The sequence below is a fragment of the Ruegeria sp. SAZD011 genome, assembly GCF_059612545.1.
On record NZ_JBXWQU010000002.1, the window covers coordinates 1 to 57,298 of the forward strand.

General features: G+C 66.2%; 47 protein-coding genes (1 of these 47 cut by a window edge). 21 read left to right on the forward strand and 26 right to left on the reverse strand.

Features of this window, described 5'->3' with window-relative positions; genetic code table 11:
- Positions 1–73: 73 nt before the first annotated feature.
- From fcl to galU, 7 genes are all read right to left on the reverse strand, one after another.
- Positions 74–1,024, reverse strand: a complete 951-nt coding sequence (gene fcl / locus AC2FLM_RS00780) for a GDP-L-fucose synthase (RefSeq protein WP_496854799.1) — start codon at positions 1,022–1,024, stop codon at positions 74–76.
- 5 nt (positions 1,025–1,029) lie between these two features.
- Complete coding sequence (gene gmd, locus AC2FLM_RS00785) at positions 1,030–2,151, reverse strand: GDP-mannose 4,6-dehydratase (RefSeq protein ID WP_234145683.1); 1,122 nt, start codon at positions 2,149–2,151, stop codon at positions 1,030–1,032.
- Between the two features lie 196 nt (positions 2,152–2,347).
- Complete coding sequence (locus AC2FLM_RS00790) at positions 2,348–2,683, reverse strand: hypothetical protein (protein ID WP_234222026.1); 336 nt, start codon at positions 2,681–2,683, stop codon at positions 2,348–2,350.
- A gap of 121 nt (positions 2,684–2,804) precedes the next feature.
- Positions 2,805–3,488, reverse strand: a complete 684-nt coding sequence (locus tag AC2FLM_RS00795) for a YjbF family lipoprotein (protein ID WP_234222025.1) — start codon at positions 3,486–3,488, stop codon at positions 2,805–2,807.
- Positions 3,485–5,662: a YjbH domain-containing protein gene (locus tag AC2FLM_RS00800; RefSeq protein WP_496854802.1), complete on the reverse strand. Its 2,178-nt coding sequence runs from the start codon at positions 5,660–5,662 to the stop codon at positions 3,485–3,487. The genes AC2FLM_RS00795 and AC2FLM_RS00800 overlap by 4 nt, the downstream gene beginning before the upstream one ends.
- Positions 5,663–5,788: 126 nt before the next feature.
- Complete coding sequence (locus AC2FLM_RS00805; protein ID WP_234222023.1) at positions 5,789–7,666, reverse strand: polysaccharide biosynthesis protein; 1,878 nt, start codon at positions 7,664–7,666, stop codon at positions 5,789–5,791.
- A gap of 195 nt (positions 7,667–7,861) precedes the next feature.
- Positions 7,862–8,755, reverse strand: a complete 894-nt coding sequence (gene galU, locus AC2FLM_RS00810; protein WP_234222022.1) for a UTP--glucose-1-phosphate uridylyltransferase GalU — start codon at positions 8,753–8,755, stop codon at positions 7,862–7,864.
- A 437-nt stretch (positions 8,756–9,192) separates the two neighbouring features.
- Between galU and galE the strand changes: the two genes are divergently transcribed.
- Entirely contained in the window at positions 9,193–10,176 is a 984-nt protein-coding gene (gene galE / locus AC2FLM_RS00815) for a UDP-glucose 4-epimerase GalE (protein ID WP_496854805.1), read from the forward strand.
- 36 nt (positions 10,177–10,212) lie between these two features.
- Here galE and AC2FLM_RS00820 read toward each other — a convergent pair whose 3' ends face one another.
- The 6 genes from AC2FLM_RS00820 to AC2FLM_RS00845 all read right to left on the reverse strand — a co-directional run bounded on the left by AC2FLM_RS00820 (position 10,213) and on the right by AC2FLM_RS00845 (position 15,935).
- Positions 10,213–11,463 carry a glycosyltransferase family 4 protein gene (locus AC2FLM_RS00820; protein WP_496854807.1) on the reverse strand — a complete coding sequence of 417 codons (1,251 nt, stop codon included), beginning with the start codon at positions 11,461–11,463 and terminating at the stop codon, positions 10,213–10,215.
- Positions 11,460–12,329: a glucose-1-phosphate thymidylyltransferase RfbA gene (rfbA, locus tag AC2FLM_RS00825; protein WP_234222019.1), complete on the reverse strand. Its 870-nt coding sequence runs from the start codon at positions 12,327–12,329 to the stop codon at positions 11,460–11,462. The genes AC2FLM_RS00820 and rfbA overlap by 4 nt, the downstream gene beginning before the upstream one ends.
- The gene (gene rfbD / locus AC2FLM_RS00830; RefSeq protein ID WP_496854809.1) at positions 12,326–13,177 is read right to left on the reverse strand and encodes a dTDP-4-dehydrorhamnose reductase; all 852 of its coding nucleotides are present in this window, start codon (positions 13,175–13,177) and stop codon (positions 12,326–12,328) included. Before rfbD ends, rfbA begins: the two co-directional genes overlap by 4 nt.
- Positions 13,178–13,247: 70 nt before the next feature.
- On the reverse strand, positions 13,248–14,300 hold the full coding sequence (rfbB, locus tag AC2FLM_RS00835; RefSeq protein ID WP_496854811.1) for a dTDP-glucose 4,6-dehydratase: 1,053 nt from the start codon (positions 14,298–14,300) through the stop codon (positions 13,248–13,250).
- Positions 14,297–14,857, reverse strand: coding sequence for a dTDP-4-dehydrorhamnose 3,5-epimerase (gene rfbC, locus AC2FLM_RS00840; protein WP_496854813.1), 561 nt, complete (start codon positions 14,855–14,857; stop codon positions 14,297–14,299). The genes rfbB and rfbC overlap by 4 nt, the downstream gene beginning before the upstream one ends.
- Positions 14,858–14,915: 58 nt before the next feature.
- The gene (locus tag AC2FLM_RS00845; protein ID WP_496854815.1) at positions 14,916–15,935 is read right to left on the reverse strand and encodes a replication initiator protein A; all 1,020 of its coding nucleotides are present in this window, start codon (positions 15,933–15,935) and stop codon (positions 14,916–14,918) included.
- Positions 15,936–16,342: 407 nt separating this feature from the next.
- On the opposite strand from AC2FLM_RS00845, the gene AC2FLM_RS00850 reads away from it, so the two are divergent.
- Complete coding sequence (locus tag AC2FLM_RS00850) at positions 16,343–17,731, forward strand: AAA family ATPase (RefSeq protein ID WP_496854817.1); 1,389 nt, start codon at positions 16,343–16,345, stop codon at positions 17,729–17,731.
- Positions 17,732–17,764: 33 nt separating this feature from the next.
- On the forward strand, positions 17,765–18,841 hold the full coding sequence (locus AC2FLM_RS00855; protein WP_496854819.1) for a ParB/RepB/Spo0J family partition protein: 1,077 nt from the start codon (positions 17,765–17,767) through the stop codon (positions 18,839–18,841).
- 95 nt (positions 18,842–18,936) lie between these two features.
- On the opposite strand, the gene AC2FLM_RS00860 is transcribed toward AC2FLM_RS00855, so the two are convergent.
- Positions 18,937–20,241, reverse strand: a complete 1,305-nt coding sequence (locus AC2FLM_RS00860; RefSeq protein WP_234145698.1) for a UDP-glucose dehydrogenase family protein — start codon at positions 20,239–20,241, stop codon at positions 18,937–18,939.
- A gap of 95 nt (positions 20,242–20,336) precedes the next feature.
- Positions 20,337–21,338, reverse strand: a complete 1,002-nt coding sequence (locus AC2FLM_RS00865) for an NAD-dependent epimerase/dehydratase family protein (protein ID WP_496854821.1) — start codon at positions 21,336–21,338, stop codon at positions 20,337–20,339.
- 191 nt (positions 21,339–21,529) lie between these two features.
- On the opposite strand from AC2FLM_RS00865, the gene AC2FLM_RS00870 reads away from it, so the two are divergent.
- Positions 21,530–22,978, forward strand: coding sequence for a mannose-1-phosphate guanylyltransferase/mannose-6-phosphate isomerase (locus tag AC2FLM_RS00870; RefSeq protein WP_496854823.1), 1,449 nt, complete (start codon positions 21,530–21,532; stop codon positions 22,976–22,978).
- A gap of 44 nt (positions 22,979–23,022) precedes the next feature.
- Here the strand turns inward: AC2FLM_RS00870 and AC2FLM_RS00875 are convergent, their stop codons facing one another.
- On the reverse strand, positions 23,023–23,634 hold the full coding sequence (locus AC2FLM_RS00875) for a sugar transferase (protein WP_496854825.1): 612 nt from the start codon (positions 23,632–23,634) through the stop codon (positions 23,023–23,025).
- Positions 23,631–24,509, reverse strand: coding sequence for an NAD-dependent epimerase/dehydratase family protein (locus AC2FLM_RS00880; RefSeq protein WP_496854827.1), 879 nt, complete (start codon positions 24,507–24,509; stop codon positions 23,631–23,633). Before AC2FLM_RS00880 ends, AC2FLM_RS00875 begins: the two co-directional genes overlap by 4 nt.
- A gap of 99 nt (positions 24,510–24,608) precedes the next feature.
- On the opposite strand from AC2FLM_RS00880, the gene AC2FLM_RS00885 reads away from it, so the two are divergent.
- Together AC2FLM_RS00885 and glmS are read left to right on the forward strand one after the other, a co-directional pair.
- Complete coding sequence (locus tag AC2FLM_RS00885; protein ID WP_496854829.1) at positions 24,609–25,724, forward strand: polysaccharide biosynthesis/export family protein; 1,116 nt, start codon at positions 24,609–24,611, stop codon at positions 25,722–25,724.
- Positions 25,725–26,133: 409 nt separating this feature from the next.
- On the forward strand, positions 26,134–27,954 hold the full coding sequence (gene glmS, locus AC2FLM_RS00890; RefSeq protein ID WP_496854831.1) for a glutamine--fructose-6-phosphate transaminase (isomerizing): 1,821 nt from the start codon (positions 26,134–26,136) through the stop codon (positions 27,952–27,954).
- A gap of 48 nt (positions 27,955–28,002) precedes the next feature.
- Here glmS and AC2FLM_RS00895 read toward each other — a convergent pair whose 3' ends face one another.
- A complete protein-coding gene (locus tag AC2FLM_RS00895; protein WP_496854833.1) occupies positions 28,003–28,797 on the reverse strand; it encodes a hypothetical protein in 795 nt (264 codons plus the stop codon).
- Positions 28,794–30,011 (reverse strand): cytidylyltransferase domain-containing protein, encoded by a 1,218-nt coding sequence (locus tag AC2FLM_RS00900; protein ID WP_496854835.1) that lies wholly within the window; start codon positions 30,009–30,011, stop codon positions 28,794–28,796. The genes AC2FLM_RS00895 and AC2FLM_RS00900 overlap by 4 nt, the downstream gene beginning before the upstream one ends.
- A 165-nt stretch (positions 30,012–30,176) precedes the next feature.
- Here AC2FLM_RS00900 and AC2FLM_RS00905 point away from each other — a divergent pair, with 165 nt between their 5' ends.
- From AC2FLM_RS00905 to AC2FLM_RS00955, 11 genes are all read left to right on the forward strand, one after another.
- The gene (locus AC2FLM_RS00905; protein WP_496854837.1) at positions 30,177–30,371 is read left to right on the forward strand and encodes a hypothetical protein; all 195 of its coding nucleotides are present in this window, start codon (positions 30,177–30,179) and stop codon (positions 30,369–30,371) included.
- A gap of 4 nt (positions 30,372–30,375) precedes the next feature.
- Positions 30,376–31,482 carry a DUF6716 putative glycosyltransferase gene (locus AC2FLM_RS00910; protein ID WP_496854839.1) on the forward strand — a complete coding sequence of 369 codons (1,107 nt, stop codon included), beginning with the start codon at positions 30,376–30,378 and terminating at the stop codon, positions 31,480–31,482.
- A gap of 80 nt (positions 31,483–31,562) precedes the next feature.
- The gene (locus tag AC2FLM_RS00915) at positions 31,563–32,471 is read left to right on the forward strand and encodes an N-acetylneuraminate synthase family protein (RefSeq protein ID WP_234222003.1); all 909 of its coding nucleotides are present in this window, start codon (positions 31,563–31,565) and stop codon (positions 32,469–32,471) included.
- Between the two features lie 170 nt (positions 32,472–32,641).
- A complete protein-coding gene (locus AC2FLM_RS00920) occupies positions 32,642–33,697 on the forward strand; it encodes a PseG/SpsG family protein (RefSeq protein WP_496854842.1) in 1,056 nt (351 codons plus the stop codon).
- Positions 33,694–34,830: an ATP-grasp domain-containing protein gene (locus AC2FLM_RS00925; RefSeq protein ID WP_496854844.1), complete on the forward strand. Its 1,137-nt coding sequence runs from the start codon at positions 33,694–33,696 to the stop codon at positions 34,828–34,830. The genes AC2FLM_RS00920 and AC2FLM_RS00925 overlap by 4 nt, the downstream gene beginning before the upstream one ends.
- Positions 34,827–35,744: an NAD-dependent epimerase/dehydratase family protein gene (locus AC2FLM_RS00930; protein ID WP_496854846.1), complete on the forward strand. Its 918-nt coding sequence runs from the start codon at positions 34,827–34,829 to the stop codon at positions 35,742–35,744. The genes AC2FLM_RS00925 and AC2FLM_RS00930 overlap by 4 nt, the downstream gene beginning before the upstream one ends.
- Before the next feature lie 106 nt (positions 35,745–35,850).
- A complete protein-coding gene (locus AC2FLM_RS00935; RefSeq protein ID WP_496854848.1) occupies positions 35,851–37,767 on the forward strand; it encodes a hypothetical protein in 1,917 nt (638 codons plus the stop codon).
- Between the two features lie 28 nt (positions 37,768–37,795).
- On the forward strand, positions 37,796–38,866 hold the full coding sequence (gene pseI / locus AC2FLM_RS00940) for a pseudaminic acid synthase (RefSeq protein WP_234145713.1): 1,071 nt from the start codon (positions 37,796–37,798) through the stop codon (positions 38,864–38,866).
- Positions 38,867–38,881: 15 nt separating this feature from the next.
- The gene (locus AC2FLM_RS00945; RefSeq protein WP_496854850.1) at positions 38,882–41,953 is read left to right on the forward strand and encodes a hypothetical protein; all 3,072 of its coding nucleotides are present in this window, start codon (positions 38,882–38,884) and stop codon (positions 41,951–41,953) included.
- A gap of 243 nt (positions 41,954–42,196) precedes the next feature.
- Positions 42,197–43,342: a tetratricopeptide repeat protein gene (locus AC2FLM_RS00950; RefSeq protein ID WP_496854852.1), complete on the forward strand. Its 1,146-nt coding sequence runs from the start codon at positions 42,197–42,199 to the stop codon at positions 43,340–43,342.
- Between the two features lie 142 nt (positions 43,343–43,484).
- Complete coding sequence (locus tag AC2FLM_RS00955; RefSeq protein ID WP_496854854.1) at positions 43,485–44,666, forward strand: hypothetical protein; 1,182 nt, start codon at positions 43,485–43,487, stop codon at positions 44,664–44,666.
- Between the two features lie 21 nt (positions 44,667–44,687).
- On the opposite strand, the gene AC2FLM_RS00960 is transcribed toward AC2FLM_RS00955, so the two are convergent.
- From AC2FLM_RS00960 to pseB, 4 genes are all read right to left on the reverse strand, one after another.
- Positions 44,688–45,446 (reverse strand): class I SAM-dependent methyltransferase, encoded by a 759-nt coding sequence (locus AC2FLM_RS00960; RefSeq protein ID WP_496854856.1) that lies wholly within the window; start codon positions 45,444–45,446, stop codon positions 44,688–44,690.
- A 44-nt stretch (positions 45,447–45,490) separates the two neighbouring features.
- Positions 45,491–46,177, reverse strand: a complete 687-nt coding sequence (pseF, locus tag AC2FLM_RS00965) for a pseudaminic acid cytidylyltransferase (RefSeq protein ID WP_496854858.1) — start codon at positions 46,175–46,177, stop codon at positions 45,491–45,493.
- Between the two features lie 90 nt (positions 46,178–46,267).
- Positions 46,268–47,446, reverse strand: coding sequence for a UDP-4-amino-4,6-dideoxy-N-acetyl-beta-L-altrosamine transaminase (gene pseC / locus AC2FLM_RS00970; RefSeq protein WP_234145719.1), 1,179 nt, complete (start codon positions 47,444–47,446; stop codon positions 46,268–46,270).
- Positions 47,443–48,453, reverse strand: a complete 1,011-nt coding sequence (pseB, locus tag AC2FLM_RS00975) for a UDP-N-acetylglucosamine 4,6-dehydratase (inverting) (protein WP_496854860.1) — start codon at positions 48,451–48,453, stop codon at positions 47,443–47,445. Before pseB ends, pseC begins: the two co-directional genes overlap by 4 nt.
- 310 nt (positions 48,454–48,763) lie before the next feature.
- Between pseB and AC2FLM_RS00980 the strand changes: the two genes are divergently transcribed.
- Together AC2FLM_RS00980 and AC2FLM_RS00985 are read left to right on the forward strand one after the other, a co-directional pair.
- Positions 48,764–49,507, forward strand: a complete 744-nt coding sequence (locus tag AC2FLM_RS00980; RefSeq protein ID WP_235790429.1) for a glycosyltransferase family 2 protein — start codon at positions 48,764–48,766, stop codon at positions 49,505–49,507.
- Positions 49,508–49,557: 50 nt separating this feature from the next.
- Complete coding sequence (locus tag AC2FLM_RS00985; RefSeq protein ID WP_496854862.1) at positions 49,558–50,301, forward strand: glycosyltransferase family 2 protein; 744 nt, start codon at positions 49,558–49,560, stop codon at positions 50,299–50,301.
- A 33-nt stretch (positions 50,302–50,334) separates the two neighbouring features.
- Here AC2FLM_RS00985 and wecC read toward each other — a convergent pair whose 3' ends face one another.
- The 3 genes from wecC to AC2FLM_RS01000 form a co-directional block, all read right to left on the reverse strand.
- On the reverse strand, positions 50,335–51,612 hold the full coding sequence (gene wecC / locus AC2FLM_RS00990; protein WP_234145722.1) for a UDP-N-acetyl-D-mannosamine dehydrogenase: 1,278 nt from the start codon (positions 51,610–51,612) through the stop codon (positions 50,335–50,337).
- A 40-nt stretch (positions 51,613–51,652) separates the two neighbouring features.
- Positions 51,653–52,765: a non-hydrolyzing UDP-N-acetylglucosamine 2-epimerase gene (gene wecB, locus AC2FLM_RS00995; protein ID WP_234145723.1), complete on the reverse strand. Its 1,113-nt coding sequence runs from the start codon at positions 52,763–52,765 to the stop codon at positions 51,653–51,655.
- Positions 52,766–52,865: 100 nt separating this feature from the next.
- Positions 52,866–55,646 carry a glycosyltransferase gene (locus AC2FLM_RS01000; protein ID WP_496854865.1) on the reverse strand — a complete coding sequence of 927 codons (2,781 nt, stop codon included), beginning with the start codon at positions 55,644–55,646 and terminating at the stop codon, positions 52,866–52,868.
- A 134-nt stretch (positions 55,647–55,780) separates the two neighbouring features.
- Here AC2FLM_RS01000 and AC2FLM_RS01005 point away from each other — a divergent pair, with 134 nt between their 5' ends.
- Together AC2FLM_RS01005 and AC2FLM_RS01010 are read left to right on the forward strand one after the other, a co-directional pair.
- Positions 55,781–56,278: a hypothetical protein gene (locus tag AC2FLM_RS01005; RefSeq protein ID WP_496854867.1), complete on the forward strand. Its 498-nt coding sequence runs from the start codon at positions 55,781–55,783 to the stop codon at positions 56,276–56,278.
- Between the two features lie 2 nt (positions 56,279–56,280).
- On the forward strand, positions 56,281–57,298 hold the 5' portion of the coding sequence (locus AC2FLM_RS01010; protein WP_496854869.1) for a glycosyltransferase. 713 nt of this gene lie beyond the right edge of the window; only the first 1,018 of its 1,731 coding nucleotides appear in the window; the start codon lies at positions 56,281–56,283; its stop codon lies beyond the right edge, outside the window.

The window sequence follows — 57,298 nt, forward strand, 5'->3', positions numbered from 1 at the left end:
CCCCAACCGAGGCCTTCAGAGAAGAAATGATGAAACTGAGATAGCGGAAACCGTCGCAACGACCCTTGAGCCATCAATGCCCGAGGAACCAGGCATAGGTGCTCTCGACCCCCTGCTCCAGCGGGATCGAGGCCTGCCAGCCCAGCCGGGCCAGCCGGCTGACATCCATCAGCTTGCGCGGGGTTCCGTCCGGTTTGCTGGCGTCAAAGACCAGCCGCCCCGCAAAGCCGGTCACCCGGGCAACAAGCTCGGCCAGCGCGCGAATGCTCAGATCGACGCCCGACCCCACATTGATATGGCTCAGCATCGGCTCGGTTTCGCGGTCATAGACCGCCCGCTCCAGATCCATGACGAAAAGCGACGCCGCCGCCATGTCATCCACATGCAGGAATTCGCGCATGGGCGTGCCGCTGCCCCAGATCACCACCTCGTCGGCGCCGTCCCGCACCGCCTGGTGGAACCGCCGGATCAGGGCGGGCAGCACATGGGAATTCTCGGGGTGGAAATTGTCGCCCGGCCCATAGAGGTTGGTCGGCATCACCGAGCGGTAATCGACCCCGTATTGCCGGTTGTAGCTTTCGCACAGCTTGATGCCGGCGATCTTGGCGATGGCATAGGGTTCGTTGGTGGGTTCCAGCGGACCGGTCAAGAGCGCGGCCTCGGCCATCGGCTGGGCCGCCGCGCGCGGATAGATGCAGCTTGACCCCAGTTGCAACAGCCGCGTGACCCCGGCGGCAAAGGCCTGGTGGATCACGTTGCATTCGATCATCAGGTTTTCATAGATGAACTGCGCCGGATAGGTGTTGTTGGCGTGGATGCCCCCCACCCTGGCCGCCGCCAGGATCACCTGGTCGGGGCGTTCGGTGGTCATGAAATCGCGCACCGCCGCCTGGTCGGTCAGGTCCAGTTCCGCATGGCTGCGGGTGATCAGCTCCAGCGCGTCGCCCGCCGCCTGCCGCGCCTGCAACCGGCGCAGGATGGCGCTGCCGACCATGCCGCGATGGCCCGCCACATAGATCTTCATCGCGCTCACCCCTCGACCGAGACCGGCACATCCATGCCATGCGCCTTGAGCAGGGCATGACGGCGCGCGGTCTTCAGATCCTCGGCCACCATCTCGGCGCACATCTGCTGCACCGTGATCTCCGGCTCCCAGCCCAGTTCGCGCTTGGCCTTGGACGGGTCGCCCAGCAGCGTGTCGACCTCGGCGGGGCGGAAATAGCGCGGGTCGATGCGCATGACCACATCGCCCACCTTCAGCGCCGGCGCCTTGTCGCCCGCGATGGCGGTCACGGTGGCGATCTCGTCCACGCCGCTGCCCGAGAAGGCCAGCGTCACGCCCAGTTCCGCCGCCGACCAGGCGATGAATTCGCGCACCGAATATTGCACGCCGGTGGCGATCACGAAATCCTGCGGAACCTCCTGTTGCAGCATCATCCACTGCATGCGCACGTAATCCTTCGCATGGCCCCAGTCGCGCAGGCTGTCGATATTGCCCATGTAAAGGCAGTCTTCCAGCCCCTGGGCGATATTGGCCAGGCCACGGGTGATCTTGCGGGTGACAAATGTCTCGCCGCGGCGCGGGCTCTCGTGGTTGAACAGGATGCCGTTGCAGGCATACATGCCGTAAGCCTCGCGATAGTTCACCGTGATCCAATAGGCATACATCTTGGCCACCGCGTAAGGAGAGCGCGGATGGAACGGGGTGGTCTCGCGCTGGGGCGTCTCCGCCACCTGCCCGTAAAGCTCCGAGGTCGAGGCCTGGTAGAACCGGGTCTGCTTCTCCAGCCCCAGAAAGCGGATCGCCTCGAGCAGGCGCAGCGTGCCCATGGCATCGACATCGGCGGTATATTCGGGAGCCTCGAAACTGACCGCCACATGGGATTGCGCGCCCAGGTTATAGACCTCGTCGGGCTGCACCTCGGACAGGATCCGGGTCAGGTTGGAACTGTCGGTCAGATCGCCGTAATGCAGCCGGAACCGGGCATGGTCGGTATGCGGATCCTCGTAGATATGGTCGATCCGCTGGGTGTTGAACAGCGACGAGCGGCGCTTGATCCCGTGCACCTCATAGCCCTTTTCCAGCAGGAATTCGGCCAGATAGGATCCATCCTGTCCGGTGACCCCGGTGATCAGCGCGGTTTTCGACATGCGTTCGGGTTCTCCTGCTGTGCCCGCGGGCATTTGTCTGTCGGTGATACCGGTCCAGGCAGGGGATTTGCAAGCGACCCTCTGCCCGGCACGGCGTCCCCCGGAGCGCAGGGGCCGGGGCGCAGACACGAAAACAGGCCCGCAAAGGGGCCTGCCTCAGATTACATGGACCATGTCGGCCGAAAGGCCGTCCGGATCAGCTGCCGCTGCCGGTGGTGGTCGTGGTGGTCGAGCTGTCGTCGCCGGCAACTGCCGCGATGATCACGACACCTGCCAGGATACCGGCTGCTGCCCCTGCGCTGATGGTGCCGCCAACCAGGCCGCCAGCTGCGGTACCGCCGCTGACCGCGCCGGCATAGGCGGGGTTCACGGTGCCGGGCACGCACCAGACCTTCAGACGGCCGTCTTCCAGGTACTCGGCGCGGGTCACGTCGCAGATGTTGGCGTCACGTGCATCGTCGATGGCTGCAGCCGACACAACCGCGGGCGTCATAACTGCGAGAGCGGCAAGCGCGGTAATCGTTTTCTTCATAATCAAACCCCTTTTGGCTGAACTTGACTGCGTTGTAGACCGAATCATATCTCTTTTCAACGTGCCATGCACCTAGAGACCCCTGAGATGGGACACTTTTTTCCCTCCAGGCGCGGCAGGGTCATTTTCGCAGCAGGCGAAACCGCATATATCCGATCTCGGGACCCGCCCATTGCCGCGACTGCCAGACCACGCCCGCGCCGGTGTCGATCCAGTAGGAATTGGTGATTTCTCCTGTATCTCCAACGCAATGCTGCTCGACCAGCCGGGTGGCATGGCGCCGGCCGACGATCTCGATCTGGGCCGGACCGCGCTCGGCCAGCTCGCAGGCCAGCACCATCCGGCGCTCCTCGATATCGCCGGTCCGGATCAGGTGCACCTGCGGCCCGCCCTCGGACGGGCCCGGCAAGGATCCGCTTACCTGCACCGAACTCGACAGGATATCGCCGCCGATCCCGCGGGTCGCCACCAGCACGCCGTTGCGCATCGTCAGCGAGACATTGTCGCCGGTGCGCCAGACCTGGACATGGCCGGCCGCCCCCTCGTCACGCTCGGCCGAGACATAGAGATAGGCCGCCATGTCGAGCCGCTCGACCCGCGCCTCGAGCGCCGGGGCGGTCAGCGCGTCCAGCTCGGCCCGGGTCACCGGCGGCAGTTCGGCCGGGCCGGCGCGGCGGGCCTTGATGATATCGCGGGTGTTCTTGGCGATCTCGACCTGCAGCGGCACCTCTTCGGTGCCCGAGGCACAGCCCGTCAGCACCGCCAGCAGCCCCAGGATCAGCCCCTTGCGTCTCATATCCGTCATTCCCAGAACCCCGCCCATTCATCGGTCAGCGCCTTGCGATGGGCCTCGCGGACCTGACCGTAGAGCCGGCCCGGCACATGCACCCGGGCGCCGCCATCGCGCTGGATCGGCCGGATCGTGGTGCCCAGCGACTTGCGGCTGGGCTTGCCCAGGAACCATTCCAGCGGGATGCTGAAGCGGATGCCCTTGTCGAACGAGCCTTCGCCGAAATCGGCCGAGGAGACATTGGTGAGCGTGAAGAAGCCCCCCACCGACCAGCCATTGGCGAACACCCGGTCCAGCGACACGGTGGCGCCGATATCGCCGGCCAGATAGCGGCCCACGTCGATCTGGCCGTGAAACCCGTTGTTGAAATCCATGTAGGCCGAGGCATGGCCGGTGAAGACCCGGTAATCCTGGAAGCCGAGCCGCTGGTTGAAATCCCGCTTCAGCGCGTAATTGGCCTCGACCCCCAGCGCCAGCGGGCTGTTGACCGGTTTCCACAGGACTTCGGTGGACAGGCCGCCATAGCCGTATTCGAAATAGCCCGCCGTCACCCGGGCATAGAGATCCTTGCCCGGCTGCCAATAGCGCGCCACGTAGAGGTTGTTCAGCGTGGTGTCATATTGCGCATACAGCACCTGGTCGGTGCGGACCGGCGGCAGCGCCGAGGGCGACAGGCGGCCGTTCTTGGTATTGCCGGCCAGCCGCTGGCGGATCTTGCCCGAGATCACCCAGCCCGGCGCGGGCTGGTAGGTGGCCCCGAAATCGACGCCCACGTCGATGCGCAGCGGCTGATCGGGGTCAAAGAAGGCGGGCGCGAAATAGGGCGCCACCGACCAGCTGAAATCGGGATAGAGCTCGCGGCCATAGACCGCGCTGTCCGAGGCCGGGGCGGCCGAGTTGAACCCGGTCACCGCCAGCATCGCCTCCGAGGCATTGGCATCGAATTCCAGCGCCTCCAGATCCGAGCGCCGCAGGGTGATCGTGGACAGGCTCATCCCGCGCGAGACCGGCACCAGGTGAAAGGTCTCGACCGAGGGCGGCAGGATGCGGGCCATGGTCCGGGCCGCCCGGCCCGCCGCCACCGCGTAAGACCGGTAGCGGGTGCTGCGGAACCGCAGCCGGGCGCTGTGGGCCTCGATCTCGAGGCTTTCCAGGATCAGCCCCTCGTCCTTGAGTGCCGCCTGCAACAGCGAGCGCAGCAGCGGCGCCGGGCGGCCTTCGGACCAGCTGGTGCTCCAGGCCTCGGGGTTGGTGGCGCGGTCGGGGCGCGGCTGGATCGGTTGCGGCGCCGCCAGGGTGCGCGGGATCGCGGGCTGTTTCGGGTTCAGCTGGATCTGCGCGCTGAGGCCGAATTCGGACCCGTAAAGGTAATAGGCGCCCAGCCGGGTGCGCGCGCTGGCCTGCCATTCCACCCCGAAATTGACCGGCGATTTCTTCTGAAAGACAGAGGTGGTCTGGGTCTCGGTCACATAATCGTCCGAGGAATATTCCAGCTTGAAGCTCCACTTGTCGTTGGCCTGCCATTCCAGGCCGCCGAACAGCGCCATCGGGCCGCGGAACCACTGGTCATAGGACAGCTGGCCGCCGGTGCTGCCGGGGGTAAAGGCGGGCCGGCTTCCATAGCCGCCAAACGAGCCGAAACTGCCCAGCCGCCCCCAGCCGAGACCGGCCGTGACCTTGAGCCGTCCGGGCAGGTGCGAGGCCCCCAGCGGCGGGGTGTCGAATGTCTTGGTGGCGACCAGATATTCGGCCGCATAGACACCGGTGCCCGCGAAATCCTGCAAACCCAGCGCGATCTGGGGCCGGTACCGGGTTTCCCGGGCCAGTCGGAACCGCACATCGAAGCCCCGGTCGTAATAGGTGGGAAAGCCGCGCAGGTTCCAGTTGCCGATCGAGTTGTAGCGGAAGCTGGCCGAGATCCAGGGCGTCGGCTGAAAGGTCAGCGTATAGCGTCCCTGATTGCCGAAATAGCTGATCGTGGTGGTGAATTGCCCCTCGGGCAGCATCTCGGCCGAGGGCATGTCGATGACACCCGGCACACCGTAGAAGTTCAGCGTCGGGACCGGCAGGGTCCGAAACACCGGTTCCTGCGCCACGGCACCGGGGATGACGACATCGGCCTGCTGTGCCTGCGCGGCGGCCCCCAGAACCGCGGCCAGCATCCAACCCGTCACCGCAATGCGTCGCATGAAACAATCCTGCCCTCTAACTCGTTAATCTCTTATGCGATGCGGCCCCCGCATTCGTAAAGCCGCAATGCTGGCCACAGGCGAAACAACGGTCCGGGGCGCGACCCGAAAGCCCGGCTTTCAGGCTCAGAGCTTGCCGGTCAGGTCCTCGGCGGGGGTCGGCACCCAGTCGATCCAGCGCTCGAGCAGGTCGCGGGCCAGCTCGGCATCGCTGGCCGCCATCGCCTGGCGCAGCCCGCGCAACATGCCGGCGACCTCGATCTCCGACAGCTTGTCCTCCTGGGCGCAGAAAATCTTCTGATAGCGGGTGCGGCGCAGATCGGGGTTCAGCGACAGCTCTTCCTGCAGCTTCTCGCCCGGGCGCAGCCCGATGAATTCGATCGCGATATCGCCCTGCGGGTTGTCCTCGTCGCGCACGCTGTAGCCCGCGCTCTGGATCACCTGCCGCGCCAGGTGCAGGATCGCCACCGGCTCTCCCATGTCCAGCACGAAGATCTCGTCCCCCGTGGCCTCGGCCCCGGCACAGAGCACCAGCTGCACCGCCTCGCGGATGGTCATGAAATAGCGTTTGACGCGGGCGTCGGTCACCGTGACCGGCCCGCCCCGGCTGATCTGGTCCTGAAACAGCGGCACCACCGATCCCGAGGATCCCAGCACATTGCCGAACCGCACCGTGGCGAACACCGTGCCCGGATGGCGGACCGCCAGATCCTGCACCACCAGTTCGGCCATCCGCTTGGAGGCGCCCATCACATTGGCCGGGCGCACCGCCTTGTCCGACGAGATCAGGATGAAACGTTCGACCCCGGTCTCGGCCGCCTCGCGCGCCAGGGTCTGGGTTCCGAACACGTTGTTGGCCAGCCCCGCCAGCGGGTTCGCCTCGACCAGCGGCACATGCTTGTAGGCCGCCGCATGCAGCACCACCTGCACCCTGTTCTCGGTCAGCACCTTGCGCACCAGGCGCGGGTCGGTGACCGAGCCCAGCACCGGCACCACCTCGATCCCGGTTCCTTCGGTCAGCTGGGTGATTTCCTGGTGCGCGGTATAAAGCGCCAGCTCGCTCAGCTCGTAGAGCACCAGCCGGGTCGGGCCGCAGCTCAGGATCTGGCGGCACAGCTCGGCCCCGATCGAGCCGCCCGCGCCGCTGACCAGAACGCTGCGCCCCGCATAGCTGGCGCTGGCCTGGGCCAGTTCCACATCCCGCGCCGCCCGTCCCAGAAAGCTCTGCGGCGGGATCAGGGTCAGCTTGTCGACCAGCGGCTCCTCTCCGATCAGCTGGGCAAAGGATGGCAGCGCCTGCACCTCGAACCCCATCTGCTGCAACCGGGTGACGATCTGCGCCTGCTTGGGCTGGCTCTGCGACGGCATCGCCAGCAGCACCCGCCGGATGCCCCGCGCGCGGGCGACTTCGGCCAGACGGGCGGGCGGATAGACCGGCAGGCCCATCAGCGTCATTCCCTGCAACGAGACATTGTCATCGACAAAGGCCGCCGGGACGATCCGCTCATGGGTCTTGAGCGCCTGGGCCAGTTGCAGGCCGGTGCTGCCGGCACCATAGATCAGGACCGGCCGGCGCGGCCGCGCCCGGCGATAGATCCCCAGCACGATCTGATAGAGCAGCACCCGCACCGCCAGAAAGGACAGGAAATAGCTGGCGCCAAAGATCACATGGGTTCCCGGCGGCAGCGGAATCTTCGCCAGCGCCGTCAACCCGGCCGCACTGCCGGTCATCACCAGCACCAGCACGGTGCTGCGGCCGACCGCGTGATGCTCAAAGGCATTGAGCTGGATATAGGGCAGCTTCAGCCAGATCGACAGCCCCGCGGCGATGGCCATCAGCGCGGGCAGGATCGGCAGCGTCTGGCGCAGGGTCTCCAATGGCGAGGTGGTCAGCGGCTGCACCGTATAGGTGAACAGCAGGGCCAGCGGGATCAGCGCCATGTCGATCGCCATGAAAACCGCCGCCTTCTGTGTGCGGGTCATCCGGTTAAGCAATCGGAACATATAGAGCTTTCCACCGTTTGCGCCCTGCCGATCAGGACCATCTGCTCCTACCCCTCAAAACCGGTAGGAGGCAACACCTGCAATATACGGAATTTTTCCGGGTCCCGGCCAGACGGCCGCGGAACAGGCCGGCGGCGCCCCCGAATCCCACCCGAATCCGGCGCCCGCATGCAGGCGCGGTTCGGTGAACCGCCCTTACTCGGCGGCTTCCCTGCTCTGCATCAGCTCGACTAGGTACTGGCTCAGGTCGTCGCGCAGGTCGGCGCGGGCCAGGGCAAAGGCCACGGTCGCCTGCAGGAAGCCCGCCTTCGAGCCGCAATCGAATCTCTGCCCCCGGAACCGGTAGCCATAGACCGGGTTGCCGTTCTCGATGTCCTGGGCGATGGCATCGGTCAGCTGGATTTCGCCCCCGGCGCCCGACTTGATCTTGTTGAGGTTCTTCAGCACCGAAGGCGCCAGGATATAGCGCCCGATCACCGCCAGGTTCGACGGGGTTTCCGCCGCCGGCGGCTTTTCCACCATACCCTTGACCGAGACCACCGCGCCCATGTCCTCGGCCACGTCCAGCATGCCGTAGGAACTGGCCTTCTCGGTGGGCACCTCCATCGCGGCCACCATGTTGCCGCCGGTTTCGGCATAGGCCTCGACCATCTGTTGCAGACAGGGTTTCTCGGCGGCGATCACGTCATCGGGCAGCATCACCACAAAGGGCTCGTCGCCGATCAGCCGGCGCGCGCACCAGACCGCGTGGCCCAGCCCCAACGCCCGGTGCTGCCGGATATAGGCGATGGCGCCGCTGTCCATGTTGGTGGTCTTGAGGATCTCGAGCAGCTCGGTCTTGCCCTTCTTGCGCAATTCCTGCTCGAGGATCGGGGAGTGATCGAAATAGTCCTCGAGCGCGGATTTCCCGCGCGAGGTGACGAAGATGAATTCCTTGATGCCGGCGGCGCGGGCCTCGTCGATGGCATATTGGACCAGCGGCCGGTCGACCAGGGTCATGATTTCCTTGGGCACCGATTTGGTTGCCGGCAGGAACCGGGTGCCCAGCCCCGCCACCGGAAAGACGGCTTTGGTAACTTTTCGCGTCATGACATACCCTCGATAATCATTCCGTTCCGGTCCACGTTACGCGAACCCGGTTTCGCCTTCGTATAGGCCTGTGCGCGAACCGGAATCAATGTCATTCCAGCCTGCCACCGCCGTTCGACCCGCGCCTTTGCACAAATCTGCCATCCATGCTCCGCGGCGGTCTGCTGCCTGCTGTAGCAGAGAATGACCGGCAACCCGAGGATGTTTCGCCCGGCGCCGATCCCGCGTTCGAGGTTGTGCCTTTGGCGCACCAGCAGAACGTGCCTTTGGCGCACCAGCGGAACCGGTCTTTTGGCGGGCCGGAATGGCTTGTCCGGGCGCCGGACCGCCCCCTCCGGGGGATATCGGCTGGCAGAACCCGGACCCAGTTGCTATGGCGGGCAGGACATCGGACACCACTGCGCTTTGGCGACAGGCCCAAGGGGGAGATGACGGACATGACGGCCATTCTGGTCACCGGCGGCGCGGGCTATATCGGGTCGCACGCCTGCAAGGCCCTCCGGGCCGCCGGCTATACGCCGGTCACCTATGACAACCTGGTCACCGGCTGGCGCGACGCGGTGAAATTCGGCCCCTTCGAACAGGGCGATCTGACCGACCGGGCGCGGCTGGATCAGGTCTTTGCCACATACAGGCCCGCGGCGGTGATGCATTTCGCGGCGCTGAGCCAGGTCGGCGAGGCGATGAACGAACCGGGCCGCTACTGGGCCAACAATGTGGGCGGGTCGCTGACCCTGATCGAGGCGGCGGTGGCCGCCGGCTGCCTGGATGTCGTGTTCTCCTCGACCTGCGCCACCTATGGCGAACATGACAATGTGGTGCTGGACGAAGAGACCCCGCAGCAGCCGCTCAACGCCTATGGCGCCAGCAAGCGCGCGGTCGAGGATATTCTGCGCGATTTCGGCGCCGCCCATGGGCTGCGGTCGGTGATCTTCCGCTATTTCAACGTGGCGGGTGCCGACCCCGAGGCCGAGGTGGGCGAGTTCCACCGCCCCGAGACCCATCTGGTGCCGCTGATGCTGGACGCGATCGAGGGCAAGCGCGCCGCGCTGACCGTGTTCGGCACCGATTACGACACCCCCGACGGCACCTGCATCCGCGACTATGTGCATGTCTGCGACCTGGTGGATGCCCATGTTCTGGGTCTGAAATGGCTCGAGGCCGGCAAGGCATCGCGGGTCTTCAACCTGGGCACCGGCAGCGGGTTTTCGGTGATGGAGGTGATTGAGCACTCGCGCGCCGTCACCAACCGCGCGGTGCCCTACCAGACCGGCCCGCGCCGGGCGGGCGATTGCACCAAGCTGGTTTCGGGCAGCACCCGCGCCGCCGCCGAACTGGGCTGGCAGCCGCACCGCTCGGATCTGCAGACGATGATCTCGGACGCCTGGCGCTGGCACCAGAGCGGGCATTACGAGGCATAGGGCGGCCACCCGCCCTGCGCCCCGCGCGGGCCGGCCTCAGGGCAATGCGATGGGCGCGGCGCCGGGGGCCAATGCGTTGATGCGGCACAGATGCTCGGGCAGGCAGCGGGTGAGGAAATCGTATTTCTCGACCACATGCGCCCGCGCCGCCGGACCCAGATGGGCATGGGCCTCCGGATTGGCCAGCACGTCGATCACCTGATCGGCCAGCGCGCCGTGATCGAAGAAATCCACCAGCAGCCCGGTTTCGCCATGGCTCACCGCCTCGCGCACCGGGGCCACGTCCGAGGCCACCACGGTGGCCTGCATCGACATCGCCTCGAGCAGCGACCAGCTGAGCACGAAGGGCATGGTCAGGTAGATGTGGCAGCGGCTGAGCTGTACGATCTGGCGGAACTTGTCATAGGGAACGCGGCCCAGGAAATGCACCCGCTCCCAATCCAGGTCCCCGCCCACCTCGGCCTCCATCTCGGCGCGCAAGCCGCCCTCGTGACGGCTCTTGCGCCCATAGGAGACCTCGTTGCCGCCTAGGATCAGCACCCGGGCCCGGGGCCGCGCGCGCAGGATTTTCGGCAGCGCGCGCATGAAGATGTGAAAGCCGCGCGCATGTTCCAGGTTGCGTGCCAGATAGGTAAAGACCTCGTCATTGCGGGTCAGCGGCCGGTCCAGCCGCCCCAGGCCCAGCTGCACCTGCGGATCGGGGCGCAGCAGGTCGGTGCGGATCCCGTCGTGGCAGGTATAGAACTTGTCGTGGAAACTGGCGGGAAAGACATCCCGTTGCCAGCGGGTCGGCACATGCCCCAGATCGACATGCTGGATATTGGCATAAGGCACCGCGTTGCGGGCCTCGAGCAGGAAGGGCGAATGTTCCGAGGGCTTGTCATCGGGGTCGAACCCGACCAGTCCGCCCTCGCTGATGTAGAAATATTCGAAGAAGCCCAGCAGCGGCACGTCGGGCCAGATCTGCTTGAAGAACAGCAGCTCGCCCCAGCCGGTATGGCCCAGCACGATATCGGGGCGAAACCCGGCCTCGCGTTCCAGGTCCCGGGCCGCCATGGCGGCGCCGAAGCCGGCACCGGCGGCCTCTTCCCAGGTCTTGGACAGGCCATAGGCGCCCTTGGCGGGCTTGTGATGCGGCTTGTAGACCACCGTCCGGACACCGGGGATACGCGGCGCCGGGCTGCGCTGGGTCAGGAACACCAGCTCGTGCCCGCCCTGGGCGGCCAGCCATTGCACCAGCTCCCGGTACTGGCCCGGCATGTTCTGATGGACAAAGAGGATCTTCACCGGATCAGCCTCTCCAGATAGGCGCCATAGGCGTTCTTGGCGAACAGCGCCGCCCGCGCCCGCACCTGATCGGCGTCGATCCAGCCCGCCTCATAGGCGATCTCCTCGGGGCAGCCGGTCTGCAACCCCTGCCGCTCTTCCAGCGTGCGCACGAAATTGCCCGCGTCCAGCAGGCTGGCATGGGTGCCGGTATCCAGCCAGGCATAGCCGCGGCCCATGGTCTCGACCCTGAGCTGGCCCTGTTCCAGATACATCTGCAACAGATCGGTGATCTCCAGCTCGCCCCGGGGCGAGGGGGTCACTGCGCGCGCCCTTTCGGGGGCGGTGCCGTCGAGGAAATAAAGCCCGGTCACCGCATAGTTCGACGGCGGCTCCTTGGGTTTCTCGACGATGCGGCGGGCGATGCCGGCCTCGAAGGCGACCACGCCATAGCGTTCGGGATCGGCCACGTGATAGCCGAAGACGGTGCCGCCGGTGGCATGCGCATCCGCCGCCGCCAACAGTTTCGGCAACCCGTGGCCAAAGAAGACATTGTCGCCCAGCACCAGCGCGCTGGGGGCGCCGTCCAGGAAATCCTCGGCCAGGAGATAGGCCTGCGCCAGCCCGTCGGGGCTGGGCTGGACCACATAGCTGAGCGAGATCCCCCACTGGCTGCCATCACCCATGGTGCGGATGAACTGGTCCTGGTCCTGCGGCGTGGTGATGACGCAGATCTCGCGGATGCCCGCCAGCATCAGCACGCTGAGCGGGTAATAGATCATCGGCTTGTCATAGAGCGGCAAGAGCTGTTTCGACACGGCCATGGTGATCGGATAGAGCCGGGTGCCGCTGCCGCCTGCCAGAATGATCCCCTTGCGTCCGCTCATGCCCGTTCTCCCAGCTCTCTCAATATCCCGGCCAGCCCGGCCCGCCAGTCGGGACGTCTAATGCCGAAAACCGCCTCCAGTGAGGCGCAATCGAGGCGGGAATTGAGCGGCCGGCGCGCGGGCGTGGGATAATCGGAGCTGGGAATATCGGCGACCTCGCAGGCGATCCCGGCCTGCGCGAATGTTTCGCGCGCGAAACTGGCCCAGCTCACATCCGGGGTGCCCGCGAAATGATAAGTGCCCGACTTGCCCGGATCCTCCAGCAACTGGCCGGCAATCTCCTGGCAGGCCGCCGCGATGTCGCGGGCCGGTGTCGGCCCGCCCAGCTGATCGGCCACGATGGTGAGCCGGTCCCGCTCGCGCCCCAACCGCAGCATGGTCTTGACGAAATTCGACCCATGTGCCGACACCACCCAGGAGGTGCGCAGGATCACATGCGCCCCACCCGCCGCGCGCACCGCCTGCTCGCCCGCCAGCTTGGAGCGGCCATAGGCGTTCACCGGCCCGGTCGCGTCGTCGGGATGCCAGGGTGCCTCACCGCTGCCGTCAAAGACATAATCGGTGGACACGTAGACCAGCGGCAGCCCGCGCGCCGCACAGGCCCGGGCGATGGCGCCGGGCGTCTGCGCATTGACGGTGGTGGCCAGCGCCTCCTCGCTCTCGGCCCGGTCGACGGCGGTATAGGCCGCCGCGATGATCACGGCTTCTGCCCCGGTATCCTCTATCCGCGTCACCGGATCGAAAGGATCGGTGAAATCCGCCAGGTCGCGACCCAGGCAGATGGTGCCGGGCAACCGCGCCAGTTCGCGCCCCAATTGCCCGGTCTGCCCGAATACCAAAACGGTCATGCCCCCTCCCCTGTCTTCATTCCGCCCCAAATACTCCCGCCGGAGGCGAGATTTTTCGACGAAAAATCTCTCATGCCCGCACCCCCAGCCGCTGGCCGACCCCGTCGCGGCTCTGCAGGGCGCGCCACCAGGCCTCGTTGCCCAGATACCAGGCGACGGTTTTCTCCAGCCCCTCCTCGACGGTGACGCTGGGCCGCCAGCCCAGCTCCTCGCGGATGCGGGTCGGGTCGATCGCATAGCGCGCATCATGTCCCGGACGGTCGGTGACAAAGGTGATCAGATCGGCATAAGCCTTGCCGTCAGCGCGCGGGCGCAGGTCATCCAGGATGGCGCAGAGGGTTTTCACCAGTTCCAGATTGGTCCGCTCGTTCTCGCCGCCGATATTATAGGTCCGCCCCACGGCCCCTCGTGTCACCACAAGCAAGAGCGCCTCGGCGTGATCCTCGACATAAAGCCAGTCGCGAATATTGGACCCGTCGCCATAGATCGGCAGTGGCTTGCCCGCCAGCGCGTTCAGGATGATCACCGGAATGAGCTTCTCGGGGAAATGATAGGGGCCGTAATTGTTGGAACAATTGGTCAGCACCACCGGCAGGCCATAGGTCTCGTACCAGGCCCGCACCAGGTGATCGGAACTGGCCTTGGAGGCCGAATAGGGCGAGCGCGGATCGTAAGCCGTTTCTTCGGTGAACCTGACCGCCGGATCGGCGGGCAGGCTGCCATAGACCTCGTCGGTCGAGATATGGTGGAACCGGAACGCCGCGGGCCGTCCCTGCCCCACCCAGTATTTCCGCGCCGCCTCGAGCATGTTGAAGGTGCCGGTGATATTGGTCTCGATGAAATCACCCGGCCCGTCGATTGAGCGGTCCACATGGCTTTCGGCAGCCAGATGCATCACCGCGTCCGGCCCGTGTTCGGCAAACACCGCATCCAGCGCGGCGCGGTCACGGATATCAGCCTCTACAAAGGTGTAATCCGGGTGATCCGCAACGCTGGCCACATTGTCCAGACAGGCGGCATAGGTCAGCGCGTCGAGATTGACCACCGCATGGCCATCGGCGATGGCCCGGCGCACCACTGCCGAGCCGATGAACCCCGCGCCCCCGGTGACAAGCAGTTTCATGCCGCGCCCTCCCAGACAAAGGGGCTGTCGAACTCGGCCAGGGCGGGGGCCGTGGCATCCTTGGCGCTCAGCACCGGGTTGCCATCGATCCCCCAGTCGATGCCGCAGCTGTCCCAGCGCACCGCGCCGTCACATTCGGGGGCGTAGTAATCGGTGCATTTGTAACAGATCTCGGTATCGGGGGCGCGGGTGACGAACCCGTGCAGAAAGCCCTTGGGCACCAGCAGCTGGCGGCCGTTCTCGGCGCTCAGCTCGACCCCGAACCAGTGCCCGTAGGTGGGGCTGCCCTTGCGGATATCGACCGCCACATCGAAAAGCGCCCCCCGCCCGCAGCGCACCAGCTTGTCCTGGGCATGGGGCGGCGCCTGGAAATGCAGGCCCCGGACCGAGCCCACCCGGGTGGACAGCGAATGGTTGTCCTGCACGAACTCCATCTCGATCCCGTGTTCGGCCAGCCGCGCCTTGTTCCAGGTCTCGCTGAAAAATCCGCGTTCGTCGCCAAACCGGGCCGGGGTCAGCATCAGCACCCCGGACAAGGGAGTCTTTTCCACCTGCATGTACACGTCGCCTCTTTGGAACTGTTTTCCGATCTTTAGCAAAACCGGGCCGCGGGTGTCATCCTTCTGCCCGTTTCCGGACCCAGCCCAGAAAAGCGGCGTCGGGCTTTCTCAGCCGCGGCGCGCCGGTGCGGGCCCAGACCCCGCGCCAATCGGCCTCGAGCGCATAGACATCCGCCCCCGGTATCAGGCGGCGGGCCTCTTCCAGCGTCTCGGCACGCAGCACCGGCGGGCGGGCCTCGCCCTCGACCAGCCCGCCGCGCGGGGCAAAGCGGATCAGGTCGCCGGGTTCCTCGCTCATCTCGTAATCGGGCAGGTGACCGGCCTCGATCATGTCGCGCAGCATCTTGCGGAACACCCGGCGGGGCGAGGCCGAGCCGGATTTCTTGAGCAGCGTGTCGACCGAGACGGTCCAGGCCGGCTGGCGCCCGCAATGTTTGCGCGCCAACTCGTAGATGCGCCGCTCCAGCGGTTTGCGCAGGCGAAAGTAATCGCGGCTGAGCGTCAGCACCGATTTCGACAGCACCGCGCGATAGAGCCAGTCGCTGAGCGTCACCGCCACGCTGACCATGCGACCGCCCCGCGTCTTGCGCACGATCTCCCAGCTCTCGATCAGGCCGAACCCGGTGGTGGTCTCGATCTCGCCGGTGACGATATTGGTGGTGATGCGGGTGCCCGCCAGCCGCTCGAAGGCCTCGCGCAGGCGGCGATAGGCGTCTCCGCTGGTCTCGCGATTGGTGGCGATCAGCAGGTCATGCGCCTTGAGCTGCACCGTGCGGCTGACCCGGCGGCCCGCGTTCAGCGCCGCCATCAGCTGGCTGATGCAGAAGATCAGGATATCCTTGTCATGGATGGTGGCCAGGCCCCGCATGCTGGGGGTGACGGTGATCTCGGTACCGTTGTGGTCGTATTGCAGGATGCGCCGGTCGGGCCGGGTCGCCAGCGAGAACAGCGGATGTTCCATGCTGGCGATATCGTCCTTGGGGATCGCATCGAAAATGTCGCAGACGAAGAAATCGCCCTGCTGGTGGCGATCAGGCAAAAGCCCCGCGCCCATTGCTGTCACTGCCCTGCTCATGGCCCTGCCTTCGGTGCCTGTTCTGCGGTCGGTATCCGACTCGTTTTCTTTCGTGGTTTTAGTGACACCACCCTAGAGTTATCCACAAGCCCGCACAACGGGGGTTCGGAGTCGCCTGATCGGGGGTTCGGAGTCAGTCTTTCGGGGGTTCAGAGTCGCCTGTCCTCGTGAATTTGAGGTTTACCAATTGATCATAAAGGGAAAAATAACAAATCTCCTGCCCTGTAACACATAGATAACACAAATCTAACATTACAAAAAAATCGCCAACCCGGTGGAAATGCGGTAAAACAGCCGCACCACACCCTTCATTTGCTTAGAAAATCCGCGTGACATGCGCCTTTTTCTTCCATGTGCCGTCTTTTCCGGTATCATGAGGAAAACACAGCACATCGAGCAGATTTCCCATGTCCAAGGACAGCACCCCCCTGCCCCCCTATTTCAACATCGACCCGGACGCGGCGCTGGCCGAACTGGACTTACCCACAGGCACCGAAGGGTTTGCCGCCATTGCCGAGGCCTGTACCCGCGGCCGCGCCGACCTGGCCAGCCGGGGCATGAACGAAGAGGGGCACAAGACGCTGCGCCTGTTTTCCACCTGGGAGATCACCCGCTATCTGATCCCGGTGGCCCAGGCCCATTTCCGCCGGGTGCTGAAACAGAACCCCGACCTGCCGCAGGGCCGATCGGAAACCGAAGGCGGCGCCAAGTGGTTCACCCTGGACGAGGTGCTGCGCCTGCGCGCGCATTTCGGGGCGCAGGGATCGAAGGCCAAGAACTATCTGCCCTACCGCCCCAAGGGGCAGCCCGCGAAACTGGTGGCGGTGGCCAATTTCAAGGGTGGCGTGGGCAAGACCAGCACGGCGGCGCATCTGGCCATGTCGGCGGCGCTGGATGGCTACCGGGTGCTGGTGATCGACCTCGACAGCCAGGGTTCCATGACCTCGATCTTTGGCGGCCGGGTCGAGGATGAATGGCAGACCGCCTTTCCCCTGCTGGCGCGTCATTACGGCGAGTATCTGCGGCTGGAGAACCAGCGGCGGCTGGACCGGGGCGACGCGCCCCAGCCGCTGGACGAGGCGCTGAGCGCGGCGATGAAGATGACCGCGCGGGATGTGATCCAAGCCACCCATTGGCCCAATATCGACCTGATCGGCGCGCAACTGAACCTCTACTGGGCCGAGTTCCAGATCCCGGTCTGGCGCATGGCCGCGCGGGGATGGAAGCTGTGGGATGCGCTGACCGACCGGCTGGCGGCCGACGGGGTGCTGGACGACTATGACCTGGTCTTCATCGATACGCCGCCCGCGCTGGGATATCTCACCATCAACGGGCTGGCGGCGGCGGATATCCTGCTGGTGCCGCTGGGTGCCTCGTTCCTGGAATTTGATTCCACCGGGCGCTTCTTCGACATGCTGCATTCCACATTCGCCAGTATCGAGGATGGCGAGAATCTCGCCGCGCGCGCGTTGGGGCGGCCCGAGATGGCGTTTGAATGGGATGCGGTGCGCGCGGTGGTCACGCGCTTCGACGGGGCACAGCAGGGCGAACTTTCGGCTCTGATGCAGGCTTATCTGGGCAAAACGCTCAGCCCGCACCGGCAGGATTTCACCGCCCTGATCGGTCAGGCGGGCGAACGGGTGCATGGCATCTACGAGGCCGATTATCGCGATTTCAACCGCGAAACCTATGCCCGCGGGCGCGAGACCTTTGACGCCACCTATGCGGCGTTCAAGCGGCTGCTGCTGGGGGTCTGGCGACGCGACGAGCTGGCCGCGCAGGCGGCGGCGGAATAACAGGGCCTAACAAGGGCAAACCCGGAGGTAGAGATGGCAAAACGCAAGCGACTGAGCCCGGCACAACCGGTTTTCCTGGATGGCCCGGTACCCGGCCAGCGGGCGCCCGAGACCAAGTCGATGCCGCTGGGCGCGGGGCAGGCGCCGATTGCCCAGGTGGCGGGCGATGCCTCGGCCCGGGCGGCGCTCGACGAGATGAGCCAGGCCATGGCCACGGCGCGGGCCGAAGGTCGGATGATCGAGCTGTTGCCGCTTGACGTGATCGACGAACGCCATCTGGTGCGCGACCGGCTGGAGCAGAATGAGGACGAGATGACCGCGCTGACCGACAGCCTGCGGGCGCGCGGCCAGCAGATGCCGGTCGAGGTGGTCCCCCTGCCCGATCCCGCTGGCGGGCGCACCCATGGCCTGATCTCGGGCTGGCGGCGACTGACCGCGCTGCGCAGGCTCTACAAAGAGACTTCAGACCCTAAATTCGCCACGGTGCGCGCCATGGTGATTGCCCCCGAGACCGCGCAGGATGCCTATGTCGCGATGGTCGAGGAAAACGAGATCCGGGTGAATCTCAGCCATTACGAACGCGCCCGGATCGCGGTGCGCGCGATGAAGGAAGGCGTCTATCCCAATCAGCGCGCCGCCTTGCAGGGGCTGTTTGGCAATACCACCCGTTCGCGCCGCTCCAAGATCGGCACTTTCATCCTGCTGGTCGAGGCATTCGACGCGGTGCTCTACTTCCCGTCGGCGATTTCCGAGAAGCTGGGCCTGGCGCTGGCGCGCGAGATGGTGCGCGATCCGGGCTTTGCCGATCTGCTCAAGGCGCGGCTCAAGGACAGCCCCCGCGACAGCGCCCCGGCCGAGATGCGCATTCTGGCCCAGGCCCTGGCCGAACGTCAGGCCCCCCCGCCCCCGCCGGCCGATCCCGAACCCCCTGCCCGGCCCCGGCTGCGCTCGACCGCGCAGAACCCGGCGGCTGGCGAACGGATCGTCACCCGGGTGACGCAGGGCATCGAAATGCGGTTCACCCCGGATCAGGGTCGTATCGAACTGGTGGGCGAGGGCGTCTCGGATCGTCTGGCCGAGATGCTGGAAGACTGGCTGAAATCTCTTTGATAGGGTCTGTTTCGGGCCCTTCGGGAACCTGGGGCAGAGCCCCCCACCCTGCCCCGCGATGTTTCGCGCGCGAAACATTTCAGTAACCAATCGCGCTAGCGCCCGACCCCGATATAGCACTCGAACCCGGCCTTGCGCGCGGCCTTTTCCGAATAGATGTTGCGCAGGTCGACCATGCGCGGGGTCTCCATCTTGCGCGCCATCTGCTTGAGGTCGAGGGCGCGGAATTCGTTCCATTCGGTCAGCAGCACCACCAGATCCGCCTTGCGTGCGGCCTGATAGGGGTCGTCCATCCATTTGACGCCGGGCAGCAGCGCCTCGCCCTCGGCCTGGCCCTGCGGGTCGACCACCCGCACCCGGGCACCGCCACCGATCAGGGTCGGCACGATGGTGAGCGACGGCGCCTCGCGCATGTCGTCGGTATTGGGTTTGAAGGTCACCCCCAGCACCGCGATGGTCTTGCCGTTGAAACTGCCGTCCAGCGCGTCGCGGATCTTCTCGACCATGCGGCTCTTGACCTCGTCATTGACCCGGATCACCGTTTCGGTGATCCGCATCGGAAAGGCATGGTCCTGCCCGATCCGGGCCAGCGCCGCGGTATCCTTGGGAAAGCACGAGCCGCCGTAGCCGGGACCGGCATGCAGGAACTTATTGCCGATCCGGCCATCCAGCCCGATGCCGCGTGCCACTTCCTTGACATCGGCGCCGACCCGTTCGCACAGGCCCGCCACCTCGTTGATGAAGGTGATCTTGGTCGCGAGAAAGGCGTTGGCGGCGTATTTGATCATCTCGGCGCTTTCCAGATCGGTGGTCAGGATCGGAAAGTCGCGCAGATAGAGCGGCCGGTAGATCTCGGCCATCACCTCGGCGGCGCGGGCGTTCTGGACGCCCACCACCACCCGGTCGGGTTTCATGAAATCCTCGATGGCCGCACCCTCGCGCAGGAATTCCGGGTTCGAGGCCACGTCGAATTCCGCCTGTGGGTTGGTCTTGGCAATCGCCTGCTTGACCTGCCGGTTGGTGCCCACCGGCACGGTGGATTTGGTCACCACCACGGTATAGCCGGTCAGGGCCTGCGCGATCTCTTCGGCGGCGGCCATCACATAGGTCAGATCCGCATGGCCGTCGCCGCGCCGGGTGGGGGTGCCCACCGCGATGAACACCGCCTCGGCCCCGTCCACGGCGGCGGCCAGGTCAGTGGTGAAGCTCAGCCGCCCGGCCGCCACGTTCCTGGCCATCAGCGCATCGAGCCCCGGCTCGTAGATCGGCACCTCGCCGGCATTCAGCCGGCCGATCTTGCCCGCGTCCTTGTCGACGCAGATCACGTCATGTCCGAAATCGGAAAAACAGATGCCGGAGACCAGGCCCACATAGCCGGTTCCGATCATGGCGATCCGCATAACCCCTACCTCTCTTGTCGTGCCGGGCTGCTCTTCCGGCCTGTTTACAATCGGCGGATCCGACGCCTGTTGCAACGCCCCTCTGCGGTGCCGGCTCAGATCCGGTAATAGTCGCGATACCAGTCGACGAAATGCTGCATGCCGGTGGCCAGCGGCGTGTCCATCCCGGCGCCGGTCAGGTCGCGCAAGAGCCGGGTCTCGGCCCAGGTGGCGGGCACATCGCCGGGCTGCATCGGCAGCATCCGCATCTGGGCCGTCCGGCCGCAGGCGGTTTCGATGGCGCGGATGAAGGCCATCAGCTCGACGGGCTGGCTGGCGCCGATATTGACCACGCGAAACGGCGCCACCGGGCTGAGACTGTCGTGATCGCCCACCGGCGCCGTGCCGGGCGTGGCCTCGGCCAGGCCCAGGATGGCGCCGACCAGATCGTCGATATAGGTGAAGTCGCGCCGCATCCGGCCGTTGTTGTAGACGTCGATCGTCTCGCCGCTCAGGATGGCGCGGGTGAACTTGAAATAGGCCATGTCGGGCCGGCCCCAGGGGCCGTAGACGGTGAAGAAGCGGAACATCGTCACCGGCAGGCCATAGAGATGGGCATAGGAATGCGCCATCGCCTCGTTCGCCTTCTTGGTGGCGGCGTAAAAGGACATCTGGCTGTCGGCCTTGTCGGTCTCGGCATAGGGCATCGCGGTATTGGCGCCATAGACCGAGCTGGTCGAGGCCAGCAGCATATGTTCGGGGGGATGGGCGCGGGCGGCCTCGATCAGCTCGTAGGTGCCCAGCAGATTGGCCTCGACATAATCGCGCGGTGCCTCGATCGAATGGCGCACGCCGGCCTGGGCGGCCAGGTGGATGACGCGGGCGGGGCGGTGCGCGGCAAAGAGATCGGCCAGCAGGCCGGGGGTTTCCAGCTTGCCGATGACGGGGACAAACTCCGGCCGGGCCTCGAGCTGCGCCAGCCGCGCCCGTTTCAGCGCCGGGTCGTAATAGGGGTTGAGAGAGTCGAGCCCCACCACCCGCCAGCCCGCCGCCAGCAGGCGCAAGCTCAGGTGATAGCCGATGAAGCCGGCCGCGCCGGTGACGAGGATGGTTCGCATATATGATCTCTAGAGGGAAATCCGGCTTGCGGTCAAACCCTTGCGGGGAAACAACCGCTGCTGACCGTGTCTGTTTCTGCGATCTGGGATGTTGTGATTTCGAGGCGGGGCAAATATCACGGAGAGACGAGCATACCGGGAAGATCACGCCGGAAATTCCACACCGGGAAATCACGGGGCAGGAGGGCCAGATGATGGACGCTATGAAGTTTGCGCGGACGATTACGCCTGTCATCCTGTGCGGCGGTTCGGGCATGCGGCTGTGGCCGCTGTCGCGCAAGAGCTATCCCAAGCAGTTCTCGCGCCTGATCGGGGACAGTTCGCTGTTCCAGGCCTCGGTCCGGCGGATGAGCGGCGAGGGCTTTGCCGCTCCGGTGGTGCTGACCAATTCCGATTTCCGCTTCATCGTGACCGAGCAACTGCTCGAGGCCGGGATCGACCCGGCGGCGGTGCTGATCGAACCCGAGGGCCGCAACACCGCCCCGGCCATCCTGGCGGCGGCGCTGTGGCTGCAGGCGCAGGATCCCGAGGGGCTGATGCTGGTCGCCCCTTCGGATCACGTGGTGCCCGACCCGGATCTGTTCCGCCGGATGATCGCCTCGGGCGTCGCGGCGGCCGAGGCGGGCCAGCTGGTCACCTTTGGCGTCGAGCCGACGCGGGCCGAGACGGGCTATGGCTATCTGGAGCTGGAGGCGGCCCCCGATGGGGCCGCGACCGGCCCGGTACCCTTGCGCCGCTTCATCGAGAAACCGGATGCCGAAGCCGCCGCCCGGATGATGGCGACGGGACGGCATCTGTGGAATGCGGGCCTGTTCCTGTTCTCGCCGGCGGCGATCCTCGCCGCTTTCGAGACCCATGCGCCCGAGATGATCGCCCCGGTGCGGCAGGCGGTCGAGACGGGGCGCCCGGATCTGGGCTTCTTCCGCCTGGCGCCCGAACCCTGGGCCGGGCTGGCCGATATCTCGATCGACTACGCGGTGATGGAGAAGGCCGACAATCTGAGCGTCGTGCCCTTTGGGCAGGGCTGGTCCGATCTGGGGGGCTGGGATGCGGTCTGGCACGAGATGGACCGGGATGCGCGCGGGGTCGCCCTGTCGGGGCAGGCCACGGCGATCGATTGCGAGAATTCGCTGCTGCGCTCGGAGGACGATACCCTTCAGGTGGTCGGGATCGGGCTGAAGGATACCGTGGTGGTCGCCATGCCCGACGCGGTGCTGGTCGCCGCCGCCGGGCGGACGCAGGATGTGAAACTGGCGGTGGCGGCGCTGAAGCGCAAGCAGGTCAAACAGGCCGAGACCTTTCCCAAGGATCACCGCCCCTGGGGCTGGTTCGAAAGCCTGGTGATCGAGGACCGGTTCCAGGTCAAGCGCATCATGGTGCATCCCGGTGCCGCCCTGAGCCTGCAAAGCCACCATCACCGCGCCGAACACTGGATCGTGGTGCAGGGCACCGCCAAGGTCACGGTCGGCGACACCGTCACCCTGGTGAGCGAGAACCAGTCGGTCTATGTGCCGCTGGGGGCGATCCACCGGATGGAAAACCCGGGCAAGGTGCCGATGGTGCTGATCGAGGTTCAGACCGGCAGCTATCTGGGCGAGGACGACATCATTCGGTACGAGGATGTCTATGCCCGGCAGTGACGCGGCCTGCCTGTGCGGCCCTTGACAGGGTCTGATATCGCCGGTCAGCGGCGGTGAAACAGGAAACCGATCGTCTGGAATACCAGGTCGAAATCGTAACAGACATTGCGCTGCCGCTGATAGATCAGGTCGAGACGGGCCTTGCGCGGCACGCAGCTGCGGGCATAGACCAGATCGGTCTCCTCGCGGGTCTTGCAGCGCGCCAGCAGCATGGTTTCGTGCTTGTGATAGACCAGCGTGGCGAGGCCGGTGACGCCGGGGCGCGATTTCAGGACCTCGGAATAGATCTCGGGAAACTGCTCGACATACTGGCGCAGGGGCGGGCGCGGGCCGACAAAGCTCAGGTCGCCGCGCAGGATGTTCCACAGCTGGGGCAGCTCGTCCAGGCGCTTGGAGCGCAACCAGGCCCCGGTGGGGGTGATGCGGTTGACCTTGTCGCCGCCCGAGACACCGGAATCCTCGTCGACCTCGGTCATGGTGCGCAGTTTCCACAGCGCGAAGGGCTCGCCCATCCCCTTCATCCGCTCGGCCACGTAAAAGACCGGCCGCCCCTGGCGGATCAGCAGCCAGACCAGCAGCGCGATGATGAAGGGCCAGAGCAGAAGCACCAGCAGGGAGGCGAAGAACAGATCGAAAAGACGTTTGCCAAAAGTCATCTTGAGTCCTGAATATTCCCGATATCCGGCTCTAAACTGCGCCATTGCGCAACAAGACAGGCCGGAGAGGCCTCGTCGGCCGCCACCGGAGACAGCCGGTTCAGCGAGGTGGTGTCAAGCTGAACCTGGGCGATCGTGCCCGGCTGCGGCAGGCGCGGGGTCCAGTGCAGCCCGGCGGCGTCCAGCAGGTTGCCCATTTCCACCATGCCGGGGGCCGCGATATTCAGCACCGGGGGCAGATCGGGGACCAGCATCAGGTCGAACAGGACCCGCGCCAGACTGCGCGGACCGATATAGCTGCGTCTCGGGGTGTGCCCGTCGGGGAACCGGTCCAGTGTGGTCTTTGGCGTCCACTTGCCCAGAACAGCGTCTATTCCGGCGATATTGCCGATCCGCAGGCAGCAGCAGGACACCCCGCTTGCCCGGGCCAGTTCGGTGGCGCGCTGTTCCATCTCGAGCTTGGCGCGGCCATAGGCATTGGTGGGCCGGGTCGAGGCCTGTTCGGACAGCAGCCCGGCCTGATTGCCGTAAACCGCCGCCGAAGAGGCCAGCAGGACCCGGGCGCCGGTCTGCGCGCCGGCCCGGACCGCCGCCAGGGCAAGGTCGATATTGTCGTCCAGCGTCGTGCCCGGGCTTTCGCGGCCGGGGATCACGCCGGACAGGCACAGAATGGCCTTGCGGCCGCGGGCGGCGGCGGCCAGCCTGTCGGGTTCCGTCAGCGGATCGAAGCTGACCCAGTTGTGCCGCTCGGTGGTCACGGGCTTGCGCGTATGCCACAGGATATGGTTCTGAGAGATCTCCGGCTTCCAGACGCAGCGCAGGATTCTGCCGATCCGTCCGGTCGCTCCGAGAACCAAGATATCGGGAAATTGCATGGGTGTTCTTGTAAGCGTTGACGGATCCTTCGATGCCGGTATTGTGCGCACACTCCAATGGCAAAAACCATTAACTTTACACATAGGCCGATCTGACAGATGAAGCATGTTGCAAAAACCGCCATCCTTCTGGGGGTGCTGCTGACTCTCTTCGGGTGCGGCCGCCTGCCGGCCGGCGCCCCGGCCAGCAGCGAGATCATCAACCAGGTCCAGGAAGAAAGCGGCGAATTCGCACTGTATCTGGTCAATCGCGCCTTTTTGCCCACCGTGTCGCAATGGCCGGCGACGGGGCGGCAGGAGCGCCTGTCCTGGCTGAGCCGGAGCCAGGGCGCCAAGACCCAGATCATCCAGCCCGGCGACACGCTGACCCTGCAAATCTGGGACAGCAGCGAAAACTCCCTGCTGACCACCGAGACCCAGCGCGCGGTGCCGCTGGAACAGGTGCGGGTGGCCTCGAACGGCACCGTCTTCGTGCCCTATGTCGGCGATATCAGCGTGATCGGCATGACCCCTGACCTGGCCCGCGAGCGGTTGCAGAGCGATCTGGAAGCGATCGTGCCCTCGGCCCAGGTGCAGCTGAGCATGAAGGAAGGCCGCGGCAACTCGGTCGAACTGGTCGGCGGTGTCGCCCGGCCGGGATCCTATCCGATGCCCGACCGCAACTATACGGTCCGCAGCCTGCTGTCGGATGGCGGCGGGGTCTCGTCGTCGCTGGTCAACCCGCAGATTCGCCTGGTGCGCGGCAACGCGATCTATGGCACCTCGGTCGAGCGGCTGCTGGACACGCCGTCCTATGACACGCTGCTGCGCGGCGGCGATCAGATCTTTGTCGAAGAGGACAACCGCTATTTCCTGTCCTTCGGGGCCACCGGCAAGGAGGATCTGCACCCCTTTACCCGCGATGACCTGTCGGCGATGGATGCGGTGTCGATCATCGGCGGTGTCAATGACAGCCGGGCCGACCCCAAGGGCCTGCTGATCCTGCGGGAATATCCCGCCTCGGCAGTCAGTCCGGGCACCCGCGGGCCGCGCAACACGCGGGTGGTGTTCTCGATCGACCTGACCACGTTCGACGGGCTGTTCTCGGCGCGCAACTTCCAGATCAACCCCAACGACCTGGTGCTGGCGACCGAGGCGCCGATCAACGATGTGCTCACCATCTCGAACGTGATCGGCAACTTCTTCGGGGTCTTCAGCCGCGCGGGCGTGCTGTAACGGTCTGCTCAGATGTCCGGGCCCGGCGGAAAACCGCCGGGTCTTTCACACTGCGGGGGCGGGCGCGGGGCCGCGTTGTAACATAGTTTCAGCCCCGGGGATCCGCGCTTGGCAAACTGCGGCTTTATGGATAAGACCGAAATCGGTTAACTGATTGACAGATATTTGTAATGAGACGCGCTTTGATCGTTCCAGCGACCGGTAGAGGGACGCGTATGCGTTCGGATATGCCGAAGGTTCCAGACATGATCGCAGGCGCCCTGCATGTGGTGCGCAGGCCCTTTCCCACGCTGTGTGCACGCGGTGGGGGAAACGGCTTTTCAGGCTCTGACACGGCAGGAAAGGCGCGGGCCGTCGCTTGGCCACGTGCCCGAGTGGAAAACGGATAAGCAACCGGAGAGAACGGACGATGTGTGGAATTGTCGGCGTATTGGGGCATCACCAGGCCGCCCCGATCCTGGTCGAGGGGCTCAAGCGCCTCGAATACCGCGGCTATGACAGCGCGGGGATCGCGACCGTCGATGGCGGGCGGCTGGACCGGCGCCGGGCTCTGGGCAAGTTGATCAATCTCAGCGACCTGCTGGTGCACGAGCCGCTGGCCGGCACCTCGGGGATCGGCCATACCCGCTGGGCCACCCATGGGGCCGCGACCACCCAGAACGCGCATCCGCATGCCCGGGGCAAGGTGGCGGTGGTTCATAACGGGATCATCGAGAATTTCCGCGCCCTGCGCGAATTCCTGGCCGATCAGCAGATCACCCCCGAAACCGAGACCGATACCGAGACCGTCGCCATGCTGTGCGACTGGTATCTGGCGCAGGGCGAGGCCCCGGTCGAGGCCGCCAAGAAGACGGTGGCACGCCTGGAAGGCGCCTATGCGCTGTGCTTCCTGTTCGATGGCGAGGAAGACCTGATCGTGGCCGCGCGCAAGGGCAGCCCGCTGGCCGTGGGCTGGGGCGAGGGCGAGATGTTCGTCGGCTCGGATGCGCTGGCGCTGGCGCCGATGACCGACCAGATCACCTATCTCGAAGAAGGCGACATGGCGATCGTGACCCGCGCGGGGGCCGACTTCCTGGATGCCGACCAGCAGCCGGTCGCGCGCCAGCGCAAGACCGTGCATGTGGATGCGACCGCCGCCGACAAGGGCGGATATCGCCATTTCATGGCCAAGGAGATCGCCGAACAGTCCACCGTGCTGGCCGAGGCGGTGAAATACTATCTCAGCAAGCGCGAGGGGCAGCACCTGCTGGAGACCCGGCTGGATTTCGCCGGGATCGACCGGGTGGTGATGGTGGCCTGCGGCACCGCCTCGCTGGCCTGTTTCACGGCCAAATACTGGTTCGAGCAGATCGCCAAGCTGCCGGTCGAGGTCGATATCGCCTCGGAGTTCCGCTATCGCGAGCCGCCGATTTCCGACCGCACGCTGGCGCTGTTCGTCAGCCAGTCGGGCGAGACCGCCGATACGCTGGCTGCGCTGCGCTATTGCGCGGGCAAGGCGGGCAGCATCGTGTCGATCGTCAATGTCGCCGAAAGCTCGATCGCGCGCGAAAGCGATGTGGCGCTGCCGATCCTGGCCGGACCCGAGATCGGGGTGGCCTCGACCAAGGCGTTCACCTGCCAGCTGGTGGTGCTGGCGGCGCTGGCCTTGCAGGCGGCGCGGCAGCGCGGCGTGCTGGACCAGGCGGCGCTGGCGGCGCATGTGGACCATCTGATGCGGGTGCCCGGGCAGGTGGCCGATGCGATGACCTGCGAACCGCAGGTGCATGCGATCAGCTCGCAGCTGGCGCGGTTCAAGGATGCGATCTTTCTGGGCCGCGGCGCGATGTATCCGCTGGCGCTGGAAGGGGCGCTCAAGCTCAAGGAGATCAGCTATATCCATGCCGAGGGCTATGCCAGCGGCGAGCTGAAGCACGGACCTATCGCGCTGATCGACGACGAGATGCCGGTGGTGGTGCTGGCCCCGGACGATGACATGTTCGACAAAACAGTCTCTAACATGCAGGAAGTGATGGCCCGGGGCGGGCGGATCGTGATGGTCAGCGACCCGGCCGGGATCAACAAGGCCGGGGGCGGCCTCTGGCAGACCGTGGCGATGCCGCGGGTGGACGGGCCTTTTGCCCCCATCGTCTATGCGGTGGCGGTGCAGCTTCTGGCCTATCACACGGCGGTGGAAAAGGGCACCGATGTGGACCAGCCCCGCAACCTGGCAAAATCGGTGACCGTGGAATAGGGAAACCCCCTTGATAGAGCCTGTATAGAGCCTGTTTTCGGCCGGATCTCAGCTCTGGCCGCGCAGGCCGCGCAGCATGGCGCTGGCCCGGCGCATCAGCTTCAGCCAGGCGATCGGATAGAGCCCCGCCCGCGGCGCCCAGTCGGTGGGCGGCGTGCGCGGGGTGGGGATCACCGGCTGCCCCGTGCGCACGGGGGCCTGCGGCATCAGGCTGTCCAGCGGCGTCCCGGCGCCGCTGCGCAGGAATTCGGCATCGCCCCGGCGGATCAGCGCGGACAGGATATCCAGATCCAGCTGCGGCGCGTGCAGGCGCTGGTCGACGCCCCGGCGGTTGAGATCCTGCCCCATCAGGTCGCGCTGGTGGCGGCCGGGTTCGAACGGATAGCGCTGGCCGCCATTGTAGAAGTCGATCCCGGTCAGGATGATGCGCCGCGCCCCCATGCCATGCGCCATCAGGGCGGCATAGGTGCCGGTGGTCGGCTTGCGGTCGTGCCGGGCCATCAGGGCGGCGACCTCGGCCTCGATCGCGGCGTCGCGATAGCGCATCACCCGGTAGCAGGCGCCGAACCGGCGCTGCCCGGCGCGGATGACGGCGGGGTTGTGGCTGCTCCAGGCCGCCAGGTCGTAATCCGCGCGACACCGCCAGAGGGTTTCGAACATGAAGGGCGCCACCCGCGGATCGCCGCCCATGAAGGCGAGATCCACCCGGCGGCCCAGATAGTGCATCGGCTCGAAGAAGAAATTGTTGGTGCGGACAATCCGGTCGGTGACCAGCACCTGGCCGGGGATCAGCCGGGTCAGGGACAGGCCGCCGCCGGCCACGACAAAGGTGTCGGATGTCATTTCCGGGCGTCCGGCTGTCCCGCGCGCGGTGCCGCCCGCAGCGTGTCGGCCATGGCCCGGAGCGCGCCATGCCCGCCCGGATGCGGCAGGATCCAGTCGGCCAGCCCCAGGATCTCGGGATGGGCATCCGAGGGGCAGGCCGACAGGCCGGCCCGCTCCATCGCCGCGCGGTCGTTGATGTCGTTGCCGACATAGAGAAGCTGACCCCAGTCCAGCCCGTGCCGGGCCAGCCAGCCGGTCAGGGCGGCCACCTTGTCGTCGGTGGCGTTCTGGACCTCGATCTGCAGTTTCTCGGCCCGGCGCAGCACCACCGGGTTGCGCTCTTTCGACAGGATCATCAGCCGCCAGTGCCCGGCCTCGCGCAGCAGCGACAGGCCCATGCCATCGCCGCGCGAGGTGCGCACGCTTTCGACCCCGTTCTGGTCGGTGATCACCAGATTGTCGGTATGCACCCCGTCGAAATCCATCACCACCGCGCGGATACGGCCGAGACGATCCGCCGCCGGGCTGTCCAGCCCGTGGCTGCGCGCCAGCTGGCTGCACAGGTCGAGATCGCGCAGGCTGTCGATCTCGACCGCCGGGTGATCCACCGGGCAGAGCGCCACCCGGCCGCAGAACCGGTTGCCCACCCGTTCAAAGGCGTCGGCCCGCACGCAATAGATCGCGCCGCTTTCGCGAAAGGCGGGCGGCAGGTCCTGGCGGCGCATCCTGGGGCCGGTCTCGTCATGATTGATGCCGGTGCCGAACCCCTGGGCATCGGGGCGCCAGAGGAACGAGTGATCCTCGATCACCGAGATCGCGCAATCGGCGCCCTGGCCCCGCATCGCGGCCAGGCAGGCCTCGATATCCTCGCCGGTGGTAAAGGGCGAGGTGCATTGCAGGAACACCAGCCGCTCCAGCGCGGGCAGATCGGCGCGCACCGGGCCAAGCGCGTGCAGCCAGCCGGATTCGGAACTGGCGGTATCGCCGGCCAGATCGGCGGGGCGGTGGATGATCCGGGCGCCATGCAGGCGGGCCTCGGCGGCGATGGCGGCATCGTCGGTCGAGACATAGACCGCCGCGACCGAGGGCGCGGCACGGCCCGCGCGCACGGCGCGTCCGATCAGCGAAACGCCGCCGACGGGGCGCAGATTCTTGCCGGGGATGCCCTTGGACCCGCCGCGGGCCAGGATGATGCAGGCGGTGGCCTCGGGGGCGGGGGCTGTGCCGGTCATGTCGATACTCTGTCGTCTTGCGCATTTGGCGCCACGGGGTCGGGTCGCGCCCAAGCGCCGCGGGCAGGCGGGCACAGGGTCCGGAACCCGCAGTCCGGTTACCTTTACAAACCGGGGGGCGCTGTGTAAATCCTTCGTGGATCTTGGATTTACCGGTTTTGCAGGATGCTTTTGCAGCTCAAGAACTCGTCTCTGGGTCGGGCGTTGTGGCGGCTGCGTCGGGCGGTCTGGCGGCTGGGCAAACGGGCGGCGGCGATCTATGAACGGATCCCGTCGCCGGCGCATCTGAAGGCGGCCAACCGCGCCCATAACCGGGAACAGCAGCGCATCCTTGCAGCCTTCGAACGCGGAGACAGCTGAGTTCATGACCCGGCCCCGACGCCTGCTGATCCTGTTCGGCGATGATTCCACCCTGTTCTTTGCCACCCGGATGCGGGCCCAGCTGCGCGCGGCCGACCCGGCGGCCGAGGTGAGGCTGGGCGCCTTTGCCGACGAGCTGGCCCTGTCGCCCCGGCAGCTGGCGCTGCATGTGCCCGAGGGGGATTACACGGTGATGGACCTTGCCGGGCTGACGGCGGCGGCGCGGGCGCCGGATCTGGATGCCATCATCGTCTGCAAGGTGCCCCGGGTGCTGACCGATCTGCTGATGGATCCCGCCTATCGCCAGAGCAGCGCCCGGCCCCGGATCATCGCCTTTCTGCCGGGGCTCGATTTCTTTCCCGACCGGGGTATGCGCAACCGGCTCTATTGCGACAGTGTCTACCTGTTTCCCCGCGATTACCTGCCACGGTTCCGGGCATTGCAGGCCGCGGAGCTGCCGTCGCAGGATCCGGACGGGGCGGGAAAGGCCCGGCGGGTGGGGTTCGGGCATCCGGCCTGCCTGCGCCCCGAGCGGGCCACGCCGCCCGCGCTGCCCGACGGGGATATCTATTTCTTTGCCCAGGCGCTGTCGCCCTCGACCCGGCGGGGACGGCTGCACATGCTGCGGGTGATGGCGGCCCTCGCCCGCGCCCACCCGGAGCGGACCGTGTGGATCAAGCTGCGCCACCTGCCCGAAGAGAACACCACCCATGTGCACAAGGAGCGGTTCAGCTATCCGGATCTGATGAAGGCGCTCGCGGTGCCGGACAATCTGCGCCTGACCGCATGCGACATGGACAGCGCGCTGGCCAAGGCCGCGATCGGGATCGTCTGCACCTCGACGGCGGCGATGGACCTGGTGCGGGCAGGGGTGCCGACGATGGTGCATCTGGACTATGTCGATGCCTATGTCGATCCCCTGGTGCCGCCGATGCGCGCCCTGTTCGCGGCCAGCAACCTGGTCGTCTCGCTGCGCGATCTGCTGCATCTGCGCTATCGGGCGCCCGATCCCGGCTGGCTCGACGGCATGTTCTGTCCCCCCGATCTGGGCGCCCGGGTCCTGCACGAGATCGACGCGGATGCGGCGCCCCGGCCCGAGGGGAGTGTTTGACACATATGGAAGGTCCGGGGTAACTCTCGGCTCAAGTCCGGGCAGAAAATCCCGGCCCCCAATTCTTTTAGGATTTCAATATGACGCAAGAGACCCGACCCGTTCAGATCATCGCCGAGATCGGGTGCAATCACAAAGGGGACATGGACATTGCCAAGGAGCTGATCCGCGTCGCGGCCACAGTGTGCAATGCCGATGTCGCCAAGTTCCAGAAACGCCATAACCGCGAGCTGCTGTCGCCCGAGGCCTATGACACCCCGCATCCGGTGCCGGCCAATGCCTATGGCGACACCTATGGGGCGCATCGCGAATTCCTGGAATTCGACACCGACCAGCACCAAGAGCTGATCGAGACCTGCAAGGCCCATGGCATCGCCTATTCCACCAGCGTCTGGGATCTGACCTCGGCGCGCGAGATGGCGGCGCTGAACCCGCCCATGCTCAAGATCCCTTCGGCCACCAACCTGCATTACGAGATGCAGAATTTCCTGTGCGAGAATTTCGCCGGGGAGATCCATGTCTCGACCGGCATGTCCACGGGCAAGGAAATCGCCGATCTGGTGCAGTTCTATGCCGAGCGGGGCCGGGCCGGGGATCTGGTGGTCTACAGCTGCACCTCGGGCTATCCGGTGGCCTTCGAGGATATCTGCCTGTTCGAGATCTGCAATCTGATGGAAAAATTCGGGTCCACGGTCAAGGGGGTCGGCTTTTCCGGGCATCACCTGGGCATTGCCGCCGATGTGGCCGCGCTGGCGCTTGGCCGCCGGATGGAGGCCCAGGGCAAGGGCCGGTTCACCCATATCGAGCGCCACTTTACCCTGGACCGTACCTGGAAGGGGACCGACCACGCCGCCAGCCTGGAACCCGACGGGCTGCGCCGGTTGTGCCGGGACGTGCGCAATGTCGATCAGGCACTGGCCTACAAGCGCGCGGAGATCCTGCCGGTGGAGCAGGTGCAGCGCGACAAGCTCAAATGGACGGCGTCCTGACCCGGCCGGAACCGGGCCGGTCGGCAGGGTCGCAGAGCGCATTTATTTATTTGCAACCTTGCCGAAATCGGCCTACCGAAGGGCCGAAGCCAGACGTTTCATTTTAAGATCATTAAGTAAGACATGTCAGAACAGCCAAGCCGCGAGCCGCGTCCGCAAGGAGACGAGGCGTGACAGACAAGGTGATATTTCGCTGTGCTGTATCCGCCGCGGTGGGGATCGGGCATCTGATGCGATGCCGGGAAATGGCGCGATATCTGCAATCCCTGGGCGGGCAGGCGGTGCTGCTGGGGCCGCCCGAGACGCTGCGCTCGGATCAGGATGCGCGCTTGTTCGCCGACTGGATCGAGGTGCCCGAGCGCGGCAGCTCGGCCGAGGACGCGGCCCGGCTGGTGGCGCTGTGCCGGGACCATGGTACCCCCTATGCGGTGATGGACGATTATCGCGGCGATCCCGAATATCAGCAGATCCTGCGCGACGCGGGCCTGCGCTGGCTGCAGCAGTTCGATGCCAGTGCCCCCTGGGAGTTTCAGCCCGACCTGCTGGTCAATGCCAGCCCCTATGAGCGGCGCGAGCAATACCTGCCCTGGCTGAAGGATCCGGCGCGCACCCGGACCCTGTTCGGGCCGCGCTACGCGGTGCTGCGCCCGGCCTTTGCAGGCATCGCCGCGCGGGCCGACGGGCGCCCGGTGCGACGCATTCTGGTGGCCTTTGGCGGCGGCGACGACCGGGGAGCCATCGCCACCGCGATCGCGGCGCTGGCGGGCCGTCTGGGGCCGGATGTGACATTGGTGATCGTGTCGGGGGCGGGCAATCCGCGCCGCGAGGCGGTCGCCGCCGCGGTGGCGGCCCTGCCCGCGGGCCAGGCCGAGTTTCATGTCAATCCGCCCGACATGGCGGGGCTGATGCGGGACTGTGATCTGGCGGTGATCGGCGGCGGCACGATGAGCTACGAGGCGGCGATCTGCGGCCTGCCGATCGTGTTCATGGGGCTGGCCCCCAATCAGGAACGGCCCTGCCGGGGCTGGCAGGATCTGACCGGGGCCCGCTATCTGGGCCAGGTCGGGACGGTGACGCCGTCCGAATTGCACGCGGTCGTGGCCGCGCTGGTCGAGGATGATGCCGCGCGGACCGCGATGGCGGCCGAGGGGCGACGCTTGGTGGACGGGCAGGGGACCAGACGGCTGGTCGAGGCCCTGCTGGAACGGGAAAGAGAACACGCATGAGTACTCAGAAGAAGATCATGGTGCTGGGCACCAATGCCGGTCAGGCGGATCTGATCCGCCACATGAAGGATCGCGGCTGGTTCGTGATCGGCGTCTCTCCGGTCGCCGGCGAGTCCGGGCAGGCCTATTGCGATGTGGTCGAGGCGATCAACATCGTCGATCTGGACGCGCTGGCCGAGGCGGCGCAGCGCCACCAGGTCGATCTGGTCTATTCGATCTCGTCCGATATCGCGATGACCTCGGTGGTGGCCCTGTCCGAGCGCCTCGGCCTGCCGCATTTCTATGACAGCGATTTCATCGCGCTGCTGGACAACAAGGCGGCACTCAGGGCGTTCCTGAAAGAGCACGACCTGAGCCCGGTGCCCTTCGTCGAGGTAAGCTACCCGGCGGCGGCGGCGGGCTGGGATCATTTCCCCTGCATGGTCAAACCCACCGATGCCCAGGGCCAGCGCGGCGTGGTGCGCATCGACCGGGCCGAGGATCTGGAACCCGCGATCACCCGGGCGATCGGCTTCTCGCGCAGCCGCAAGGCGATTGTCGAGGGCTTCCTCGAAGGGGTCGAGATCTCGTGCAACGTGATGGTCTGCGGCGGCCAGGTGCGGATGAAGGTGCTGTCCGAGCGCCTGGTGCACGGGCCCCATGCGCTTGGCGTGCCGCGCGGGCATCTGGTGCCCTGCAAGGATGTCAGCGAAGACAACCAGCGCGCCGCGCTGGAGCTGGTCGACGGGATCATCGCGGCGATGGGAACCCGGGACGGGGTGCTGTATTTCCAGATGATCGTGACCCCGGAGGGTCCGCGCGTGGTGGAGATTGCGCCGCGGTTGGATGGCTGCCACATGTGGCGCCTGATCCGGGCGGCGGAACAGGTCGATCTGATCGCCATGACCATGGATTGCCTGACCGGCGAGGGCACGCCCGAGGTGCTGCCCAACAATGGCGAGGGCGACCGCCACGGGCGCGACATGGAGCTGATGTTCCAGCAGATGGCGCCGGGCGCGGCCTTCGACCCCGAGCGGTTCCCGCAGCCCGAGGGCGCGATCTATCACGAGTATCGCTATGAGGCGGGGCAGGAGGTGCGCCCGGTCAACGGCACGCTCGAGGTGGTGGGCTATTACGTGAGGGAGACCCCATGAGCGGAGCCGTCGCCTCGGGCCTGATCGCGGTCACCGGCGCCTCGGGGTTCATCGGGCGTTATCTGTGCGCCGATCTCGAGGCGGCCGGATACCGGGTGCGCCGGCTGGGACGCGGGCCGGCGGACCAGGCCGAAGACCGGCAGACCGATTACAGCCGCGACAGCCTGGTGGCGGCGCTCGACGGGGCCGATGCGGTGATCCATCTGGCGGGGCGGCGGATGACCCGCGAAGACGCGCCGATGGACCTGGCCCCGTTCTGGGAGCCCAATGTCGCGGTGATCGGCGACCTGGTGCATGCCGCGCGCGAGAACGGGCTGCAAAAGATCGTGCTGGCCTCGACCATCGCGGTCTATGCGCCCGCCAGCGGTCTGCCCTATCGCGAAAGCGCGCCGGCGCGTCCGATCAATGCCTATGCCTTGTCGAAACTGATGGCCGAGCAGCATCTGGAGATGCTGACCCGGGCCCGCGGCCCGGCGGCGGTGGCGCTGCGGCTGGCGGCGGTCTATGGCCATGGCGAAAAGGGCACGCCCGCCTTGATGCGGTTTGTCGGCCAGGCCAGCGCGGGCGAGACCATCGTGCTGACCGGCAATGCCGATTACCGCATCGACCAGCTTTACGTGTGCGATGCCACGGCGGCATTCCTGGCGGCGCTGCGCGGCACGGCGACAGGGGTGTTCAACATTGGTGGCGGCCGGGCCATCCCGGTGGGCGAGATCGCCGAAACGGTGAACGCGGTGTTCGGCAACGCGGGCAATATCCGCTATGACACCGACAGCGACGCGCCGATGCCACAAACGGCGATGGCGCTGGACGAGGCGGAGCGGATGCTCGGCTGGGCACCGGGCTTTTCCCTGCGCGCGGGGCTTGAGGATTTCGAGCGCATGCAGCGACAGGCGGGGGGCCGCGCGGAATAGCCGTGGCCCGCCGGTGTTGCGGCACCCGGTCTTGGCCGTGCTCTGACATGGCGGCCTTGCAGGCGTGCCGCCCGATGCGTCGGGAATTTGAGGATCAGGGGTCGGAATGGAACGACTGACGACAAGAGTGTTGCGGCGGCTGGGGCGTCTGAAAGACGACGCCCGGCGGAGCTTTTCGACCGTGTCCGTCAATGACGAGGACGTGCCGGGGCAGCCGGTCGAGACGTTCCTGATCACCGCCGGGCAGGGGGCGGATACGCCGTCCCTGCAGATTTTCGGCGATCCGATGCACAAGAGCCGCAAGAAGCTGTTGCAGGAATACGGCCAGCAGCCGCTGGAGGACTATCTTGCCGCCGAGGCGCGCCACGGGATCGGCAATTACGTGCTGGTCGACCAGAGCGGGGACGGCTTGCGGATCATCACCGCACCGGGATATTGCGGCGGCTATTTCTGCGCCCGGGACGGGCGGTTCGTCGCCGGATCGACCCTGTCCGCGGTGTTGAGCGACCTGCCCGGGCCGGTCGAGATGGATCCGTTCGGGATCTGTTTCTGGTTCAGCTACGCGCCCCAGAGCAATTTCAACCAGATGCCCTTCACCACGGTGTTCAAGGATGTGCTCCGGCTTGTGCCGGGCGCGGTGCTCGAGGTGCGCAATGGGCGGGTGAGCGAGAATTACAGCTATCTGTCCCGCCCGTCACCGCTGAAAAAACCGATTTCCTTTGAAAGCGCGTTCAAGGACGTGATGGCGCAGCTGGCGCGTTATTACGGCAGCCGCGGCACCAACAAGATCGGGGTGATGTTCTCGGGCGGGGTGGACAGCCTGCTGATCTATCTCGGCCTGCGCTGGAAGATGGGGGTGGAGCGGATCCGCAACTTCTCGGTCGAGTTCTCGGGCAGCAACGGGCCCTCGCGCGCGGTGCCGGTCAGCAACCAGCTGGATATCGACCTGGAAATCCTGCCCGAGACCACATGGGACCGGCCCGAGGTACAGGCCGGGATCATCGACATGATGCGCCAGGAGGTCATCAGCGCGCGCAGTGTGCACCTGGCCCTGCTGGGGCAGGACCTGACCGATACCGACCTGCTGCACGGGCAGAACATGGATGCGCTGGTCAATACCAACATGACCATCCTGCATGCCAATCACGAACTGGGCTTTCTGTCCCGCGCCAAGACCCGCAGCATCAAGACCAATGCCGAGAAGGTCCTGCAATACGAGGCGTTCCTGACCAATCTCCAGTTCACCGACGAGTTTCTGGAAAACCCGGTCTTTCAGCGCCGGACGACGGATTTCTACGCCCATATCCAGGGGCCGGCCGATCCCGATCCCGAGCCGGGGCTGGACGGGATCCTGCGCGGCATGATCTCGCACCAGTATCCCAACCTGCTGTCGCCGGCGCATCATCCGCATGACCGGATGACCTATCTCAACCGCGAACTGGACCTGTTCAAGGCGCATGTGGGGCCCGGTCTCTCGCCGCGGATGTCGCTCGACATGGTCCGTTACCTGACCTATGGCCACCTGTCGAACAAGCGTCTGGCGACGCTGCCGGTGGGGCGCAACTCCCGCTCGGTGCTGGTGGCGATGAGCGGGCCGCTGCTGAGCTATTACCTGGGCCGGCCCAGAAACCTGCTGGATGCCACCGTGCCCAAGCGCGAAGTCTATGATCTGTGCCGCCGCTTTGCCGGGGAAACCTATCGCAAGCTGCGCGCCGGGCCGACGGTCGACGAGGTGAAGACCCTGTCGATGGACGCGATGGAGAAGATGGTGCGCGACCATGTGGCCTATCTCAACCCCGAAACCTCGCGGGTGCTGGCGGCGGTGACCGATGCCGAGACGCGCACCTATGTCACCCAGGTCTACGCGTCGCTGTGGAAGGCGCTGCACGGCGGTGAGGCGGAGCGGATCACCACCTTTCAATGGGGGCGCTGCCTCAGGGTGCTGAATCTCGAACTTATCATGGAAAACGCGGCCATCGCGGGTATAGATGGCTCCAAAGATTCCAAAGCCATTGTGCGATGACGAACCCAGAACGAACAGGACATGTTTCATGCTCACACTGAGAGAAGAACTTAGCAAAACCCACGGCATCGCGAATGACGGCAGCCCCTTCGTGATTGCCGAGATGTCGGGCAACCACAACCAGTCGCTGGACCGGGCGCTGGAGATCGTCGATGCCGCCGCCGCCACCGGGGCCGATGCGCTCAAGATCCAGACCTTTACCGCCGACAGCATGACGCTGGATCTGAGCGAGGGCGAATTCACCATCACCGACCCCAAGTCGCTGTGGACCGGGCGCACGCTCTACAGTCTCTATGAAGAGGCAAAGACCCCGGCCGAATGGCACAAGCCGATCTTCGACCGGGCCCGCGAGAAAGGCATCCTGGCCTTTTCGACGCCGTTTTCCGAGGATGCGGTCGAGCTGCTGGAAAGCCTGGATGTGCCGGCCTACAAGATCGCCTCGTTCGAGGCGGTCGACCTGCCGCTCATCCGCTGCGTGGCGGCGACCGGCAAGCCGATGATCATCTCGACCGGCATGGCCAGCGCGGTCGAGATCGGCGAGGCGGTCGAGGCGGCGCGCTCGGCGGGCTGTACCAACCTGACCCTGCTGAAATGCACTTCCAGCTATCCGGCCAGCCCGGAGAACACCAACCTGGTGACCATGCCGCTGATCGGCCAGACCTTCGGCTGCAATTACGGCCTGTCCGATCACACCATGGGCAATGGCGTGTCCTGCGCCGCCACCGCCCTGGGGGGATCGGTGATCGAGAAGCATTTCATCATCGACCGGTCCGCCGGCGGGGTGGACAGCGCCTTTTCGCTGGAGCCCGACGAATTCACCGCGCTGGTGACCGAGGTCAAGCGCGCCGCGGCGGGCATGGGCAAGATCACCTTTGGCGGCACCGCCTCGGAACAGGCCGGACGCCGCAAGCGGCGCTCGCTCTATATCGGGGCCGATCTCAAGGCCGGCGATGTGCTGACGCCCGAGAACCTGCGCCGTATCCGTCCGGGCCTGGGCCTGGCGCCGCGCCATTTCGATGCGCTGATCGGCCGCCGGGTCGGACAGGATGTCAAGCGCGGCACGCCGATGAGCTGGGATCTTCTGGACGACAAATCGTAAGGCGGGGTGAACGCTATGCTCCGCGAGAGCTTGTATCGTGTCAAAAGCGTGGTCGTCCGGAAACTGACCTATGGCGCGCCATTGCGGCTGAGCAAGGTGCTGTTGCGCTATAATCGCTACAAGCTGGCGAGCCAGCTGCTCTACTTGCCGGGCCAGTACAAGCCGGACTGTCCCAAGACCCTGCGGCTGAAGGAACGCGCCTATGAAGGGCTGGGCGATTTCGAGCGCGCCGCCGAGTACAGGGCCCGGCAGCTGCGTCCGCAGATGGCCGAACCGATCGAGCAGAAGGATTATGCCAGGCTGTTCGCCCTGATGGCGGAGATGGAGCGGACCTGCCGTCCGGCCCCATACAAGGCCGGTTACCTGATCGCGCAGCAGATGGTGTCCGAACCCGGGCGCCGCCGCCTGCTGGCGGCGGCTCTCAATACGCAGAAGCAATATACCGACAGCATCTTCCTGATCCATATCATCACTCTGTGCCGGGCGATGAAGGGCGCCTATCACCCGGCTGCCCGCCGGATCGTCAAGGAGCTGGCCAATCTCGAGGCCGCGCCCGAACTGCTGATGAAGCGGCGCACCAAGATCCTGCAGGACAGTCTGCGGATGGTGGACCTGATCGCCCGCGAGGCCATGGACTGGGCCAGCGAGGACGGCGATTACGACAGTCTGGTGGTCGCTTCGGCGGGCAAGAAGGAGAGCAAGGCGGAGAAGGCCTCTGCCAAGGCGGAGGAGAGCGGGGAGGCGGCCGAGGAGTCCTTTGGCGTGGCCGAAATGCAGGATTTCAAGGAACTGGCCCTGCAAGGCCGGATGCGCGACACCTATCTCGAGATCTGCGACAAGGATTTTGCCGAGGCCGAGACGCTTCAGGCCCGGATCAAGGCGATCCAGGACATGGTGCGCGCCAGCGTGCGGCATGTGCCCGATTACAGCAGCTCGTACCAGCTGGCCCGGACCCGGCTGGCGGAGATGAAGGCCGAGCTGGAGCCGCTGTTCGACGACAGCGCGCCCCGGACCGCGAAACAGAACACGGATATGGTTCTGGTGCTGTGCGACTATCTGCTGCTGGTCCGCCGGCTGGGGTTGGCCGCCGAGATCGACCGGGTGCATGCGCGCATGGAGGCGTTGTCGGAACGCGCCGAGATGTTGCCCTTCCTGTGGTCGGTGCCGGCCACCATCGCGCGCGATACCGGCGGGGTCGCCCTGTCCAGCCGCATCATGGCCCGGCTCGAGGGGCACAAGCCCAAGGTCAACCGGGACATGCAGAACTTTTTCCGCTGGGCGATGATCGCGCGGGAATATGAAAAGGCCAATGCCTTCTACAAGGTCCTGCCCAAGAACCTGCGCCGGCGCAGCGGCTTGCTGTATTATGCCAATATCCTGCAACGCCAGGGCCGGTTCAACGAGGCGCTGAACCTGGTCAAGGAAGTCTATGGGCAGATGCTGAGCAATCCCAGCACCGTGAATGCCTTTTCCAGTCACAGCCTGATCAAGCGGGTGGGCGAGCTGCGCTTCCTGATCGAGACCGCCAAGCATTTCCAATCGGTGCCGCAGCCCAAGAACCCCAAGGGGGTGCTGCTGATCGCGCCGCGCAATATCGACCATCTCCGGCGCAACCCGCTGATGGTCCTGCCGGAACTCAAGCGCAAGGGCTGGGCCGTGGTGCCGATCGTCGAAGGGTTCCTGCCGCGGGAACTGACCGGTATCAAGGAGATCGACGTGCTCAATGGCGCGCTCAATCCCAATATCGTGTTCAGCCCCGAGGCGGCCGAGGCGATGCCGGATGTGGAGGATTTCGTCTTTGATCCGGGCAATGCGACCCTGCGCTGGGGCGAGATCGACCTGGGGCATTCGCTGTGGGAAGACGCGGCGATCAACCGGCGCCGCTATTCGATCCACTGGCATTGCCCCGAGCTGCAACATTATCTGGGCGGGCTGGCCGACTGGACCCGGGCCGAGGCGCGGGTGCTGCAATATGCCCTGAAGACCACGCGCGACCGCAACCTGCCCGGTGCCTGTATCGCGCTGTTCAGCTGCCGCCTGCCGGATTCGCTGTTCCGTTTCTTCTGCGAGGAACACGGCGATCCCAAGAGCTTCTTCTGCCTGCAGGTCGCCAACGGGTACCAGAACTATTTCACCAATTTCTCGACCAATATCTCGCAGCGGTTCGTCATGCGGAACGTGACGCAATATCCGCAGGTGCGCTCGGGCAGTTTCCCGATCCCCGAGTTTTTCGAGAATTATTACGAACAGAAAAAGGGCGATATCCCGGCGATCATGGAACGGTTCATCGGGGTGACCAAGGTCAAGCGCTCGACCGAGGGCACCTCGGGGCGGCCCAAGGAGGCCCAGGCGCTGGACAAACGCCTGAAGGAATGGCGTGCCAAGGGCGGCAAGATCGCCTGTGCCTTTGGCAAGGTGGTGTGCGACAGCGCGGTGCCCTTTGACGGCGGCCCGGCGCATAGCAACATGAAGGACTGGATCAACCATTGCATCCGGACGGTCCAGGGCAGCAACACGCTGTTGCTGATCAAGCCGCATCCGCATGAGCTGAACAATCAGATCGCCACCTTTCCGACCGAGTATTTCCGCGACCTGCTGGACGAGCCACTGGGCGAGAATGCCGTCTTCATGGGGCATCGCTGGTTCGACATGCATGACATGCTCGAACGGATGGATCTGGGACTGGTCTATAACGGGACCACGGCGATCGAGCTGGGGATCATGGGCGTGCCCTGTGTGCTGGCTGGCCATTTCGCGCCGATCGACTATCCGATCGGCCATGTCTCGGTGCGCGACCGGCAGGAGTTCGAGGCGTATCTGCGCTTCGAGAAGCCGGCCGAAGTGGCCCCCGATCTGCGCGAGCGGGCGGCGGTCTGGCTGGATTACATGGCAAACGAGGAGTTCACCCAGGCCTATCGCTTTCATGCGCGCCCGGTGACCAACAAGGTGCTCTACCCGCCCTACTGGTTCCAGGACGATGTCAAACGCCACCAGAAGGCGCCGGACCCGGCGGTCATCGAACTGGCGGGGCGCGCCCTGGGGGAGCGGTTCGAGCCGGGGTTTGCCGCGGCCGCCGTTCCGGTTTAGGATCAGGGCTTTTTGGACGCATACCAGACGAGACAGATATGAAGATCACCCTTTCCAGCCCCCTTTCCACCTTGCCCCGGCCACCGGCGGGGGGGCACGCGATTTCTCGGGCCGACCAGAGCGGTCGGCGCCGCGATCATGTAGCTTTCGAAGAACAGCCGGCGCGGTTTGTGGGCGGATCAGCTTGTTGATCCTCGTATGGCAGGGCAAGAAGGAGCAACGTTTTCAATGGGGATAGTTAAGATGGTACGTTCGGGGGAAACCCTAAATGGTACGCCGCGGCGCAGTGAGTCACATCACCTCATAACCCATGGCCGGTCACGGCATCTGCTGATCCTGCTCAGTGCGACCGGGACCAAGCCGAGCCATTTCAACCTGTGGAAGCTGGCCGATCAACTGCCCTATCACAAGCTGTATCTGCGGGTCCCTGTCAACGACTGGTATCAGAACGGGGTTCCCGGCCTGGGGTCGAACCTTGACGAGACATTCGACAGTATCCGGCGGCTTGCGGATGGGCTGAAGGTGAAGCGGATCGGGGTCTGCGGCAGCAGCATGGGCGGCTATGCCGCGCTGCTCTTCGCGGCGAAACTGGGCGGCGCGGCGCTGGCCTTCAGCCCCGAAACGCGCCTTGGTCTGCCCTATAGCCGCTCGCTCAAGATGATGCCGCCGGGAACGCCGCACCGGTATGGCGACCTGCATGACATTCTGGCCGGGGCGAAGGAAAAGCTCCATATCTACACCGGCGAGATGGATCCGGTCGATTTGTACTGCGCGGCCCTGGTCAAGAAGCTGGATACGGTCAATATCGTCACCCTGCGCAATGACGAACATACGGTCATGCGCAACCTGAATTTCTCGGACCGGCTGGTGCCCGCGATCCGGGCGATGACCGAAGGGCAGCCCATGCCCACGCTGGTGGATCGTGGCAATGCGCTGGAGATCAAGGAATTTCCGCGCAGCTTCTTCCGGGGCTGGGTGCATTACCTGAACAAGGATTACGTGCGGGCCCGTGCCGAATTGGAAAACGCCCTGATCCAATACCCGATATCGGCGCGGGTCAATTACCTGATGGCCCGTCTCAATCTCAAGGAAGGGCATCCGGAACGGGCGCGCGAGCATGCCGCCATGGCGGCGGCGCTGACCCCGGATTTCGTGGAACACCGCTCGTTGTTCGCCCATTGCCTGCGCATGACCGGAGATCTGGAGGAAGCCGCCTTTCACCACCGGATCATCCTCGAGAAATGGCCCGACTATCACCCGTCGCATTTCGATCTGGCACAGATCTGCAACCGGCTGGATGACAAGGAAGCGGCCAAGGCCGGCTATGCCGAGGCATTCCGGTTGCAACCGTCGAATGCAACCTATCGCCGCATGGCCCTGAAAGGCTGATCCCGGCAACCGGACGCGCGCCCGGGACGCTTCATGCGGATCCGGGCCGCGTCGTTGCCGGGCGGAAAGGAGAGGGGATGTGCCGTGACGCCGGGACCGACCGTGATATGGGCGCGCGCACCAGTCGCGCGGGGAGCGCCTGATGTCGTGTGACCCCTATCCGTCGAGCCTCTGCGGCCCCAGTCATCACATCCTGCCCTGGGAGGGCAGTTCCCCGCGGCCGATGGTGGTCTTCTTCGGGGCCAAGGATCTTGCCGAAGGCGTATTCAACTTCTTCCAGCAGGGGCGCGAGTTGAAGGCGCACAGGTTCTTCTTCAACAATGGCGAAAACCACTGGTATCAATACGGGATCCCCGGTTTCGCCGACAGCGACGCGGCGGTGCTTGACCTGCTGGCGCGCTGGCGGGAGGTGTTGCAGGCGACCAGGATCTACATGGTCGGGACCTCGATGGGGGGCTATGCCGCGATCCGCTACGGGGCCGCGCTCGGGGCCGATATCCTGGCCTTTTCGACCGACGCGGTGCTCAATGCGCCGCAATCGCAGAGCGCGGCGCATTTCACCGGCACGCAACCCCCCACATGTCCCGACCTGCGCCCGCTGGTGCGGGAGGCGGCGCCGGATCTGACCCTGATCGTGGGAGAGCGCGACCTGTCCGACCTGAAGTCGGCGAGGGATCTGATGCGGGTTGCCCGGATCAAGGCGATCTCGATGGTGGGCGGCAGTCATGTCATGCCGACCTTCCTGTCGCGCCAGGCCCGGCTGGGTCCGTTGCTGCGCGATTTCGTCGCGGGCAAGGGGGTCGTGGTCGAGGCCGGGACCGGCCGGGCGCTGACGGCAAAGGGATATGTGGAACAGGGGTTCGAGGCGCTGTGCGAGGCCCGTTCGGACGGTGCCGATTGGGACCGGGTGGAACGGCTGACACGGGCCGCGCTCGAGGCCTATCCCAACGGTGAGGCGGCCCAGGCCCTGCTGGGCGAGGCGCTGTTGCATCTGAACCGTCCGGCCGAGGCGCTGGCGGTGTTGTCCCAGGCGGCGGTCGGCTGTGGCGATGACGTGAACCTGCTGTTGCTGCTCTGCGTTGCGCTGCGTCTGAACCAGGGCACCGCGCGGGCCAAGGCGATCTGCCAGGGCATCCTGGAAAAACAGCCCGGACATGTGCGCACGCTGATCTCTCTTGCCCTGACCCATATGGCGGATCGCGAGTTCCAGCCGGCCCGGTTCTGCCTGTTGCGGGCCCTGCGGCGGGAGCCGGGCAACGCCGCCGTCCGGCGGCATCTGGCAAAGGTGGACCTGAAGCTCAGGGCGCTTGGCCAGCTCGCCTGATCCCCGGCGGGGATAGGCTCCTCAGCGAGACCTCTCGAAGGCAAGCACGCGGGAGTCGAGGTGTTGGGATGATTTCTCGACCGAGGTGAGGAATTCCAGCGGGTGGGGGCGGAGGCGCAGCGGCGCCAGCGCCCGGACGTAATGATCCACCGGGTGGGCCCAGCCGGATTCCTGATAGCGCAGCGATTTGTCGGCCACCAGCACATGGATCAGGGCGATTGCGCCGGGCTTGTGCAGCAGGGACGTGATCCGGTCGAAGAACACCGCTTCTTCGTCAGGATGGATGTGACAGGCCACGTTGAAGGCGAAAAGCAGGTCCGGCGCGGCGGCGATGGCGGCATCCAGGGTGGTGTCGAAAGTGCCCAGCAGCGGCTGCCGCTCGGCGACCCGGTCGGCCCAGGCCGCGCTGCCATTGTCGATCAGCGCCTGCGCGATATCGAGGCCGATATAGCGGCCCGGCGCCAGGTGGGCCATGACATGGGCGCCGATCCGCAGGGTGCCGCAGCCGAAATCGCAGACCGTCATGTCCTGAGGCAGACCCCCGGTGCCGCCGGTGAGGGCGTCATGGATCCGGCTGATCAGCTTGAAGGGGGATTTGCCCATGTCGCGCCAGTCGGCGCGCTTCAGGTTCTGGCCCAGGCTGTCATGCGCGACGCCCCGGTCGATCTTCGGCACATAGACGGCCTCGAAATATTCCGAGAACCGCTTGCCCGGATTGTCTTTCAGCCAGGCCTGGTACCCGGCATCGAACCGTGCGTCATCCGAAGGGTCCTGATCCATGGAGCGTCTCCTGTTCCTGTACCCGGCGCCCGGCTCGCCCCCCCTCAGAGCAATCTGAACAGGGCCTCGGCAAACTCCCAGTCCTCGGGCGTGTCGATGTCCTGGGTGCGGGCGCGGGGCATGATATGCGGGCGGGATTGCGGGCCGAACATGGGGTGTTCGTCGAGGAACGCGTCACGCCGACCCCAGTAGAACATGCCCGCGTCGTGAAAGGTTTCCGCCAGATCCTGGCTGCGGGTCTTTGCATGTTCGGGGAACAGCATCTCGACCCCGCCCCGGCCGGTCTCGACCATGGCCCGCTGCGCCGGATGGGCAAAGGTGGCGGCGGCGAAGACGAAGCGGGTGTCGTCGCGCTCGGTCAGCGTGGCATGGGCGGCGCGCAGATCCTCGGCGCGCACGAAGGCGGCGGTGGCATAGATGCAGCAGGCCATCTCGACCGGGCGACCGTGGATCTCCTCCATGGCGCGGATGGCATGGTTGATCACCACCCGGGTCGGGCTGAAATCATCGGCCAGATTGTCAGGACGCATGAAGGGCACCTCGGCCCCCGCGGCGCAGGCCACATCGGCGATCTCGGCGTCATCGGTCGAGACGATCACGTGGTCGAACAGGCCCGAGGCGCGGGCGGCTTCGATCGGCCAGGCGATCATCGGCTTGCCGCCGAATTCGCGGATGTTCTTGCGCGGGATGCGCTTGCTGCCGCCACGGGCGGGGAGAAGGGCGATCTTCATGAAATCCTCGGGTTGGCGCGCCCGCGGAAGGTGGCGGGCGGGCCGCTGAAAAGACAGGCGCGATCGGCGGCAGGAGCCGACCCCGAAGGGTCAGCCCTGGCCAATCTCTTTCAGGCCGTCCCGGACCATGGCGATCACATGGGCCTGGTCCGCATCGCTGAGCTGCGGATGCAGCGGCAGCGACAGGGCGCCGGCATAATAGTGCTCGGCATTGGGGAACTGGCCCTCGCGGAAGCCCAGCCCCTGGTAATAGGGCTGCGTGTGGATCGGGATGTAATGCACGTTCACGCCCACCCCGTGTTCCCGCAGGAACTCGAACAGCCGGCGGCGCAGGGCGGCGCGGTCGGGCCCGTCCTCGGCCAGGTGGATCGGGTAGAGGTGCAGCGCCGAGCGGTTCTCGGCCTCGCGCTTCTGGATCCGCACGGCCATGTCGGCAAAGGCGGCGTCATAGGCCTCGGCCCGGGCATGGCGGATATCCACGAACTCGGTCAGCCGGGTCATCTGGCTTGCGCCGAGCGCGGCCTGCATATCGGTGATCCGATAGTTCAGCCCCAGCTCTACCTGCTGGTAATACCAGGGACCGTCGCCCTCGCGGGTCATCAGGTCGGGCTGCCGGGTCACCCCGTGCGAGCGCAGCAGGTCCAGACGGGTCGCCAGGTCGCCGGAGGCGGTGGTGACCACGCCGCCTTCGGCGGTGGTGACGATCTTGACCGGGTGGAACGAGAAGACGCAGGCATCCGAATAGCGGCAATCGCCGACCGGGCCACCGTCATAGCTGGCACCGATCGCATGCGAGGCATCCTCGATGATGTGGAAGCCGTATTTCTGCGACAGGGCGTGAATGGCCTTCATGTCACAGGACTGGCCGCCGAAATGCACCGGGATCACGATATGGGGCAGGGTGCCCGCCGCCTCGGCCTCGGCCAGCGCCTGGGCCAGCTTGTCGGGGCACATGCACAGGGTGTCGAGGTCGATGTCGACGAAATTCACCTCGGCCCCACAGAGCAGCCCGACATTGGACGAGGCCACGAAGCTGTTGGGAGAGGTCCACAGGCGCTTGCCCGGTTCCAGACCCAGGCCCAGGCATGCGATATGCAGGGCCGAAGTCGCGCTGTTGACCGCGATGGCGTGGGGAATGTTGCACGCGGCCTTGATGCTGTCCTCGAACCTCCCGACCGCAGGGCCCTGGGTCAGGAAGTCCGATGTCAGCACGTCCACGACCGAGGCGATATCCTCGTCCGTGATCCACTGCCGACCGTAAGGTATCATTTTGCGAACCCGGTCTTTTCGAGCAGGTCGATGATCTCTTCCTGGTTCAGGAACACCGGGTTGGTGCCCGAGTTGTATTCGAAATCCGGGCCGGTCGGCGTGCCTTTTTCACCCAGGCGGGTGACCGAGAAGTCGACGTCGAGATCGGTGAACTTGATGGTCGGGATGATCGAGAAGAACTCGTCGAACTGATAGGTCTGGTGCGCGTCCTCTTCGGGGCACATCACCTCGTGCAGCTTCTCGCCGGGGCGGATGCCGACGACACGCTGTTCCAGACCGGGGGCCATGGCGGTGGCCAGGTCGGTGATCTTGGTCGAGGGGATGCGCGGCACGAAGATCTCGCCGCCCCACATGCGCTCGAAGGATTTCAGGACGAAATCGACGCCCTGGTCCAGGGTGATCCAGAAACGGGTCATGCGCTCGTCGGTGATCGGCAGGTGATCGGTGCCTTCCTCGATCATGCGATGGAAGAACGGGATCACCGAGCCGCGCGAGCCGACCACGTTGCCGTAGCGGACGACACAGAAACGGGTGTCACGCGAGCCGACGGTGTTGTTGGCCGAAACGAACAGCTTGTCCGAGACCAGCTTGGTGGCGCCGTAGAGGTTGATCGGCTTGGCCGCCTTGTCGGTGGACAGGGCCACGACCTTCTTGACGTTGTTGGCGATGGCCGCCCGGGTGACGTTCTCGGCACCGGTGATATTGGTGCGGATACATTCGATCGGGTTGTATTCGGCGGCGGGAACCTGCTTGAGCGCGGCGGCGTGCACGACATAGTCGACGCCTTCCATCGCTTCCATCATCCGGCGTTCGTCGCGCACGTCGCCGATGAAATAGCGGATGCGATGTTCGCCGGGGAATTTCTGTTGCATTTCGAACTGCTTGAGTTCGTCACGGCTGTAGACGATGACGGCCGAGGGGTCGTAGTCCTGCAGAACCCTGCTGATGAAACGGGTACCAAAAGAGCCTGTACCGCCGGTTACCAAGATGCGCTTATTGTTCAGCATATAATAGTTTCCATTCGATTCTGAATTTTGAGTGTCTGATAACAGTCGTTCGCCTCGAACCCAAGCCAACATTTAGGGTCGCCGGGGCAGGAGCCCGGGTGCAGCTATTGTTACAGAAATTCCGTTTGTGCAAGGTGGTTGTTGACGATGCTGTCCGGTTTGGCGGGCTTGCGCTTGCGTTGTCAAGGGATTTTATGCCAACTCACCTCATGACGACTTGCATGTTCCGTACATCTCGGCGATTGCCCGGCCATCTGCCCGGTTGGCGACCTGTTGACCGCGCCGGCCATTGAAGAGCATCCGAGTGAACATGTCTCCCTCTCCCCGCGTTTCCGTGATCACGCCGGCATATAATGCGGCCGCGGTGCTGCCGCGCGCGGTCGCCTCGGTACAGGCGCAGAGCCTGCGGGATTGGGAGATGCTGGTCGTCGATGACGGGTCGACGGACGACACCCTGGCCATCGCCCGCGCGCTGGCGGCGGGGGATCCGCGCATCACGGTGATGGCCCAGGCCCGCAACGGCGGTCCGGCGACGGCCCGGAACCGGGCCCTGGCGGCAGCGCGCGGCCGGTTCATCGCGTTTCTGGATGCCGATGACGCCTGGTTGCCGGAAAAGCTGGAACGCCAGCTGGCGTTCATGACCGAACACGGCGCGGGGCTGAGCTATACCGGTTTCTGGCGGATCGCAGCCGGTCGGCGGTGGCAGGTGAATGTGCCGGGCTCGGTGACGCGGGCGCAGCTGTTGCGGGGTAATGTGATCGGATGCCTCACGGCTATCTATGACCGCGAGGTCTATGGTACGGTCGAGATGCCGGATCTGCCGATGCGGCAGGATTATGCCCTGTGGCTGGATTTGCTGAGCCGGAAGGAGCCTGCCCTGGGCCTGGACCTGCCGCTGGCCGAATATCACCGAACGCCGGGCTCCTTGTCGGCCAAGCGGTTCCGGGCGCTCGGCGCGACCTGGCGCCTGTACCGGGATCATGCCGGGCTGTCGGCGCCCCATGCGGCATGGTGCTTGTCGAACCATCTGGTCAGGCGGCTGATACGGGGGTGATGATGCGGGCTGGGGTCAGGGCAGCCGAAACGGAGGGGACCGGGACCGGCGTGACCGTGGCGATTTCTACGCTGGGATCGCGCGTGGGCGGCCTGAGCCTGCCGCCGCAGATGGCGGGCATCTCCTATCTGGTGCTGATCCAGCGTCCGGGCAAGACGGTGACCACCGCGCTGCAGGCGCGCGGGGATGTCCGGTTCGAGACGCTGGAGACGGTGGGCCTGTCCTACAGCCGCAATGCGGCGCTGGCCCTGGCGGACGGGGCGTTCGTGCTGTTTTCGGATGATGATCTGGAACTGGACCCGCAAGGCATCCTGGCCCTGCGCGACCTGCTTGTGGCCAATCCGCGCCTGACCTTTGCAGCGGGCTGGCGACGCGAGCGCCTGCCGCGCAGCGGTCGACGGGCCGGGATCCGGCGCCTGGGCCTGTTCAATTCGGGCCGGATCTGCGCCCCCGAGCTGTTGGTCAGGCGCCGCAGGGTGATGCGGGCGGGGATCTGGTTCGATCCCAATTTCGGGATCGGGGCCCGTTACCCGGTGGGCGAGGAATATGCCTTTGTGAGCGATATGCTGAAGGCCCGCCTGCGCGGGCAGTCGGTGCCGATCGTGACCGGTTCGCACCCGCATGAAAGCACCGGCGACGACTGGATGGATGACAGGTTGCTGGTGGCCCGGCAGGCCCTGTTGCGGCGGGTCTTCGGGATCCGGGCGCCGGTCATACGGATGCTGTATGCCATACGGCACCGACGCCGGCTGGGCGGGGCCGGTGCCGCGCTGCGTTTTGGCCTGGGATACTGATCCCGCGCGTCCGGTGCCCGGCGCGGGCCGCGGTCACTTTCCCTGCCGGGCGGCACACAGGCCCACGGTATCCAGCAGGCGGGCCGTTGCCGGCAGGCGGGCGGGCACCCCGGCAAAGGCGCTGTGGCGCACCAGGATACAGATCAGATCGGCCTGATCCAGGGCCTGCTGAAGGTCGGTCAGGACAATGGGCAGATCCGACAGATCCGCGGGCAGTGCCTTGATATGGGGTTCCACCGCCAGCACCTGGCAGCCGAGCTGGCCAAAGGCGCGGGTGATCTCCAGCGCGGGGCTTTTGCGCAGATCGTCGATATCGGGCTTGAAGGCCAGGCCCAGGCAGGCGACCCGGACATCCGACATCGCGCGTTCGGGGGCCTGGGACAGCACCTCGAGGATGGCGGCCTTGCCCTTGTCCAGCACCCAGCCGGGCTTGGCATTGTTGCGTTCGCGGGCGGCGCGGATCAGCTGCGCCTCTTCGGGGGCCGAGGCGACGATGAACCAGGGATCGACCGCGATGCAATGGCCGCCGACCCCGGGGCCGGGTTGCAGGATGTTGACGCGGGGATGGCGATTGGCCAGCGCGATCAGTTCCCACACGTCGATGCCGAACCGGTCGCAGATCATCGACAGCTCGTTGGCAAAGGCGATCTGGACATCGCGCGAGCTGTTTTCCACCAGCTTGCACATCTCGGCGGTTTCGGCGCTGGTGGCGATGCAGTCGCCCTGGACCACCAGCTTGTAAAGCGCGATGGCCATCTCCGAGGCGCGGGCGCTCATGCCGCCGATGATGCGGTCGTTCTCGACCAGTTCGCGCACCACATGGCCGGGCAGGACCCGTTCGGGGCAATGGGCGATCTGGATGTCGGCGGCGTCTCCGGCCTGTTGCGGAAAGCTCAGATCGGGACGGGCCGCGGCCAGCCATTCGGCCAGCTGGCGGGTGGCGCCCACCGGCGAGGTGCTCTCCAGGATCACCAGATTGCCCGGCGCCAGCACCGGGGCGATGCTGTGGGCCGCATCCTCGATATATTTCAGATCGGGCTGGAACTCGTCCCGGAACGGGGTCGGAACCGAGATGATGAACGCATCGGCCGGTTCCGGGGTCAGGGTGGCATGCAGATTGCCGTCGTTGACGGCCTTGTGCACGATCCCGTCCAGTTCGGGTTCGACGATGTGAATCTGTCCGGCATTGACCGTATCCACCACATGGGCAGAGACATCGACGCCGATCACCCGGCTGCCATAGGCGGCAAAAACCGCAGCTGTGGGCAGGCCGATATAGCCGAGACCTATCATGGAAATACGGTCGAACATTCTGTCTCGAGGTCCTTGTGAATAAGTGTCCGGGAGCGGTTCAGGCGGCCAGATGCGCCGCGATCCGGGCGGCGGCGCGGCCATCGCCATAGGGGCTGCGGGCCTGGGCCATGGCCGCATAGGCGGCCGGGTCGGTCAGAAGACGCAGCGCCTCGGTGCGGATTCGGTCGCTGCCGGTTCCGACCAGGCGCACCGTGCCCGCCGCGACCGCTTCGGGCCGCTCGGTGGTCTCGCGCATGACCAGAACCGGTTTGCCCAGGGCGGGCGCCTCTTCCTGGATGCCGCCGGAATCGGTGATCACCAGCCGCGACCGGTGCATCAGCCAGACAAAGGGCAGATAGTCCTGCGGCGGGATCAGGTGGATATTCTCGACGCCGCCGAGGATCCGGGTCACCGGCCCCTGCACATTGGGGTTGAGATGCACCGGATAGACGATCTGCGCCGGGCTCTGCTCGACGATCTGGCGCAGGGCGGTGCAGATGTCCTCGAAACCGGGGCCGAAATTCTCGCGCCGGTGACCGGTCACCAGGATCAGAGGCCTGTCGGGGGACAGGAAATCGAACTGCTGACGGAGGTGATTGTCCAGGTCGGGCGTGGCCTCGATCCGGGCGACCACCTGCTGCAGGGCGTCGATCACGGTATTGCCGGTGACATGGATGGTGTCGTCGGCCACGTTCTCGGCAAGAAGATTGTCGCGCGCGGTCGCGGTCGGGGCGAAATGCAGCGAGGCCAGGCGCCCGATCATCTGGCGGTTCATCTCTTCGGGCCAGGGGGCGTGAATATTGCCGGTGCGCAGCCCGGCCTCGACATGGCCCACGGGGATCCGGGCGTAGAAGGCGGCCAGCGCCGCGGCCAGGGCGGTGGTGGTGTCGCCATGCACCAGAACCCGGTCATAGCCGCCCTCGGCCAGCGGCGCGCGCAGCGCCTGCAGGACGCCGGTGGTAATATCGGTCAGGCTCTGGCCCTCGCGCATCAGGTTCAGATCCAGATCGGGGCGGATGTCGAACAGGTCGAGCACCTGGTCCAGCATCTGCCGGTGTTGCGCGGTGACGCAGATATCGACCCGGACATCGGGGCGCTGCCGCAGCTGTCCGATCACCGGGGCCATCTTGATGGCTTCCGGGCGGGTTCCGAAGACGACGAGGATTTTCACGGCGGGGACCCTTTGGACTGGCGGTTGCGCGAGCGTACTTTGGTTATCAATTTCAGGATCGAATGCAATCGCCAAGCGCCCCGCAGGGCGGACTATCTTGTCATCGAGGGGGCGCGAAGAGGTTGGCATTCGATATTGCCGCGGCCTGCTCCTGCAATGCGGCGCCCCGCGCGCGGGCGGCCTGCGACATCGCCCGCAGCCGGTCGGGGGCGGTGATCAGGTCCCTCAGGGCGCGGGCGGCGGCGGCGGTATCGCCGGCGGGCACCACCTGTCCGGCGCCGCTGTCGCCCAGCAGGGCGGGCGGCGTGCCGAGATCGTAGCAGATCACCGGGCGCCCGGCGGTCAGCGCCTCGAGCACCGTGCGCCCGAAGCTTTCGGCGAAATGGGACAGGCTGAGCACGATATCGGCCTGGGCCAGGGCGGCGGCTGGGTCGGGACAATATCCCGCGTGGCGCATGTTGCGGGGCAGGGGGCCCAGGGCGGCGAGATCGGTGCTGTCGGGGCCGATCAGCAGGAATTCGGCCGGCAGGCTGGCGCAGGCGCGGGCGATCGCCACCGCATCCGCGACGCCCTTGCGGGCCGTCAGGCTGCCGATGAGCGCGACGCGGAGGCGGCCTTGTGGCGCAAAGGACAGCTTTGCCAGGGCCGCATCCACCCGGTTGGGCAGCAGGGTCACGCGGTTCGCGGGCAGGTCGAGCCAGTCGATCACCGCCTGCGAATTGGCGATGAAACGGTCCGCGAGTTCCAGCATATAGGTCCGCAACTCTGCCGGGCCGAGGCCCAGATCGAGACAGAGGCGCGGATCCTGGGCCGGGAGTTCGCGCACATGCACCACCGTGGGCACCCCGGCGGCGCGGGCCGCGCGCAGGGGGGCGTCCAGCACCAGGGTGTTCTGGTGCAGCTCGACCGCGCCGCTGTCCCGGATCAGCCGGGTCAGCCGTTCAAGGGTGCGGGGATGTGGCGCCACGCCGCCGAACAGCCATCCGAACGGCAGCACATGCAGCCGGTGCAGGCGCGGACGCAGGGCGGCCAGATAGTTTTCGTTCTCCAGGTTCGGCAGCACCAGCGAGGGGGTGAAGCCCGCCGCCACGGCCCGGTCGAGTACATCGAGCAGGCTGCGTTCGGCGCCAAAGATCCGGGCCCGGGCTTGGTGCCCGAAGAACAGCAGCGCCTTGCCCGGGGCGGGGGGTGGCAGATCGCCGGCAAAGACCGGCGTGGGGTCGGCCCCGGCGGCGGCCCCCACCCGCAGATAATGGGCGAGCGGCGGGCCGTCGGCCTCTTGCAGCCCCTGCGCCATGCGATAGCCGGTGGTGCTGAAATCCGGGCCGGGGTCGCGGCCCTCGGCGGCGCCCTGATCGCGGTAATGGGACCAGGGTTCCAGATCGCGGGCGCGCAGGTCGGGATAGCTGCGCAGATACCAGGCGGCGTCGAATTGCGGCGGCAGGGCGGTCTCTTCGGCGGCTGTGTCGGTCAGGGCCAGGGCGGCGGGGGCCGGGAACGGGCGCCGGTCGGGCAGGCGGGGCAGGGGCAGGGCGCCGTCCTCGCGCATCCGGTGGTGCCAGCGCCGGGCGGCCATGCGATAGTCATGGCGGGGACCGGCATGCTGGCTGTGCAGACCGGTTTCGCTGTTGCGGGTCAGCGATCCCGGATGGCAGCGTCCGAAGGAGAGCGGCAGTCCGGGCGAGACCTCGGCAATCGCCTCTGGTCCGTGCTGGGCCAGGATGCGTTCGTGATATTCGGTATCGGCCCCCGCCCTGACGCGGTCCCAATATCCCAGCGTGTCGCGCAATTCGGCCCGGATCATCAGCGAGGAAATGTTGCGATGCACATATCCCGTGTCGCCCCACCAGCGGGTAAAGCGCAGATCGGGCGTTGCGCGCACCCAGTGCGAGATGCTGGCCATCCGGTCCGGGGCGCGCAGCAGGGCCCCGGCCTGCCGGGCGATGCGGGCGGGATGGGCCCAGTCGTCGGCGTCCAGCACGGTGACAAACGCGCCGCGCGCGGCGGCCAGTCCGATGTTGCGGGCCGGATAGGCCCCCGGTTCGGCACTGCCGTCCAGCAGGCGGATCCGGGGATCTCCGGCCGCGTGGCGGCGCACGATCGCGGCGGTGTCATCCCGCGAGCCATTGTCGATCACTAGGATTTCCAGTGCCTGCCAGCTCTGGTCCCGCAGGCTGCGCAGGGCGGTGCCGATGGTCGCCTCCGCATCCCGGGCGGGCATCAGCACGCTGACCAGCGGGCCGCCACGGCGGGGCAGGGCAGGGCCTGCGCGGTGCAGCCTGTCAAAGGCCGGAGCCTCCCCCGGCGCCACCCGCACCCCGCCCAGCCCGGCATGGGCGAACAGCATCTGCATCCGCCAGCGCCAGCCGGGACCGTGCCCGGCACGGGCGGCGGCCAGATTGGCCGCGGCCAGGTGCAGATCGGGGCTGCTGCCCAACAGGTGCCGCGCGATCCGCAGCAGGGTCCCGGCCCGGTCCCGGTCTCCGGCGATCAGGGCGGCCTCGGTCGCAAGCAGGGCCGGATCGGGCAGGCAGAAGCCGCCGATCAGCTCGGTTTCGGGGTCGAGCGGACGCAGCAGGGCCTCGGCCTCGGCCCAGTCTCCGTGCCGGGCGGCCGCGCGCGCCTGCGCGATCCGGGCCCAGGCGCGTTCCGCCGGTGCGCCATGGGCAGCAAGCGCCCGGAGGTCGCGGGGGCCGGCCTCGAGCAGCCCCAGGCGCCGGTCCCGCTCGCGGGTTGCCGCGAAGACCGCGCAGGGCAGGCGCCCTTCGCGGCGCCCGTGGCGCAGGTAATGGCGCAGGGGATCCATGCCGGAGGCGGCCACATCCGGATAGCAGCGCAGGTACCAGTCCGGGTCGAAAAAGGCGGGTTTGCACCGGGTCATGGCGGGGGACTCCGCGGCAACGCAAGAGGGTGGAATGGGGACAGTCACACTTTACATCGCGGAAAATCAAGGTCATTTAACCTTGGGTTCCAGGGGTTTTGACCTGTATCGAAGTTGAATGACGGAAGAATGAGATGACACCTTCGAAACACGGGTCCGGTTCCGCCGCGCCTGCCCCGGCGATCCTGGCCGAGATGCAGCGCACCATTGAACGCCTTTATCTGTCCCAGCAGGATCTCAAGCAGCAGGTCGGCGCCCTGGGCGCCATGCATCCGGTGATCTGCCGCAGTCCGGGCCGGCCGGGCCCGGGGACCCGGGCGCTGATGCGCCTGCATGGCGGGTACCGCCGCCGCTATCAGGCACGGGCGATCCGCGATTGCGGCCTGTTCGATGCGCCCTGGTATCTGCGCCGCAACCCGGATGTGCGCGCGGCGGGCGTCGATCCGGTTGTGCATTTCCTCGAACATGGCGCCCGCGAGGGGCGCGATCCGGGGCCGCATTTCAGCACGATGTTCTATCTGCGGACCTATCCGGACATCGCCGCCAGCGGCCTGAATCCCCTGTGGCATTATCTGACGGTCGGCTGGCGGGAACAGCGCGCGATCCGTCCCGGCATGCTGTCCGAGGGATAGGGATGGCCAATTCGTCCTGGAAACTGCCGGATCGTCTGGCCTATGTGGTCAGTCACAGCTACCCCTATTCCAGCAATGGCTATGCGGTGCGCACCCATGAGGTGGCGCGCGCGCTGGGGCAGCTGGGGCATGATGTGGTGGTGATCAACCGCCCGGGCCGTCCCTGGGATATCGACGGGTTTTCCCGGCGCCGGCGGATCTCTCCCGAACAGGTCATCGATGGCGTGCGCTATGTGTTCCTGCCGATGCCCGCGGGGGTGGGCCGGGGCTTTCGCGACCGGATGCGCGGCGCCGAGCGGGGGCTGATGGAGGCCTTTGGGATATTTCGCCCCGCCGCGGTGATGGCGGCGTCGAACTGGCAGACCGGAGAGCCCGCCCAGAACGCGGCCCGCCGCTGGGGGGTGCCGTTCTTCTACGAGCAGCGCGGGTTCTGGGAACTGTCGCGCGCCGTGTGCGAGCCGGGTTATGAGCGGACCGAAGACTATGAGCGGGACCGCCGCAACGAGTTGCGCGTGGCGCAGCGGGCCGAGGCGGTGTTCACCCTGAACGCGGCCATGCGGGACGAGATGGTGCGGCAGGGCGTGCCGGGCGACCGGATCGAGCTGGTGCCGAACGGGGTATCGGCGCTGACGGCGCAGAGCCGGGGCGCGGCCGGCGAGGTGACGCGGGAAGGTATCGGCTGCGGCGCGCGCCATCTGCTGGGTTATTTCGGGTCGTTGAGCGCATACGAGGGCAGCGAGGACCTGATCCGCCTGCTGGCGCGGCTGCGCCGGGACGGGGTGGATGTGGCGATGATGATCGTGGGGTCGGGCGCGGCCAAGGGACTGATCGGCACCGGCCGCCAGACCGAGGTCGAGACCGGGATCACGGCGCTGGCCCGGTCGCTGGGCGTTGCCGACCATCTGCATCTGGTGCCCCGGGTGCCGCAACAGCGGATGGCCGCGTATTATGCCCTGGCCGATGCCATGATCATGCCGCGCCGCAGCCATGCGGTGACCGAGCTGGTCGCCCCGCTCAAAC

What these genes read in the sequence shown, in the direction of transcription:
- AC2FLM_RS00855 (WP_496854819.1), top strand. Translation starts at nt 17,765, where the DNA reads ATGGCAAAACGCAAGCGACTGAGCCCGGCACAACCGGTTTTCCTGGAT.
- AC2FLM_RS00860 (WP_234145698.1), bottom strand. Translation starts at nt 20,241, where the DNA reads ATGCGGATCGCCATGATCGGAACCGGCTATGTGGGCCTGGTCTCCGGC.
- AC2FLM_RS00935 (WP_496854848.1), top strand. Translation starts at nt 35,851, where the DNA reads ATGGAACGACTGACGACAAGAGTGTTGCGGCGGCTGGGGCGTCTGAAA.
- AC2FLM_RS01000 (WP_496854865.1), bottom strand. Translation starts at nt 55,646, where the DNA reads ATGACCCGGTGCAAACCCGCCTTTTTCGACCCGGACTGGTACCTGCGC.
- rfbA (WP_234222019.1), bottom strand. Translation starts at nt 12,329, where the DNA reads ATGAGCGGACGCAAGGGGATCATTCTGGCAGGCGGCAGCGGCACCCGG.
- AC2FLM_RS00980 (WP_235790429.1), top strand. Translation starts at nt 48,764, where the DNA reads ATGTCTCCCTCTCCCCGCGTTTCCGTGATCACGCCGGCATATAATGCG.
- AC2FLM_RS00800 (WP_496854802.1), bottom strand. Translation starts at nt 5,662, where the DNA reads ATGCGACGCATTGCGGTGACGGGTTGGATGCTGGCCGCGGTTCTGGGG.
- AC2FLM_RS00870 (WP_496854823.1), top strand. Translation starts at nt 21,530, where the DNA reads ATGATGGACGCTATGAAGTTTGCGCGGACGATTACGCCTGTCATCCTG.
- pseF (WP_496854858.1), bottom strand. Translation starts at nt 46,177, where the DNA reads ATGAAGATCGCCCTTCTCCCCGCCCGTGGCGGCAGCAAGCGCATCCCG.
- AC2FLM_RS00850 (WP_496854817.1), top strand. Translation starts at nt 16,343, where the DNA reads ATGTCCAAGGACAGCACCCCCCTGCCCCCCTATTTCAACATCGACCCG.
- rfbD (WP_496854809.1), bottom strand. Translation starts at nt 13,177, where the DNA reads ATGACCGTTTTGGTATTCGGGCAGACCGGGCAATTGGGGCGCGAACTG.
- galE (WP_496854805.1), top strand. Translation starts at nt 9,193, where the DNA reads ATGACGGCCATTCTGGTCACCGGCGGCGCGGGCTATATCGGGTCGCAC.
- AC2FLM_RS00905 (WP_496854837.1), top strand. Translation starts at nt 30,177, where the DNA reads ATGCTTTTGCAGCTCAAGAACTCGTCTCTGGGTCGGGCGTTGTGGCGG.
- AC2FLM_RS00880 (WP_496854827.1), bottom strand. Translation starts at nt 24,509, where the DNA reads ATGCAATTTCCCGATATCTTGGTTCTCGGAGCGACCGGACGGATCGGC.
- AC2FLM_RS00950 (WP_496854852.1), top strand. Translation starts at nt 42,197, where the DNA reads ATGGTACGTTCGGGGGAAACCCTAAATGGTACGCCGCGGCGCAGTGAG.
- rfbB (WP_496854811.1), bottom strand. Translation starts at nt 14,300, where the DNA reads ATGAAACTGCTTGTCACCGGGGGCGCGGGGTTCATCGGCTCGGCAGTG.
- AC2FLM_RS00915 (WP_234222003.1), top strand. Translation starts at nt 31,563, where the DNA reads ATGACGCAAGAGACCCGACCCGTTCAGATCATCGCCGAGATCGGGTGC.
- AC2FLM_RS00900 (WP_496854835.1), bottom strand. Translation starts at nt 30,011, where the DNA reads ATGACCGGCACAGCCCCCGCCCCCGAGGCCACCGCCTGCATCATCCTG.
- AC2FLM_RS00805 (WP_234222023.1), bottom strand. Translation starts at nt 7,666, where the DNA reads ATGTTCCGATTGCTTAACCGGATGACCCGCACACAGAAGGCGGCGGTT.
- pseI (WP_234145713.1), top strand. Translation starts at nt 37,796, where the DNA reads ATGCTCACACTGAGAGAAGAACTTAGCAAAACCCACGGCATCGCGAAT.
- AC2FLM_RS00930 (WP_496854846.1), top strand. Translation starts at nt 34,827, where the DNA reads ATGAGCGGAGCCGTCGCCTCGGGCCTGATCGCGGTCACCGGCGCCTCG.
- AC2FLM_RS00910 (WP_496854839.1), top strand. Translation starts at nt 30,376, where the DNA reads ATGACCCGGCCCCGACGCCTGCTGATCCTGTTCGGCGATGATTCCACC.
- AC2FLM_RS00895 (WP_496854833.1), bottom strand. Translation starts at nt 28,797, where the DNA reads ATGACATCCGACACCTTTGTCGTGGCCGGCGGCGGCCTGTCCCTGACC.
- AC2FLM_RS00865 (WP_496854821.1), bottom strand. Translation starts at nt 21,338, where the DNA reads ATGCGAACCATCCTCGTCACCGGCGCGGCCGGCTTCATCGGCTATCAC.
- AC2FLM_RS00875 (WP_496854825.1), bottom strand. Translation starts at nt 23,634, where the DNA reads ATGACTTTTGGCAAACGTCTTTTCGATCTGTTCTTCGCCTCCCTGCTG.
- gmd (WP_234145683.1), bottom strand. Translation starts at nt 2,151, where the DNA reads ATGTCGAAAACCGCGCTGATCACCGGGGTCACCGGACAGGATGGATCC.
- AC2FLM_RS00795 (WP_234222025.1), bottom strand. Translation starts at nt 3,488, where the DNA reads ATGACGGATATGAGACGCAAGGGGCTGATCCTGGGGCTGCTGGCGGTG.
- AC2FLM_RS00845 (WP_496854815.1), bottom strand. Translation starts at nt 15,935, where the DNA reads ATGAGCAGGGCAGTGACAGCAATGGGCGCGGGGCTTTTGCCTGATCGC.
- AC2FLM_RS00790 (WP_234222026.1), bottom strand. Translation starts at nt 2,683, where the DNA reads ATGAAGAAAACGATTACCGCGCTTGCCGCTCTCGCAGTTATGACGCCC.
- AC2FLM_RS00960 (WP_496854856.1), bottom strand. Translation starts at nt 45,446, where the DNA reads ATGGATCAGGACCCTTCGGATGACGCACGGTTCGATGCCGGGTACCAG.
- fcl (WP_496854799.1), bottom strand. Translation starts at nt 1,024, where the DNA reads ATGAAGATCTATGTGGCGGGCCATCGCGGCATGGTCGGCAGCGCCATC.
- AC2FLM_RS00925 (WP_496854844.1), top strand. Translation starts at nt 33,694, where the DNA reads ATGAGTACTCAGAAGAAGATCATGGTGCTGGGCACCAATGCCGGTCAG.
- galU (WP_234222022.1), bottom strand. Translation starts at nt 8,755, where the DNA reads ATGACGCGAAAAGTTACCAAAGCCGTCTTTCCGGTGGCGGGGCTGGGC.
- AC2FLM_RS00945 (WP_496854850.1), top strand. Translation starts at nt 38,882, where the DNA reads ATGCTCCGCGAGAGCTTGTATCGTGTCAAAAGCGTGGTCGTCCGGAAA.
- glmS (WP_496854831.1), top strand. Translation starts at nt 26,134, where the DNA reads ATGTGTGGAATTGTCGGCGTATTGGGGCATCACCAGGCCGCCCCGATC.
- AC2FLM_RS00885 (WP_496854829.1), top strand. Translation starts at nt 24,609, where the DNA reads ATGAAGCATGTTGCAAAAACCGCCATCCTTCTGGGGGTGCTGCTGACT.
- rfbC (WP_496854813.1), bottom strand. Translation starts at nt 14,857, where the DNA reads ATGCAGGTGGAAAAGACTCCCTTGTCCGGGGTGCTGATGCTGACCCCG.
- wecC (WP_234145722.1), bottom strand. Translation starts at nt 51,612, where the DNA reads ATGTTCGACCGTATTTCCATGATAGGTCTCGGCTATATCGGCCTGCCC.
- AC2FLM_RS00955 (WP_496854854.1), top strand. Translation starts at nt 43,485, where the DNA reads ATGTCGTGTGACCCCTATCCGTCGAGCCTCTGCGGCCCCAGTCATCAC.
- pseB (WP_496854860.1), bottom strand. Translation starts at nt 48,453, where the DNA reads ATGCTGAACAATAAGCGCATCTTGGTAACCGGCGGTACAGGCTCTTTT.
- pseC (WP_234145719.1), bottom strand. Translation starts at nt 47,446, where the DNA reads ATGATACCTTACGGTCGGCAGTGGATCACGGACGAGGATATCGCCTCG.
- AC2FLM_RS01005 (WP_496854867.1), top strand. Translation starts at nt 55,781, where the DNA reads ATGACACCTTCGAAACACGGGTCCGGTTCCGCCGCGCCTGCCCCGGCG.